This is a genomic window from Moraxella sp. CTOTU46711 (assembly GCF_031975715.1).
Classification (GTDB): Bacteria; Pseudomonadota; Gammaproteobacteria; order Pseudomonadales; family Moraxellaceae; genus Faucicola.
The window spans coordinates 1-57,671 of the sequence record NZ_DALYMP010000006.1 but is presented as its reverse complement, the minus strand read 5'-3'; the positions used below and the strand labels follow the sequence as shown (position 1 = coordinate 57,671).

60 protein-coding genes and 2 tRNA genes (1 of these 62 running past the window's edge) are annotated in these 57,671 nt (G+C 43.8%); 37 read left to right on the top strand and 25 right to left on the bottom strand.

Annotated elements, in window-relative coordinates; translation table 11 throughout:
* The 4 genes from pheT to rpmI all read right to left on the bottom strand — a co-directional run.
* Window positions 1–395, bottom strand: the 5' end (the start) of a protein-coding gene (pheT, locus tag RTJ53_RS08960) for a phenylalanine--tRNA ligase subunit beta (RefSeq protein ID WP_312276665.1). 2,020 nt of this gene lie to the left of the window's left edge; 395 of the gene's 2,415 nt are visible here — the first part of the coding sequence; the start codon lies at window positions 393–395; its stop codon lies beyond the left edge, outside the window.
* 9 nt (window positions 396–404) lie between these two features.
* A complete protein-coding gene (gene pheS, locus RTJ53_RS08955; RefSeq protein ID WP_312276664.1) occupies window positions 405–1,448 on the bottom strand; it encodes a phenylalanine--tRNA ligase subunit alpha in 1,044 nt (347 codons plus the stop codon).
* A gap of 114 nt (window positions 1,449–1,562) precedes the next feature.
* Window positions 1,563–1,922 (bottom strand): 50S ribosomal protein L20, encoded by a 360-nt coding sequence (gene rplT, locus RTJ53_RS08950; RefSeq protein WP_007117209.1) that lies wholly within the window; start codon window positions 1,920–1,922, stop codon window positions 1,563–1,565.
* Between the two features lie 48 nt (window positions 1,923–1,970).
* Window positions 1,971–2,165, bottom strand: a complete 195-nt coding sequence (rpmI, locus tag RTJ53_RS08945; RefSeq protein ID WP_036604595.1) for a 50S ribosomal protein L35 — start codon at window positions 2,163–2,165, stop codon at window positions 1,971–1,973.
* A 498-nt stretch (window positions 2,166–2,663) separates the two neighbouring features.
* Between rpmI and RTJ53_RS08940 the strand changes: the two genes are divergently transcribed.
* From RTJ53_RS08940 to RTJ53_RS08910, 7 genes are all read left to right on the top strand, one after another.
* Window positions 2,664–3,107 carry an acyl-CoA thioesterase gene (locus RTJ53_RS08940; protein ID WP_312276663.1) on the top strand — a complete coding sequence of 148 codons (444 nt, stop codon included), beginning with the start codon at window positions 2,664–2,666 and terminating at the stop codon, window positions 3,105–3,107.
* Between the two features lie 88 nt (window positions 3,108–3,195).
* Complete coding sequence (hisIE, locus tag RTJ53_RS08935; RefSeq protein WP_312276662.1) at window positions 3,196–4,017, top strand: bifunctional phosphoribosyl-AMP cyclohydrolase/phosphoribosyl-ATP diphosphatase HisIE; 822 nt, start codon at window positions 3,196–3,198, stop codon at window positions 4,015–4,017.
* Window positions 4,018–4,219: 202 nt separating this feature from the next.
* Window positions 4,220–4,450 (top strand): Sec-independent protein translocase subunit TatA, encoded by a 231-nt coding sequence (gene tatA / locus RTJ53_RS08930; protein WP_007117213.1) that lies wholly within the window; start codon window positions 4,220–4,222, stop codon window positions 4,448–4,450.
* A gap of 54 nt (window positions 4,451–4,504) precedes the next feature.
* Complete coding sequence (tatB, locus tag RTJ53_RS08925) at window positions 4,505–5,251, top strand: Sec-independent protein translocase protein TatB (protein WP_312276661.1); 747 nt, start codon at window positions 4,505–4,507, stop codon at window positions 5,249–5,251.
* Window positions 5,252–5,343: 92 nt separating this feature from the next.
* On the top strand, window positions 5,344–6,069 hold the full coding sequence (tatC, locus tag RTJ53_RS08920) for a twin-arginine translocase subunit TatC (protein ID WP_312276717.1): 726 nt from the start codon (window positions 5,344–5,346) through the stop codon (window positions 6,067–6,069).
* Window positions 6,070–6,237: 168 nt separating this feature from the next.
* A complete protein-coding gene (locus RTJ53_RS08915; protein WP_312276660.1) occupies window positions 6,238–7,752 on the top strand; it encodes a UvrD-helicase domain-containing protein in 1,515 nt (504 codons plus the stop codon).
* Window positions 7,745–8,755, top strand: coding sequence for a tRNA dihydrouridine synthase (locus tag RTJ53_RS08910; protein WP_312276659.1), 1,011 nt, complete (start codon window positions 7,745–7,747; stop codon window positions 8,753–8,755). Before RTJ53_RS08915 ends, RTJ53_RS08910 begins: the two co-directional genes overlap by 8 nt.
* A 7-nt stretch (window positions 8,756–8,762) precedes the next feature.
* Here the strand turns inward: RTJ53_RS08910 and RTJ53_RS08905 are convergent, their stop codons facing one another.
* Window positions 8,763–9,185, bottom strand: coding sequence for an MAPEG family protein (locus RTJ53_RS08905; protein WP_076775040.1), 423 nt, complete (start codon window positions 9,183–9,185; stop codon window positions 8,763–8,765).
* Between the two features lie 11 nt (window positions 9,186–9,196).
* Window positions 9,197–9,643: an OsmC family protein gene (locus RTJ53_RS08900; RefSeq protein WP_312276658.1), complete on the bottom strand. Its 447-nt coding sequence runs from the start codon at window positions 9,641–9,643 to the stop codon at window positions 9,197–9,199.
* 344 nt (window positions 9,644–9,987) lie between these two features.
* On the opposite strand from RTJ53_RS08900, the gene RTJ53_RS08895 reads away from it, so the two are divergent.
* Complete coding sequence (locus tag RTJ53_RS08895; protein WP_036596083.1) at window positions 9,988–10,506, top strand: RNA pyrophosphohydrolase; 519 nt, start codon at window positions 9,988–9,990, stop codon at window positions 10,504–10,506.
* Window positions 10,507–10,648: 142 nt separating this feature from the next.
* Here the strand turns inward: RTJ53_RS08895 and RTJ53_RS08890 are convergent, their stop codons facing one another.
* The 4 genes from RTJ53_RS08890 to RTJ53_RS08875 all read right to left on the bottom strand — a co-directional run bounded on the left by RTJ53_RS08890 (window position 10,649) and on the right by RTJ53_RS08875 (window position 14,401).
* Window positions 10,649–10,909: a type B 50S ribosomal protein L31 gene (locus tag RTJ53_RS08890; RefSeq protein ID WP_007117222.1), complete on the bottom strand. Its 261-nt coding sequence runs from the start codon at window positions 10,907–10,909 to the stop codon at window positions 10,649–10,651.
* Window positions 10,910–11,078: 169 nt separating this feature from the next.
* Entirely contained in the window at window positions 11,079–12,875 is a 1,797-nt protein-coding gene (locus RTJ53_RS08885; RefSeq protein ID WP_312276657.1) for a M61 family metallopeptidase, read from the bottom strand.
* Between the two features lie 170 nt (window positions 12,876–13,045).
* Complete coding sequence (locus tag RTJ53_RS08880) at window positions 13,046–13,765, bottom strand: M48 family metallopeptidase (protein WP_312276656.1); 720 nt, start codon at window positions 13,763–13,765, stop codon at window positions 13,046–13,048.
* Between the two features lie 12 nt (window positions 13,766–13,777).
* Complete coding sequence (locus tag RTJ53_RS08875; protein WP_312276655.1) at window positions 13,778–14,401, bottom strand: PH domain-containing protein; 624 nt, start codon at window positions 14,399–14,401, stop codon at window positions 13,778–13,780.
* Window positions 14,402–14,574: 173 nt separating this feature from the next.
* Here RTJ53_RS08875 and RTJ53_RS08870 point away from each other — a divergent pair, with 173 nt between their 5' ends.
* Window positions 14,575–14,829, top strand: a complete 255-nt coding sequence (locus RTJ53_RS08870; RefSeq protein ID WP_219334454.1) for a hypothetical protein — start codon at window positions 14,575–14,577, stop codon at window positions 14,827–14,829.
* 166 nt (window positions 14,830–14,995) lie between these two features.
* On the opposite strand, the gene hemH is transcribed toward RTJ53_RS08870, so the two are convergent.
* Both hemH and RTJ53_RS08860 read right to left on the bottom strand, forming a co-directional pair.
* On the bottom strand, window positions 14,996–16,015 hold the full coding sequence (hemH, locus tag RTJ53_RS08865; protein WP_312276654.1) for a ferrochelatase: 1,020 nt from the start codon (window positions 16,013–16,015) through the stop codon (window positions 14,996–14,998).
* A gap of 125 nt (window positions 16,016–16,140) precedes the next feature.
* Complete coding sequence (locus tag RTJ53_RS08860) at window positions 16,141–16,512, bottom strand: hypothetical protein (protein ID WP_312276653.1); 372 nt, start codon at window positions 16,510–16,512, stop codon at window positions 16,141–16,143.
* 175 nt (window positions 16,513–16,687) lie between these two features.
* Between RTJ53_RS08860 and metX the strand changes: the two genes are divergently transcribed.
* The 4 genes from metX (at window position 16,688) to RTJ53_RS08840 (ending at window position 20,936) form a co-directional block, all read left to right on the top strand.
* Window positions 16,688–17,854 (top strand): homoserine O-succinyltransferase MetX, encoded by a 1,167-nt coding sequence (gene metX / locus RTJ53_RS08855; protein WP_312276716.1) that lies wholly within the window; start codon window positions 16,688–16,690, stop codon window positions 17,852–17,854.
* A gap of 45 nt (window positions 17,855–17,899) precedes the next feature.
* Window positions 17,900–18,508, top strand: coding sequence for a methionine biosynthesis protein MetW (gene metW / locus RTJ53_RS08850; protein WP_312276652.1), 609 nt, complete (start codon window positions 17,900–17,902; stop codon window positions 18,506–18,508).
* Window positions 18,509–18,867: 359 nt separating this feature from the next.
* The gene (locus tag RTJ53_RS08845; protein ID WP_135888607.1) at window positions 18,868–19,449 is read left to right on the top strand and encodes a tetratricopeptide repeat protein; all 582 of its coding nucleotides are present in this window, start codon (window positions 18,868–18,870) and stop codon (window positions 19,447–19,449) included.
* Between the two features lie 239 nt (window positions 19,450–19,688).
* Entirely contained in the window at window positions 19,689–20,936 is a 1,248-nt protein-coding gene (locus RTJ53_RS08840; RefSeq protein WP_312276651.1) for an MFS transporter, read from the top strand.
* A gap of 2 nt (window positions 20,937–20,938) precedes the next feature.
* Here the strand turns inward: RTJ53_RS08840 and RTJ53_RS08835 are convergent, their stop codons facing one another.
* Window positions 20,939–21,112: a DpnD/PcfM family protein gene (locus RTJ53_RS08835; RefSeq protein WP_219300595.1), complete on the bottom strand. Its 174-nt coding sequence runs from the start codon at window positions 21,110–21,112 to the stop codon at window positions 20,939–20,941.
* A gap of 41 nt (window positions 21,113–21,153) precedes the next feature.
* Here RTJ53_RS08835 and RTJ53_RS08830 point away from each other — a divergent pair, with 41 nt between their 5' ends.
* The 8 genes from RTJ53_RS08830 to panD all read left to right on the top strand — a co-directional run bounded on the left by RTJ53_RS08830 (window position 21,154) and on the right by panD (window position 26,822).
* Window positions 21,154–21,924 (top strand): DpnI domain-containing protein, encoded by a 771-nt coding sequence (locus RTJ53_RS08830; RefSeq protein WP_312276650.1) that lies wholly within the window; start codon window positions 21,154–21,156, stop codon window positions 21,922–21,924.
* Between the two features lie 320 nt (window positions 21,925–22,244).
* Entirely contained in the window at window positions 22,245–23,150 is a 906-nt protein-coding gene (gene ispE / locus RTJ53_RS08825; protein ID WP_312276649.1) for a 4-(cytidine 5'-diphospho)-2-C-methyl-D-erythritol kinase, read from the top strand.
* Window positions 23,151–23,249: 99 nt separating this feature from the next.
* Window positions 23,250–23,325, top strand: a tRNA-Gln gene (locus RTJ53_RS08820).
* Between the two features lie 123 nt (window positions 23,326–23,448).
* Window positions 23,449–23,524, top strand: a tRNA-Gln gene (locus tag RTJ53_RS08815).
* A 128-nt stretch (window positions 23,525–23,652) separates the two neighbouring features.
* On the top strand, window positions 23,653–24,603 hold the full coding sequence (locus tag RTJ53_RS08810; RefSeq protein ID WP_007117244.1) for a ribose-phosphate pyrophosphokinase: 951 nt from the start codon (window positions 23,653–23,655) through the stop codon (window positions 24,601–24,603).
* Window positions 24,604–24,876: 273 nt separating this feature from the next.
* On the top strand, window positions 24,877–25,602 hold the full coding sequence (locus tag RTJ53_RS08805) for a 50S ribosomal protein L25/general stress protein Ctc (RefSeq protein ID WP_007117245.1): 726 nt from the start codon (window positions 24,877–24,879) through the stop codon (window positions 25,600–25,602).
* A gap of 37 nt (window positions 25,603–25,639) precedes the next feature.
* Window positions 25,640–26,227 (top strand): aminoacyl-tRNA hydrolase, encoded by a 588-nt coding sequence (gene pth, locus RTJ53_RS08800; RefSeq protein ID WP_312276648.1) that lies wholly within the window; start codon window positions 25,640–25,642, stop codon window positions 26,225–26,227.
* Window positions 26,228–26,441: 214 nt separating this feature from the next.
* Complete coding sequence (gene panD / locus RTJ53_RS08795) at window positions 26,442–26,822, top strand: aspartate 1-decarboxylase (protein WP_036589204.1); 381 nt, start codon at window positions 26,442–26,444, stop codon at window positions 26,820–26,822.
* A gap of 295 nt (window positions 26,823–27,117) precedes the next feature.
* Here the strand turns inward: panD and RTJ53_RS08790 are convergent, their stop codons facing one another.
* Window positions 27,118–27,744, bottom strand: a complete 627-nt coding sequence (locus RTJ53_RS08790) for a superoxide dismutase (protein WP_312276647.1) — start codon at window positions 27,742–27,744, stop codon at window positions 27,118–27,120.
* Window positions 27,745–28,281: 537 nt separating this feature from the next.
* Between RTJ53_RS08790 and rdgB the strand changes: the two genes are divergently transcribed.
* From rdgB to clpX, 4 genes are all read left to right on the top strand, one after another.
* Entirely contained in the window at window positions 28,282–28,932 is a 651-nt protein-coding gene (gene rdgB / locus RTJ53_RS08785; protein ID WP_312276646.1) for an RdgB/HAM1 family non-canonical purine NTP pyrophosphatase, read from the top strand.
* Window positions 28,933–29,245: 313 nt separating this feature from the next.
* Window positions 29,246–30,613, top strand: coding sequence for a trigger factor (gene tig / locus RTJ53_RS08780; RefSeq protein ID WP_312276645.1), 1,368 nt, complete (start codon window positions 29,246–29,248; stop codon window positions 30,611–30,613).
* A gap of 137 nt (window positions 30,614–30,750) precedes the next feature.
* A complete protein-coding gene (gene clpP / locus RTJ53_RS08775; RefSeq protein WP_007117251.1) occupies window positions 30,751–31,425 on the top strand; it encodes an ATP-dependent Clp endopeptidase proteolytic subunit ClpP in 675 nt (224 codons plus the stop codon).
* Between the two features lie 56 nt (window positions 31,426–31,481).
* On the top strand, window positions 31,482–32,765 hold the full coding sequence (clpX, locus tag RTJ53_RS08770) for an ATP-dependent protease ATP-binding subunit ClpX (protein WP_312276644.1): 1,284 nt from the start codon (window positions 31,482–31,484) through the stop codon (window positions 32,763–32,765).
* A gap of 83 nt (window positions 32,766–32,848) precedes the next feature.
* Here the strand turns inward: clpX and RTJ53_RS08765 are convergent, their stop codons facing one another.
* From RTJ53_RS08765 to RTJ53_RS08720, 10 genes are all read right to left on the bottom strand, one after another.
* Window positions 32,849–33,373: a hypothetical protein gene (locus RTJ53_RS08765; protein ID WP_312276643.1), complete on the bottom strand. Its 525-nt coding sequence runs from the start codon at window positions 33,371–33,373 to the stop codon at window positions 32,849–32,851.
* Window positions 33,374–33,390: 17 nt separating this feature from the next.
* Window positions 33,391–33,978 (bottom strand): HD domain-containing protein, encoded by a 588-nt coding sequence (locus RTJ53_RS08760; RefSeq protein ID WP_312276642.1) that lies wholly within the window; start codon window positions 33,976–33,978, stop codon window positions 33,391–33,393.
* A gap of 36 nt (window positions 33,979–34,014) precedes the next feature.
* Window positions 34,015–34,590 (bottom strand): hydrolase, encoded by a 576-nt coding sequence (locus tag RTJ53_RS08755; protein WP_159768459.1) that lies wholly within the window; start codon window positions 34,588–34,590, stop codon window positions 34,015–34,017.
* 89 nt (window positions 34,591–34,679) lie between these two features.
* On the bottom strand, window positions 34,680–35,222 hold the full coding sequence (locus RTJ53_RS08750; RefSeq protein WP_312276641.1) for a hypothetical protein: 543 nt from the start codon (window positions 35,220–35,222) through the stop codon (window positions 34,680–34,682).
* A gap of 127 nt (window positions 35,223–35,349) precedes the next feature.
* The gene (locus RTJ53_RS08745; RefSeq protein ID WP_007117256.1) at window positions 35,350–35,607 is read right to left on the bottom strand and encodes a YfhL family 4Fe-4S dicluster ferredoxin; all 258 of its coding nucleotides are present in this window, start codon (window positions 35,605–35,607) and stop codon (window positions 35,350–35,352) included.
* A gap of 37 nt (window positions 35,608–35,644) precedes the next feature.
* Window positions 35,645–36,064 carry a hypothetical protein gene (locus RTJ53_RS08740; protein ID WP_312276640.1) on the bottom strand — a complete coding sequence of 140 codons (420 nt, stop codon included), beginning with the start codon at window positions 36,062–36,064 and terminating at the stop codon, window positions 35,645–35,647.
* Window positions 36,065–36,110: 46 nt separating this feature from the next.
* Window positions 36,111–37,544 carry a prephenate-dependent tRNA uridine(34) hydroxylase TrhP gene (gene trhP / locus RTJ53_RS08735; protein WP_159675790.1) on the bottom strand — a complete coding sequence of 478 codons (1,434 nt, stop codon included), beginning with the start codon at window positions 37,542–37,544 and terminating at the stop codon, window positions 36,111–36,113.
* Between the two features lie 110 nt (window positions 37,545–37,654).
* Entirely contained in the window at window positions 37,655–38,125 is a 471-nt protein-coding gene (locus tag RTJ53_RS08730; protein WP_312276639.1) for a flavodoxin family protein, read from the bottom strand.
* A 107-nt stretch (window positions 38,126–38,232) separates the two neighbouring features.
* A complete protein-coding gene (locus tag RTJ53_RS08725) occupies window positions 38,233–39,105 on the bottom strand; it encodes an SPFH domain-containing protein (RefSeq protein WP_062332668.1) in 873 nt (290 codons plus the stop codon).
* Window positions 39,106–39,135: 30 nt separating this feature from the next.
* A complete protein-coding gene (locus RTJ53_RS08720; RefSeq protein WP_312276638.1) occupies window positions 39,136–39,594 on the bottom strand; it encodes an NfeD family protein in 459 nt (152 codons plus the stop codon).
* A 223-nt stretch (window positions 39,595–39,817) separates the two neighbouring features.
* Between RTJ53_RS08720 and RTJ53_RS08715 the strand changes: the two genes are divergently transcribed.
* The 4 genes from RTJ53_RS08715 to RTJ53_RS08700 all read left to right on the top strand — a co-directional run bounded on the left by RTJ53_RS08715 (window position 39,818) and on the right by RTJ53_RS08700 (window position 42,304).
* On the top strand, window positions 39,818–40,282 hold the full coding sequence (locus RTJ53_RS08715) for a MarR family winged helix-turn-helix transcriptional regulator (protein WP_312276637.1): 465 nt from the start codon (window positions 39,818–39,820) through the stop codon (window positions 40,280–40,282).
* 282 nt (window positions 40,283–40,564) lie between these two features.
* Window positions 40,565–40,981, top strand: coding sequence for an Ohr family peroxiredoxin (locus RTJ53_RS08710; protein ID WP_312276636.1), 417 nt, complete (start codon window positions 40,565–40,567; stop codon window positions 40,979–40,981).
* A complete protein-coding gene (locus RTJ53_RS08705) occupies window positions 40,978–41,622 on the top strand; it encodes a glutathione S-transferase family protein (protein WP_312276635.1) in 645 nt (214 codons plus the stop codon). The genes RTJ53_RS08710 and RTJ53_RS08705 overlap by 4 nt, the downstream gene beginning before the upstream one ends.
* A 46-nt stretch (window positions 41,623–41,668) precedes the next feature.
* Window positions 41,669–42,304, top strand: a complete 636-nt coding sequence (locus RTJ53_RS08700; protein ID WP_007117265.1) for an NAD(P)H-dependent oxidoreductase — start codon at window positions 41,669–41,671, stop codon at window positions 42,302–42,304.
* Between the two features lie 148 nt (window positions 42,305–42,452).
* Here RTJ53_RS08700 and RTJ53_RS08695 read toward each other — a convergent pair whose 3' ends face one another.
* A complete protein-coding gene (locus tag RTJ53_RS08695) occupies window positions 42,453–43,502 on the bottom strand; it encodes an energy transducer TonB family protein (RefSeq protein ID WP_312276634.1) in 1,050 nt (349 codons plus the stop codon).
* Window positions 43,503–43,673: 171 nt separating this feature from the next.
* Here RTJ53_RS08695 and RTJ53_RS08690 point away from each other — a divergent pair, with 171 nt between their 5' ends.
* From RTJ53_RS08690 to RTJ53_RS08655, 8 genes are all read left to right on the top strand, one after another.
* Window positions 43,674–44,447 (top strand): ABC transporter ATP-binding protein, encoded by a 774-nt coding sequence (locus RTJ53_RS08690; protein WP_128680341.1) that lies wholly within the window; start codon window positions 43,674–43,676, stop codon window positions 44,445–44,447.
* On the top strand, window positions 44,447–45,391 hold the full coding sequence (locus RTJ53_RS08685; protein WP_312276633.1) for an ABC transporter substrate-binding protein: 945 nt from the start codon (window positions 44,447–44,449) through the stop codon (window positions 45,389–45,391). Before RTJ53_RS08690 ends, RTJ53_RS08685 begins: the two co-directional genes overlap by 1 nt.
* On the top strand, window positions 45,384–47,459 hold the full coding sequence (gene fhuB, locus RTJ53_RS08680) for a Fe(3+)-hydroxamate ABC transporter permease FhuB (RefSeq protein ID WP_312276632.1): 2,076 nt from the start codon (window positions 45,384–45,386) through the stop codon (window positions 47,457–47,459). Before RTJ53_RS08685 ends, fhuB begins: the two co-directional genes overlap by 8 nt.
* Window positions 47,460–47,564: 105 nt before the next feature.
* Window positions 47,565–49,811, top strand: coding sequence for a TonB-dependent receptor (locus tag RTJ53_RS08675; protein WP_312276631.1), 2,247 nt, complete (start codon window positions 47,565–47,567; stop codon window positions 49,809–49,811).
* Window positions 49,812–49,921: 110 nt separating this feature from the next.
* On the top strand, window positions 49,922–51,601 hold the full coding sequence (locus tag RTJ53_RS08670) for a multidrug ABC transporter permease/ATP-binding protein (protein WP_312276630.1): 1,680 nt from the start codon (window positions 49,922–49,924) through the stop codon (window positions 51,599–51,601).
* Window positions 51,602–51,739: 138 nt separating this feature from the next.
* Window positions 51,740–53,872: a TonB-dependent siderophore receptor gene (locus RTJ53_RS08665; RefSeq protein ID WP_312276629.1), complete on the top strand. Its 2,133-nt coding sequence runs from the start codon at window positions 51,740–51,742 to the stop codon at window positions 53,870–53,872.
* Window positions 53,873–53,949: 77 nt separating this feature from the next.
* Window positions 53,950–55,044, top strand: coding sequence for an SIP domain-containing protein (locus RTJ53_RS08660; protein WP_312276628.1), 1,095 nt, complete (start codon window positions 53,950–53,952; stop codon window positions 55,042–55,044).
* Window positions 55,045–55,250: 206 nt separating this feature from the next.
* Complete coding sequence (locus tag RTJ53_RS08655; RefSeq protein WP_312276627.1) at window positions 55,251–57,332, top strand: bifunctional 2',3'-cyclic-nucleotide 2'-phosphodiesterase/3'-nucleotidase; 2,082 nt, start codon at window positions 55,251–55,253, stop codon at window positions 57,330–57,332.
* Window positions 57,333–57,671: the final 339 nt, after the last annotated feature.

Genomic DNA, 57,671 nt, shown 5'->3' with positions numbered 1-57,671 from the left:
ATCTCACTACCACCGCACAGCATACCATGCGATTCTACGCCGCGCAGTTTGCCTTTTTTAATGTTAAAGGGTTCATCCCCTTGTGCAGGTGGCAGTTTGGCGCCTACCAGTGCCACAGGTACACGCACGCCAGCGGCCACATTGGGCGCACCGCAAACGATTTGTAGCGGTGCTTCGCTATGCTCACCGACATTCACTTTGGCAACGCGCAGTTTATCAGCATCGGGGTGTTGGGTGACGTCAATCACTTCACCGACCACCACACCACTAAAGTCTTTGGCGACTTTATCCAAGCTATCAAGCTCTAAGCCTGCCATCGTCAGTTGTTCGCCAATTTGCTCAGCGCTTAAGTTTGGGTTTGCCCATTGGCGTAACCAGTTTTCGCTAATTTTCATTGTTTTCCCCTAAGCAAACTGCTTTAAAAATCTGACATCATTTTGATAGAACAAGCGTAAATCATTCAAGCCGTAGTACAACATGGCAAAGCGCTCAATCCCCATCCCAAATGCAAAGCCTTGGTACTTGGTCGGGTCAATACCGCTATCGGACAATACCTTTGGATGCACCATACCGCAGCCCATCACTTCTAGCCACTTGCCATTTTCGGCAAGGATATCCACTTCTGCAGACGGCTCAGTAAATGGAAAATACGATGGACGAAAACGCACCGTGAGTTTGCGACCAAAAAACGCCTGCAAAAACTCATGAATCAAGCCTTTTAGCTCAGCAAAATTGGTGGATTCGCTGACATACAAACCCTCAAGCTGATGAAACATCGGTGAGTGAGTTTGGTCGCTATCGTTGCGATACACACGTCCTGGACAGATGATACGAATCGGCAGGTTGCCTTTTTCCATCGTGCGAATCTGCACCGAACTGGTATGGGTACGTAGCACATAATTGGCATTAAAATAAAATGTATCGTGCATGGCGCGCGCTGGGTGATGGCTTGGAATATTTAGCGCTTCAAAGTTGTAGTAGTCGCTCTCAACTTCAGGACCTGTTGCGACTTCAAAACCTGCTTGACGGAAAAACCCTTGCATACGCTCAGCGGTCATGGTGACAGGGTGCAAATTACCCGCTTGTTGTCCACGTGCTGGCAGTGTGATGTCAATGGATTCGCTGGCAAGCTTGGCAGCCAAAGCTTTAGCTTCTAAATCGCTTTGCGCTTGTTGTAGGCTGTCATTGATTTGGGTACGTACTTGATGCAGCATACCGCCGATGGTCTTTTTGCCGTCGGCATCGAGTCCGCCTAGCTGTTTCGACCAAGTGGTCAAATGGCTTTTTTTGCCCGTTAAAGTCACGCGAATGTTTTGTAGGTCTTGGGGGTTTTGTGCGGTGCTAATTAAGGCTTTGGCATCTTGAAAAAATTGGGAAAATTGGTCTTGGGTGATATCGGTTAAATTTTCAGAATATTGGATAAGTTTGTCAGTCGTTATTTCTGTCATGAGCGTTGCAATCTTGGTTATCAATAGTGATAGGCATTTTAACTAAAATATGGCGATAAAAAAAGCCATTAAGCTTGCACTTAATGGCTTTTTGAAAAATCGCTTTAAAACAAATTAAGCAGCCAGTGCTTGTTTTGCTTTTTCTGCCAATGCCGTAAAACCTTGCGCATCATGCATAGCGATGTCTGCTAATACACGGCGGTCGATTTCGATGCTAGCTTTTTTCAGACCGTTAATCATACGGCTGTAGCTTAAGCCATTTAAGCGCGCACCCGCGTTGATACGTGCAATCCATAAACGACGGAATGAACGTTTTTTGTTACGACGGTCACGATACGCATATTGACCTGCTTTGGTAACTGCTTGTACAGCAACACGGAAAACACGAGAACGCGCACCGTAATAACCTTTTGCACGAGCCAATACTTTTTTATGACGGCGATTTGCCTGTACACCACGTTTTACACGAGCCATAATTTACTCCTAAAGTTTTGTAATATCAGTTGATTGGGTGCCTATAAATTATAGGTAAGGACACATACGGTAAACACGTTTCTCATCAGACACGTGTACCAATTTGCATCCACGTAATTGACGGATACGCTTAGGAGATTTTTTGGTCAAAATGTGGCGTTTGAATGCTTGTTTGCGTTTGATACCGTTACCAGTTTTTTTGAAACGCTTGGCAGCACCACGGCGAGTTTTTAATTTCATGATAGCCTCTTGTTCGTTTTTGACAAGGATTAAACATCTTTATCAAGTGAAGTTAACCTGTTTGTCAAAAAATCCTCATCACACTGGATTTTTTGCCTTGAGGTGGGAGGCGGTATTTTATCAAAAACCATTGGTGAATGCACGCTATTGTTATCACTAATTTTTCTTTGACATCCATTTTATTGATGCTACTTTAATATTTCTCTACTATAATAGATAAATTATTATTAAGGGCTGTTTGTAGAATTTTTAAAAAATAAATTATATCAATTACTTAGCATAAAGACTTGGTAAATCTATCACGAGATTACATTAATTAAGTTAACAACTTAATTTATAAAAACTGAGGATAAATTAGCTAAAAGTGATAAGCAAGCCCTATTTTGGACACAATTTGCGTTAGTTTGTTTGACCTTAAGGTATTTATCGGGCTCTTAAGTTTCTGAAAAGTTTAATGTGTAATACTCTTTCATCTTTATCAACATCATGAGGTTAGAATTCTTGTCAGCTTTAAACAAAAATATTGAAGTTGCCCATTTCGTGTTTGAGACCGTCATGCGCGTGCGCAATACCGAAATTGGATTAGCACAACATTTAACGGTTGAAAATTTGGTGGCATTGCTTACCGAAGCCCGTTTTCGTTTTTTATATTCAAAAGGCATTAAAGAGGTTAATGCTGAGTACCAAGGCTTGGTCATTAATCATATCGAGACCCAAATCCTTGATCGGGCACGGGCGCGTGAAGAACTGTTATTTGAAGTCGGCGTGCAGCATTTAACCGATTTGGGTGGTGATTTTGTGTTTAAAGTCTCGCGGATGTTTGATGGGTCATTGGTGGCGTATGCCAAAATGGGCTTTGCGGCGTATGACTATCGTCAAAGCCAAGAAATCGCGTTATCAGCTACCATCAAAGAAGCCTTAGATGTGAAACCCTTTGAGATTTAGGGCTTGATGAATTATGATAAATGCCCGCATCGTTTGATGGGTGCTTTTTTTTGGCTAAGGCTTGCATAGTATGATACAGGGCGTGAATATGGATTGGCTAGATACACTAAAATTTGATGACAATGGGCTTATTCCTGCAGTCGCTCAAGATTTTCATACAGGGCGCATTTTGATGATGGCATGGATGAATCGCGAGTCATTACGCCTGACTGCTGAAAAAATGCAAGCAGTGTATTGGTCACGCTCTCGCGGTAAATTATGGCATAAAGGCGAAAGCTCGGGGCATTTTCAGCAAGTCCATGAAATCCGTCTAGATTGCGATGCTGATGTGATTGTGTTGTCAGTCACCCAAGTGGGGGGGATTGCTTGCCACACGGGTCGGCAGTCTTGTTTTTATCGTCTGCTTGCCGATGACCACGGACAGCTACAATGGCAAATCACTGATGCGGTCATCAAAGACCCTGATGCGATTTATGGTGACAACGCTAAACCGACTCATGAACACTCGCTGCTTGCAAGCAATGCGACACAAACCGCTACGACGTCAGCGGATATTTTAACCGCGTTAGATGAAGTATTGATTGGGCGTAAAGATGCCAATCCTGATAGCTCATACGTGGCAAGCTTATACCATAAAGGTATCAATAAAATCTTAGAAAAAGTCGGTGAAGAAGCCACCGAAGCCATTATCGCTGCCAAAGATATCAACATTGCCAACGATACTCCCTATGAGGCCGTCGCCGATGACACCGCAGTGAAAGATTTGGTGTATGAAATTGCTGATGTTTGGTTTCATACAATGGTCACATTGGCATGGTTTAATATACCGTCTTGGGCTGTCACCAATGAATTGGCAAGACGTTTTGGCTTATCGGGTATCGACGAAAAAGCCGCACGTCAAATCTCTTAAGTAATAGCCCTTAAGTGAGCGCCCTTAAGTAAACGCCACTAAACAGTCGATAATTCCTGAGTATTGCTGGCTAAAATTGCGAAAAATTCGCCGTGTTTCACACAGTTTTTTGCACAGTTATGTCAACGCAATGGTTATGTGTTACACTGCAATTTCATATTGTCCTCACCCCTATTGTCAAGGTTAATCAAAGGATATTCTCATGGGTAGTTTCTCAATCACACATTGGTTAATTTTACTGGTTGTTGTTGTGGTCATTTTTGGCACTTCAAAACTGAAAAATGCCGGTAAAGATTTGGGTGGTGCCGTTAAAGGCTTTAAAGATGCGGTCAAAGATGAAAACGAACAGCATCTGAACAAAAACCGTGTCCTTGAACACGAAAAAGCTGAGCTCAATACCACGCAGACCCAACAAGATAAACATAACGTTTAAACCCTAGTCGTTACTTTTTCTTTGGTTTTTTAATCCCTAACTACCACGGTTGTTATGTTTGATATAGGTTTCTCTGAACTACTGTTATTTGGGGCGATTGCACTGATTGTGCTAGGCCCTGAAAAACTCCCCCAAGCGGCGCGCACTGCAGGTCAGTGGTATGCCAAATTCCGCCGTACGGTTGCAACGCTGCAGTCAGAAATTGAAGCTGAGCTTGACCTTGCCGAAACGCGCAAGCAAATGCAGCTTGAGCTGGAAAAAATCCGCCAAGCTGAAGTTGATATGAAGCGCGAGATGGAAGCGCTTCGCAGCAGTGTGAGCGAATTACAGCAACATGGCAAAGTGCCTTCGATGCAAGCTCACAATACCCAATCGGCTGATACAACCCCTAATCTTGGTCATGATACTAACGCAGTTAGACTACCCACTGAACCACTCAGTCATGAATCACCCAGTCATGAACCAACCAATCATTTAGCTGAGCCAACAACAGATACCACCGCGCTTTTACCAGACAAGCCACTAGATAATTCACTAGACAAGCCATCTGACGAGTCTTATCTGGTAGAAACCAAAGCAGACGATTATTTGCTGAGTCTAGAGGCTGATGCCGAAGCCGATGCAGTGGCTAAAGACTTACATAAAGCCCTATTCGCTGCCACTGAGCCAATGTATTATCGTTGGTTTTTGCTCAGTGATTATGACCGTGTTAGACGTCTTCCCAATCCGCCGTTTTTACCCAATTATCAAGCCGATCCTCTACTGCACCAATTGCCAAGTTTGGGTGGAGTTGCCCAGTGACCAAGCTTATCAAAACCAAAAAAACGCCCGAACAATTAGCCATTGAACAAGCTAAAGATAATAAACCATCGCAAGACAACACTTTGGTAGATATGCCCATTACTGAACATTTGATTGAACTGCGCCGTCATTTGATTCACGGTTTTGCGGCGGTTTTGGTGATTTTTTTGGCATTGGCGGGCTTTTCGCGGGAAATCTACGATATTTTTTCCGCCCCGTTAACGGCGTTGTTGCCAGTCAATTCTTCTATGATTGCAACCGATATCACCTCGTCATTTTTGGCACCGATTAAATTGACGCTGTATCTGGCTGTTATCTTGGCGATGCCGTATATTTTATACCAGATTTGGTCGTTTATCGCTCCAGGGCTATATAAGCATGAAAAACGTATCGCCCTACCCGTGCTGTTGTCATCGGTGATATTGTTTTATCTGGGGATTGCGTTTGCCTATTATGTCGTGCTCAAAAGCGTGCTGGCTTTTTTTATCAAATTCTCCCCCGACAACGTGCTACCGATGACCGATATCGAAAGCTATCTAAATTTTGTGCTCAAGCTGTTTTTAGTGTTTGGGGCAACCTTTGAGATTCCTGTGTTGACGCTGCTACTGGTGTTGGCTGGGGTAGTGACGGTGGATAGCTTGGCGCAAAAACGCCGTTACATCATCGTGGGTTGTTTTGGTATTGCCGCATTGGTGACACCGCCAGATGGCTTGTCGATGGTGATGCTAGCTATCCCGATGTGGTTATTGTTTGAACTGGGTCTAATTATGGCACGGGTATTGGTTAAAGAAAAAGCGTTATTACAGAAAGACCGCTAATCTGGCTGGATAAAGCTAAAGCCTAGTCAACCTCTCATTCATCCCCACTTAGTAAATAAAGGCTAGTAAATAAAGGTTTAGTAAATACAGGTTGAGTAAATAAAGGAAACTGAGCAAAACTTGCCAAATTTTGCTAAAATAGCTCACTTTTCTGTTAGCAATGGCCTTATGTCAAACCCCAGCGTTATCCTTAACCCACCCCCTGTCCACAGCCCGACCCAACGCCCAACGGGGGAGCAGCAGCAGGCTGTCGATATGGCACTCACACGCCAGTCGTTTAAGGTGGTAGCGTATGCAGGCGCAGGCAAAACCACCACGCTTAACCTGATTGGCAATCAGCTACGTGGTCGCGGGATTTATTTGGCATTTAACAAAGCGATTGCTGCAGAAGCGCAGCGTAAATTCCCCCACCATGTCGACTGTCGCACTTTTCACTCATTGGCATTTCGTCATACCGCTCGCGATATCACCGCAAAGCTGCAACTACCGCGTTTTTCACCCAGTCGCCTTGCCTCAGATTTGGGGTTGACACCTGTGCAAGTCAAACGCCAAATTGAAGGCAAAAGCCAGTTTGTGACCTTAACGCCAGAGCGACAAGCACGATTTGTGTCTGATGCGGTGAGCACGTTTTGTAGTACCCATGCCAGTTACCCCGCGCCGCGCCATTTGCAGTTTCCTGATTGGTTGGTTGCCAGTGAAGCTGAGCAGCTGCGCGATACCTTATACCCGTATGTAGAGCGGCGCTGGCAACAGTCGATTGACCCGCGCCACCCTGCGGGGATTGGGCATGATATTTATCTTAAACTCTGGGCGCTATCCAAACCGGTGATTCCTGCGGATTTTATCTTATTTGATGAAGCGCAAGACGCTGACCCCTTGATGATGGGGATTTTGTCCAATCAGCCCAACCAAGTTATCTATGTGGGTGACGCGCATCAGCAAATTTATGAATGGCGCGGCGCTGTCAATGCCATGAAGCGCCTGCCGCTACCACAAACCTTGCTTACCCAATCGTTTCGATTTGGTGACCAAATTGCCGATGTGGCGAATGGGTTCTTAAAAGCGCTACAAGAAGAGGTGCCACTGCGCGGCAATCCTGCGATGGCGTCTACCTTAGGCAAAAGTATGGTGCATGGTCAAAAAGATGCCATTCTTTGCCGTACCAACGCCAGTGCGATGGTCAATCTGTTATCTGGGCTTAAAATGGGACATAAAGTTGCGCTACAAGCCGATACAGAGCGTTTGCTCAAATTTAGCCAATCTGCCGAACGACTAAAAAAAGGACAAGCGGCATATGGTGTACCTGAGCTTGCCTACTTTAATAATTGGCGCGACGTGCAGGATTATAGCGAGACGAGCGAAGGCAGCGATTTAAAAACTCTCGTCAAACTGGTCGATGAACATGGCACCGAAACGCTAAACCAAGCAATCAACAGCTTGACCACACTGGATAAAGCCGACTATATCATCTCTACCGCGCATAAAGCCAAAGGGTTGGAATGGTCACGGGTGCAAATTGACAATGATTTTTATTATGATGTGACTTCTCAGGCGGTAAAAATCTCCCCCGAAGAGTTGCGACTGCTGTATGTTGCCTGTACGCGCGCCAAGGTAAATTTGGATATTTTTAATATTCAAGATTTGATTCACGGACTCAAAGATAAAAAGGTGATTTATGGCTAGTCACTTATCGCAGTTTAGCCCAGATTTTACCCAGCCGCAAATCGTCCTTGCGCCGATGGAAGGACTAACCGACCCATTGATGCGGGATATTTTAACCAGTATCGGACATTACGACTGGGCGGTGAGTGAGTTTATTCGCGTCACCCAGCACGTCCTACCCGCGCATGTGTTTTACAAATTTGTACCCGAACTTTTGCATGAGGATAGTATAAAAGGCAAAACCATTCACGGCACGCCAGTACATGTGCAGTTATTGGGCAGTGAGCCCGACTTGATGGCAGGTAATGCTGTCAAAGCGGTTGAGCTTGGTGCGTTAGCCATTGATATTAACTTTGGTTGCCCCGCTAAAACTGTCAATAGTCACCGCGGTGGCTCGGTGTTGCTCACCGAACCTGAAACCTTGTATCAAATCATCCATGCAGTACGCCAAGCCGTGCCATCGGATACGCCTGTATCAGCAAAAATCCGACTCGGCTATGAAGATACCTCACTAACCCAAGAAATCGGCGATGCGGTGCAATCAGCTAATGCCAGTTGGCTGACTATCCATGCCCGTACCAAAACCCAAGGCTATAAACCCCCTGCCTATTGGGAGTTAATCGCGCCCCTAACACAGCGGTTAAGATTACCGATTATTGCTAATGGCGAAATTTGGCAGGCTGAACAAGCCATGCGTTGCCGTAATCAAGCCAACACCCCACATATCATGCTCGGACGTGGTGCGGTCACTCGACCTGACTTGGTCAATCAAATCAAAGCAATGGATAAAGGTGACAGGGTAAAAAACATGGCTTGGCAAGCGCTACTCAAGCTACAAATTGCGTTTTTGCAAGGACATGCCCGTAGCGATAATATGCTGGTGGGACGTTACAAACAGTGGCTTGGCATGTTGACCCAAGGCTATGAAGAAGCCAGCGAGCTTTGGCAAACAGTCAAAAAACAAAAACAGCTTGAGACCATTGTTGCGATGTTGCAAGCACAATCCCAAGCTGGCGATTGCTAGTAGCAAATTAGCTCAATCGTATCGCTAAATAAAATAACATTAGCGGACAAGCTAGGCTAAGCGACCAAATAATTGAGCGAAAAGTTGCCCAATTGGCAATATACGCCAACCCATAAATAATCCGTAATATCACATACAACCACGCCAACTGGGTCACCACTGACAGCGGTACAAAAAATAGCAACGCCACAATCACCGCTGCCAAGAATACCGGCAAGGTTTCATAGCTATTTTGCTGCGCGGCATTGGCACGCGCTGCCGCGCCCGTTTGTTTACCCAAAAACTCTCGCGGATTGGCATTGTCTTTGCTTTTAAATCCGCCAAAGACCTTTGCCAATATCGCGAACACCAAGGGCAATAAACTGGCAACCATCATTGCCAGCACCACACTGCTATTGGTGGCAGGGACAGCACTTAAGTAGGAAAACATGCCGTTATTCCCTACCCTTTAACCGTTTCATTAGTGATTTCATCAGAGGTTTCATCAATGATTTCATAGTCATGGGTGATTTTGACACCGCCATTTTCTAGCATACGACTGGCTGAGCAGTATTTTTCTGCCGATAATTCGATGGCTTTTTTAACCTGCGCTTCTTTGATGGCGCTGCCTTTAACCACAAAATGCAAATGAATATCAGTAAATACCGCAGGAATCGTGTCGGCACGCTTAGCCGATAGCTGACACTCAACGTCGCTCACCGCTTGACGGGCTTTTTGCAGGATACTGACCACATCATAACTGGCACAGCCGCCAAGCCCCATCAAAACCATTTCCATGGGTTTTGCACCCAATTTTTCCGTTGAATCCATGATAATTTTATTGCCATTTTCAGTCACGGCTTCAAAATTAATGTTTTCGTTTTTTAACCAATTTACCGTTGCTTTCATACTATCCCCAGATGTTTTAATTTTTGAAAAAATATTTTGTATAAAATCAAGCGATATTATGCGCTTTTTATGTCCGTGAAACAATTTATAGCAAATAAACATTACACTTTTGACATAAAAACTGGTTTAATAGTGGGTAATAAAGGCAGTGATTACATTGTCCATGTTTTTTAGCAATAATAATAAAATAAGCGTCTGTTGGTATGAGATGGGTTTATTCCCGATGATTTGATTGACCAAAACTTTAATAATGGTCTGCAAGGATGTGTGTAAACCTTGCGACCCAAAAAACTTGATAATGTGATTACCTGCTGATTTTAACCATTAAATTGAAGGTAATCGTCATGATTGATGCAGATGGCTTTCGAGCGAACGTAGGTATCATCTTGGCAAATACACACGGACAAGTACTGTGGGCAAAACGCGTGGGTCACGATGCTTGGCAATTTCCACAAGGTGGCATTGATTTTGGTGAAACGCCGCTTGATGCAATGTACCGGGAATTGTGGGAAGAAGTCGGACTGTATCCTCAGCATGTCAAAGTGTTGTCACAAACCCAAAATTGGCTTCGTTATCGGTTGCCAAAACGTTTTGTACGACAAGGACAATATCCTTTGTGTATTGGACAAAAACAAAAATGGTTTTTGCTCCAGCTAGATGAGAACAATGTAGAACATATCCGTTTTGATACGGCAAAACCTGAATTTGACCGCTGGGAATGGGTCAGTTATTGGTATCCACTTAACCAAGTGGTGGCATTTAAACGTAATGTATATCGCCGCGCCTTGTTTGAGTTATCACCGCAGTTGCCACTCAAAAAAGAATTGTTACTACCTAAAAATGTAAAAATTCATTCCTATTAAACCTAAACAAATAAACCCAAAAAAAGCTCACTTTAGTGAGCTTTTTTTGGCTTATCGTTAGAGGTTATCCAGTATTGCCCCATTCCATCCAATAAAAAACCCTTTGCAGTTGCAAAGGGTTTTTGACAATAAGCGATTAAACTTATTTTTTGTTACGACCTGCAAATGCGCCGAAACGTTTGTTGAAGCTTGCCACACGACCTTCGTTTTGGGTTTTACGTTGTTCGCCGGTATAGAATGGGTGTGAGGCACTTGAAATATCGAGTGCGACGTATGGGTATTCTTTACCTTCGTATTCGCGAGTTACTTTCGATTTGATAGTCGAGCGAGTTAAAAAGTAAACGTCAGCGTTGGTGTCGTGGAATAAAACTTCTTGATAAGCTGGATGGATATCTGCGCGCATGGTTAGGTCTCTAGTCATTATCCTGCCCTTTGGTCTGCAGTTAGTATGCGTGGCATGAACCTTTATTTTGCTAAAAATTCACCCAAACACCCAACCGATTAAAGCCAACACAGGATGGATTGATAAAATTGGAAGCCGAATTTTACTAGATTTGCTTTATTTTTGCAAGTTATTTCCACTGCAGCCATTTTGTGAAGCTTGTATTTTCACCCGCTAACAGCATCCATTTTTGCGGTTGTTTAACATGCGCGTCGCTCACGGGTGGCACTTCAAGTACCAACAACTCATCACGACGAAAGACATGACACACGGCAGGGTCTTCACTAATTGTTTGGGTTTTGGCAGTGGCTTTGAGCCATTTTTCGCTCGCCTTTAACCCATCAATTGCCACGATGACGTCATTAGCAGAAATCCCTGCAGCAGCGGCTTGGCTATTTCGCACAACACGTTGCACTTTTAACCCAGTAGGCTCGCTCATATATTTCATGCCCCAAGTAATATCATCGTCTTTTTGTTCAATACTCACACCCTGTTCTGACAACAGTTCAAATAGCGGTAATTCTGTCGTGCCGTCGATATAATTGGCTCTAAAATCTTGCCAAACGTCTTTGGGTAAACATTCATTCATGACGTCATCTAGATTGGCGTCCGTCATACCAAAACGGCGATTATCTTGGGCTCTGGCTTTGTCATAAAAAACTTTTATCACATCAAAAATACGTTTGCCATGGTTTATCAAAGTCAAATCTAAACATAACGCCACCAGCGCGCCTTTGTTGTAGTAGCTAATCCCGGCATTGGCGGTGTTCTCATCGCTACGATATAGCTTTATCCACGCATCAAAGCTTGACTCTGCCACGCTTTGCAAGGCGCGTCCGTGGGTTTGATAGTAGCGATTGATTTGTTCAGCAAGCAGTTTAAGATAGCTATCTTGCGAAATAACCCCGCTTTTTTGTAGCATAAAATCATCCACATAACTGGTAAAGCCTTCAAACACCCATAGCAAGGTGGTGTAAGTCTCTTGGTTAAAGTTGGTGGTTAAAAAAACTTCGGGACGCACGGTTTTAACCCACCAGGCATGAAAATATTCATGGCTACACAAACCCAAAAAGCGTTGATAACTTTCGCTTGGATCAGTTTGTTCAAAAAATGTGGGTAGGTCATCTCGTGGGGTAATCAAACTGGTACTGGCAAGGTGCTCAAGTCCGCCATAGTCGCTTGAAGTCGCCATGGTCATAAACAGATAATCATCAAACGGCGTATTACCGAGCCAATCGACATAGCTTTGACAAATTTTGCTAAGGTCAGTTTCTAGCCGTTCAAGGTCGCTGTGCTGTACACCAGAAATCACAAATCGGTGGGCAATGGTGTTTTCGCCACTTTTTACATCGAACCAAAATTCATCTTGCTCAGCAATTTCAAACGGGCTGTCAGTAAGTTGCTCGTAGTTGTTGGCAGTTAGCTGATAGATGGTTTGTTTGGCTTGTTGGTGCATTTTTTCGGGTAAGGCGGTGGCTAGGCTGACTTCCACACCGTTTACCTCATAAAAGTCTTGCGGGCAAATGAGTTCGGCTTTAATCGCTTGGTTTTCTTGCCCTTGTACTGCTAATGCTAGGGAGGTGAAGTTGCCGTACAGGCGAGTTTCATCGACATACGCCCCACGCACCGATAAGTCATAAGCATAGACTTCATAAGTGACGCTAATGCGGTCGCCTGGTTTGGCGTGGATTTGCCAGTGGTTTTTATCGATTTTTTTAAGCCGTTGATTGTTCTTGGCATCTGAATCATGGATGGTGGCAGTGACTGCCGTAATGTGTTTGCTAAATTCTCGAATCATATAACTACCCGCAATCCAAGCAGGTAGCCAAACGATTGGGTTGTCGTTGTCCGCAGTAAACGTAAGCGTGACATCGACAAGGTGTTCACGAAATTTTTTAAAATCGAATTGGTAATGAATTTGGGACATTTTTTATCAGCTTTTTAGTGATTATATTTAAATATTGAAATAGGGTTACATTTTAGCAGATTGATTTTAGGAATTTGCAACTTTTACGGCTACCAAAAAGCTATCTCACAGCGAGATGGCTTTTTTTGTGTTTTTGATAATTACAGCTCGAATCGTTACCGCTTGAATAATTACAGCTCGCCAAATTTTAATTGCTGATGCCACAGTTGATAATCTGGCATGACTCGTGCCACCTGCGCCCAAAATCGTGCCGAATGATTGGGCTCAATCAGATGACAAAGCTCATGTACTAACACGTAATCCGCGCAGTCTGGTGGGAATTGCGCCAGCCAAACGGACAAGCGAATGGTTTTGGCTTGCGTGCTACAACTGCCCCATCGGGTTTTCATGGTGTAGGGCGTGATTCTGCTGGCGGATTTGCCTACTTTGTCTTGCCAAAACGCTTGGCGGTTTTGGATAAATTGAGTGAGCCAAAATTTATAAATATGGCGTAAGGTTTTGGCAATATCCAATTGCGCCAGCTCGCTTGGTTTTATGTGGTGCTTTATCAATAAGTCTTTAAGCACAACCTGTTGCCCTTCAAAGTAAATATTGCTTTCAAGGGTCAAATTTGCCAAGTCTTTAACATCATTGATATAGGCAGGTTTTTTGGGTTTAAGTTCTTTAAGTTTTCGTTGTTTTTGCTGACAGTCGATTGCCCATGCAAGGCGATATTCAAGCGATTGCATCAGCAGGTGTTGTGGCATACGCATGGGATAAGACACGCTGAGCAAGCTAGTAAACGGTGCTTCATCAATCGATTTGATACGAAAGTTGATATGTTTGACCCGTTTGCTTTCAATCGCAAGTTTGATACCTTGCTCAGCGTAGGCGGTGAGTACAGTTTGCATAAGTTTTAGCAATTATTGACGCAAATAATGCTCAAAAATCGCCCCAAAGTCATAATTACGAATGGTCTTTAAACGCTCGCCATAGGCATTTTCTACTTGTGCGACAGTTTGGTTAATGACATCCGGCAAGTTAAGCACCACATTTTCTGACAGTTCGCGTAAGCTAAACATATTGGTGACGGTATTAAAGGATTTTTCTAGCACCGTTTCTTCATGGGCAATGCGTTTGCATTGCTCGCTAATCGCAGTCAGCGCCTTATAGATGTCGCGGATTTGCTCGATTTGATTTTTGTCGATATCAATCGAAAACGCCATACCGCCCAAGCTAAATTTTAGCTCAGCATCCATATCCATCGTGCCTGCCGTCTCAATCATGATATTGGCGGGCTGAAAATTGCGGTATGGATAGCGTTTTAGTAGGCGTTTTTTACTGGTCGCCGACTGCCCATCAAGGTGGATAAAGGCGACATTGGTAAAGCAATATTCGTCCATTTTTGACTTAATCACAAAATAAATCCGCTCGTTATCTTCATGAAAAATATAGTCATCAATATCGGTTTGGTTAAACTGACTCGGTGAGATGATTTTACCGATGTCACTCAAACCCAATGCATCTGAGGCAAGATTTTTAAACATAATCACTTCCTGTTTTATCCATAAAAATTGTTAAAAACGCTGTTTGTGCGAAAAACTGTTTTCGATAACATAACACAAATATCACATTGGCAACATAGATGTCATGCTGATTACTGGCTATGATAACGCCATAACACTGATAATAAACAATAAATGAAAATTAAGGAACAAAAATGAAAGCCAAGCCAACATCTAGCAATTTGACCGATATTGATTCGGATAGTTTTACTGTGCAATTGGATGATGAATCCTTGTCATCAAGCCATATTGAAGCGGGTGAAAGTGGTCTGACCGAGATTCATCGCCAAAATATTGATGAGCAGCGTATTGATGAATTACTGGTTGAAGATAGCTTTAACGAAGAGCACTATCCGACTATTGGTGATATCGCTGACCCTGATGCCGCAGATGAAAGTTATAAAGACTGATTTTCTGTACTGAAATTTTTTGTATTTAAAGGTCAAAAATAAACATCAAAAAGGTTGGTAAGTTACCAACCTTTTTTGTTGGTTTGCAGTTAATAAGGCTCTCTATTAATGCTAGTCATAATCCGCTTTAAGCCCAAGCTTTAACAATAAGTCTTAATAATAAGTATTAATACCAACCTTGCAGATTTTGTTGCCACGCTTGCACGTGTGGCAATGCCAGTGATTCAAATAAATCAATATGCGCAGCATCCACATTGAGTGCAGGGATATAATGATAGTCCCCACCGCCATTGGACTGGAATGTCTGTCGATTTTCGACTGCCAACTCCTCTAGCGTCTCTAAGCAATCTGCCGAAAATGCTGGGCTCAGCACTTGCACTGACTTGACGCCCTGCTTACCCCACTCGGTTAAGGTAACATCCGTATAAGGTTTGACCCATTCTTGCTTACCAAAGCGCGATTGAAAACTACATTCCCACTCATGACGCTCAAGCCCCAGCACTTGCGCCAAATGCGCTGCCGTACAGCGACAACGTCTGGCATACGGATCGCCTTTTTGCTCATATGGCTCTGGAATCCCGTGAAAACTCAATAGCAATTTTTCAGGTTTGCCATGTTCAGCTTGGAAGCGTTTGACGCTCTCAGCCAAGGCTTGGATGTATTGCGGATTGGCAAAATAATCTTTAACAAAGCTAATGCTAGGTAAATTACGCTGCTTAAGTCCCCATTTGGCGACGACATCAAACACCGCGCCAGTGGTTGAACCGGAAAACTGCGGATAAGCTGGCAATATCACGATTTGTTCTACTTTTTTGGCAGTTAATGCCGATAGCACATCTGTTAACGCAGGTTTGCCATAGGTCATGGCAGCATGGACGCTTACTTTGCAAGGCAGTTGATGTTGGTCAAATCGCTGCTGCAACAAGTCCACTTGGGCAAGCGTGATTTTACGCAGTGGGGAATCACCGTCCCACACGCTAGCATAGGCGTGGGCAACCCGTTTGGGGCGACTGCGTAGCACAAACAAGTTTAAGATGATTTGCCAAATAAACTGCGGAATCTCAATCACGCGCGGATCGGACAAAAATTGTTTGAGATAGCGACGCACCGCTGCTTCAGTTGGTGCATCGGGTGTTCCCAAATTCACAAGGACAACGGCAATTTCAGGTGGATTGCTTGGTTTCATAATTTGTCTTTAATCCAAAAAATCATAAAAAAAGTGGGGTTAAGATTAGCATATTTACTAGGGTGCGCGTACTGGATAATCACCTAAAATTGCTCAATCATTGCATTTTTTAAGCTGTATTTGAATCAATGACAACCTAGCCCACCCATCACCAGTAGGGCATCCACTAGGCGAGAATTTTGCTCAGATGATACAGGACTTTTACTTTTAAAGATTCCGTTTTGTGAGGGGCTGCTAGCCGAATCACCGTCTACTTGGTGGCTATACTGCTTGGGCTGTTGGTGGTGCTGTTGGCTTTGGTAACCGTTTATATGGCTGAGGGGATGGTGGCTTTGATGATGGATAATCGTCGTTTCGCTTGTGGCTTTACTAGCATTGGCAGCCAAAACCGATGTTGGCTGATGAAACGCCAAATACGTCAATGCCAAAAACCCCGTGAGCGCCAATCCTGTGAGCGATAGGAGTGTATGGTGGGGTGATGATGCTAAATTTAGCATTTGAATTCCAAGTTGTGATAACCCATATAAACCCTTACAATAGCTATACTTTTAATGCGTTATCAATCAAAAATTAGTGAGAAAGCGGGTGAGTACACAGCAACACAAACCACATACCAAGATTTTACCTGAAGCTGAATTGACTGTCCCCAAAAATTTTGACGACGATCATCCTATTAGTTTTGCCAAATCTGGTGGCAAATCTGTGGGTATCGTCACACCGCAAAAAATTCATTTTGATAGCCCACTGACGTTAGAATGCAATCGCACGCTGCCATTTTTTGATTTAATGGTGGAAACTTATGGCGAGCTCAACGCCGATAAATCTAATGCGATATTGATTTGTCATGCGCTATCGGGCAGTCATCATGCGGCTGGCTATCATAGCAGCGATGATAAAAAAGCAGGCTGGTGGGATACATTCATTGGTCCTGGCAAAGCGATTGATACCACGCGTTTTTTTGTGGTATGTCTTAACAACATTGGCAGCTGCTACGGCTCGACGGGTCCAACCAGTACCAACCCAGAAACGGGCAAGCCCTATGGTCCTGATTTTCCCTTGGTCACCATCAAAGACTGGGTAAAAACCCAAGTCATGCTCTCTGACTATCTGGGCATTGACATCTGGCATGCGATTGTTGGTGGCTCAATGGGCGGCATGCAAGCCATGCAGTGGTCAATTGACTATCCGAGCCGGCTAAAAAAATGTGTGGTCATTGCCAGCACGCCGAAGCTGTCTGCGCAAAATATTGCCTTTAACGAAGTGGCACGCCAATCGATTTTATCCGATCCTGATTTTTGTGAAGGACGCTACATCGAGCAAGGCAAAATCCCCAAACGCGGCTTGATTTTGGCGCGTATGGTCGGTCATATCACTTATCTCACCGATGAAGCGATGCGGGTAAAATTTGGACGCGATTTGAAAGCTGGCAAGCTGATGTTCAACTACGATGTAGAATTTCAAGTGGAAAGTTATTTACGCTACCAAGGTGAGCAGTTTAGTGAACGTTTTGATGCCAATACCTATTTGCTGATGACCAAAGCCTTAGATTATTTTGACCCGGCGCGTGGCACGATTGAGGATGACAGTATCAATGATAGCTTGAGTGATACCGATGCGCTACGGTTGGCATTGGCTAACACCCAATGTAAGTTTTTAATTATATCGTTTACCACCGATTGGCGGTTTAGCCCAGAGCGCTCGCAAGAAATTGTGGATGCGTTAATTGCCAATGGTAAGCCCGTAAGCTATATCAATATCGATGCCGCCTATGGGCATGATTCGTTTTTGTTTGATATTCCAACCTATCGTCACTCGGTATTTAATTTTTTAACCGCCTAACTTAGATTTAATTTTGGATTTAACTTTGGATTTAACGAGAATTGAATGAAAATAGATCATCAACTTGCTGAACGCTGGATCAAACCCAATGCCAAAGTCTTGGATTTAGGCTGTGGAAACGGTGATTTACTCGCGCATTTGCAAAACAAATTGGGCGTGTTTGGCTATGGTATCGAAATCGACCAAACTAAAATCAATGACTGTGTTACCAAAGGCGTCAACGTCATTGAGCAAGACTTAAATGATGGGTTGGCGCGGTTTGCCGACGCAAGCTTTGATACCGTGGTGATGGCGCGCGCCCTACAAGCCGTTAAAGAGCCCGACCAACTACTCCTCGACATGGTACGTGTTGGCAAAGAAGTGATTGTGACTTTCCCTAATTTTGCACATTGGCAAAACCGTATTCACTTGGGTATCAAAGGCATGATGCCAATGTCTGAAGCGCTGCCGTTTGCTTGGTACAACACGCCCAATATTCACTTGTGTACCTTTAAAGACTTTGAAAAGCTGTGTCATGACAATGACATCCGTATCATTAATCGTTTTGCGGTACAAGAAAGTGAAAAGCCCTACCCTTGGGCACTGGCGCAAATCATCCGCAAAAACCCCAACTTACTTGCCGATGTGGCAATCTATCGGGTTACCAAAAATTAAGTTTTTTTATCGCTGATTCTATGCCTATGAAGATTTAGTAATCGGATAAATTACCGTCTAATCTAACAGTATGTCACAAAAGTAAAACCCTACACGACACCAATTGTCGCAATTCTTTGTTTCCTCTGTGAAATATTGTAACAACTGTTTACATTTTCACTTAAATATTTGAAACGCAAAGCAAACAGTGTTAACCTAAAACAATCAAAAGATTGCGTTATATTATTAAAACATAACGAATGGCTAAATCATTGTAAAAATTAAGATTTTCTGTTAATTCGTTTACCTATTTATTAAGTTTATTTTATCTAAACCTAGGCAAGCTTGCGATGGCTGCAGCTTGATACTCGGAGTTGGTTATGAAATTATTAAAAGTCACCGTATTAACTGCATTTTTAGGCTTATCGGGCGTTGCAAGCGCTGAACTGGTTGCCAATATTCCACTCAATGGCTCACGCTATGACAGCATGGAACCAATGGAATTACTTAGCCAAGCTAAAACTGGCAACCAACAAGCCCAATTCTTCCTAGCCAAACGCTACCAAAAAGGTCTTGGCATTCAGCAAAACTTCCAACAAGCCATCCAGTGGTACACCACCGCCGCCAAACAAGACATTGCACCTGCACAATTAAATCTTGCCATGATGTATATTCGTGGCGAAGGCGTGCAGCCTAATGCTGGGCAAGCGCGTTATTGGTTAGAAAAAGCGGCAAAACTTGGTGATAACCGTGCCAGCTATACCCTAGCCATGCTAGATGAAAAAGAAAAGAAATTGGTCGATGCCTACAAATGGTATGACCTAGCGGCCCGTGACGGCATGCTATCAGACCAAGTACGTACCCGCGCGCAAAGCAAAATCGGTCAATTGGCATTAAACTTGTCATCACAAGACATCGCCACTGCACGTAGCCGTGCGGATTCTTGGTTCCAAAGCAAGTAAGTTTAATACAAAGAATTTTGGGTTAACTGTTAACCTACCCATTAAAGTTTATGAAACCCTAGTATTTACTAGGGTTTTTTGTTTTTATGGGTTAAATTAATCAAGATTGCTCGGCGCACATTGATTGTATGAAATCGCGCATTCATGGATTTTTTTGTACAGTTTTATGCGTCAGGCACTAGCGCGTTAGCCAAGTAGTTGCCACCCCAGTTTTTGTTACCTTTTTTTGGATATGCCCTATGTCAAGCCCTGCCCTACCGTCAAAAAATCAGCTTTGGCTATTAGTTGCCGCCGCTGCGGCTATTTTATTGATTACGTCGGGGATTCGTCTATCGCTTGGGTTATTTATCAAACCGATTGATGCTAGCGCGCATATTGGCATTGTGCAAATCAGTTTTGCCTTAGCGGTGACACAGCTGATGTGGGGCGTGTCACAGCCTGTGACAGGGGCACTGGCGGATAAGTTTGGCGCATGGCGGGTACTGTTGTTCGGTACTTTGCTACTGGCGATTGGCTGTTTTAGTGTACCCTATTTTGTCAGCGCCGGTGGTTTGGTGGTCACGCTTGGGATTTTGGTCGCATTTGGCACAGGTGCGGGTAGTTTTTCAGTGCTGATGGGGCAAGTGGCGAATCAAACCCCACCCCATATGCGCGGCACTGCGTCGGGTATTATCAATGCGGGCAGCTCGTTTGGACAATTTTTATTTGCGCCGATTTTACAAGGGTTAATTGCTCTGCCAGTGGTTGGGTGGACAGGGGCAATGTATTTTATGGCAGGGACAAGTTTGCTGTGTTTGCCGCTGGCTTATTATCTCACGCAGGGTAACAATGTAGGTAAACATGCGCCTGCCGCTTCGTCGGCGGTTGCCAATAACCAAGCCCACGAAACGCTATCACAAGTCATCCGACGCGCGCTTAGCGATCGTAACTACTGGCTGCTGCATATTGGCTTTTTTACCTGTGGTTTTCATATTGCGTTTTTGGTCACTCATTTACCGATGGAAGTGACGTTGGCGGGTCTTGGTAGCAATGTTGCCTCTTGGTCGCTCGCGTTGATTGGCTTATCAAATGTGGTTGGTAGTTTGTTTGTCGGTTGGTGTGTGGGGCAATTTCGCAGTAAATATATTTTGTTTTGGATGTATTTGAGCCGTACTATCTTGATTGCGATTTTCCTGATGGCACCTAAGACGGCAACGACTTTTTTTATATTTGCGGTTAGCTTAGGTCTAACTTGGCTTGCCACGGTACCCCCGACTGCTGCAACCGTGGGCAAGTTGTATGGGGTCAAATATTTGGCAACCTTGTTTGGTTTGGTGTTGTTTAGTCACCAAGTTGGTGGGTTTTTGGGCGCTTATTTGGGGGGAATTGTGGTCGATAAATTCGGTAATTATCAGTATATGTGGTATGCCGATATGGCGCTGTCTGCCTTGGCTGCTGTGCTCAATCTGCCGATTCAAGAGCCAAAAATGATGAAAGCCAATGCTTAATGCTATGAGTGATGCCATACGCTAAAATCAGTTGCGATATGGCTGTCAGCATCTAAGATGATTTCTTCATTTTGATAACGTTGTTTGACACTCAACAATGCCTCATCTTCGCTATTTGCGGTAACTTCTACCAATTGACTTAACGTCTCTTTGACTTCAATATAAAAAGTTTGCATAGCACTTCCTAAAATTAAATTAAAAATTTTTTAAATAAATTATGCATCTATTCTTGGATAAAAATCTTGCGGCAAATTATCAAAGTCCTTCACAAGTGGCAAGAGTGCTAACCGAAAGTTGGCTACAACAGAATATTTATTGCCCCAGTTGCGGCAATGAAGCTATTGAATCATTTCAAAATAATCAACCTGTTGCCGATTTCTTCTGCTCACAATGCCATGAAGAATATGAATTAAAAAGCAAACAAGGCACAAGTATAGGCAATAAAGTGGCTGATGGCGCATATCATACGATGCTTGAGCGAATTGCTGCTAAGAACAATCCCAGTTTTTTCTTTTTGTGCTATCGTAAAACGGATTTGGCGGTACAGCATCTCATAGTTATCCCTAAGCATTTTTTTACACCAAACATTATTATGCCACGTGCCAAAGGCTTGCCCACTCGACCCAACTACATCATGTGCTCAATGGATATCAGCCAACTGCCTACAAGTGGTAAGATTTCTTTAGTGACCAATGGCAATATCGTTGCCAAAGACACAGTCATTGAGCAATGGCAACAACATTTATTTTTACGTCAAACCACTGCCAAGCAAAAAGGTTGGCTGTTGGCAATCATGCAATGTGTTGAAAAACTGCCTAATCCCAATTTTACACTCAAAGATATTTATGCCTACACGCCAATACTTGCCAAACAATTTCCAAGCAATCAACATATTCATGCTAAAATTCGCCAGCAATTACAAATTTTAAGAGACAAACATATTATCGAATTTCTGGGCAACGGCAACTATCGCAAAATACCATATTAAAATTTGAGAAAAAGCAATGACACTATTGATACATACAACTGATTTTAAAAAGATTGTCCAATGTGAATTTGAAAATTTTTATGCCAGTTATATCGACTTTGACCAACAACAATGGCAGTTTATACAGCAGCTGAATGAAAAAAAACAAACGAAAAAAGCGACGTAGAAATTTCTTATTTGTTTCAATTTGATAGAATCAAGCATAGTGACTATGTTGAGATTTTTCATAATGGCATGGATGAAGCGTTTATCCAAAACAATATTCTAAATGTCATTCAAAGCCATCTGCCTAATGTTCATTACTATTTTGACTAAAATTTATGCCGACCCTTACCCAACAATCCCCTGCCAAAATCAATCTATTTTTACATATTACCGGTAAACGCCCCGACGGCTATCACAATCTACAAACTGTATTTCGGCTGATAGATTTATACGATACGCTCACTTTTAGTCATACGGATACAACCATTGGCGACAACTTGCCCGTCACCCTTACCAATGCCGAGCACGTCACCGACAACCCTGCCGACAATCTGATTGTTAAAGCGGCCATTGCCTTATTAGCCTTTGCCAAAAATCATCAAATCTTGAGTGACTCGCAAATCGCCCAATTACCGATTGTTGATATTCACCTCGATAAACGCATTCCGATGGGGGCAGGCTTGGGCGGGGGTTCGTCTAATTGTGCGACAGCCCTGATGACGCTCAATACCTTATGGAAAATAGGATTGAGCAATGAGCAGCTACGCCTCATTGGCGCAAAACTAGGCGCGGATGTACCGATATTTATTTTTGGCAAAGATGCCATTGCTGAAGGCATTGGCGAGATTTTAACGCCGATTGACTTGCCTGCGCAGCAATTTTTATTGTTAAAACCCGATGCCCATATCAGCACGGCTGAACTGTTCGCCCATCCGCTGCTAAAACGGGACTGTGCAAGCCTGTCTCATCACTATTTGCAAAGCCATTGCCATGCCTTTACCAATCAGTTAACTGATGGCTTTACCAATGTTTTTGAACCTGTGGTATGTGCCTTATCTGCGGACGTCAACGCCGCGATGAATGTTTTAATGACGCTTGCCGCCAACACCCACACCACACCGCGCATGACGGGCTCAGGAAGCTGTGTGTTTTTACCAGTACCTAGCGATTTTGATAAAAATAGCATTAAACACTGGCTACAATCCTTACCTTTTCACGCGTATTGGGTGCATACGCTGTAACAAAATTTTGAGAAATCAACAATTGCAAAAATTTTGATGTTTATGCCCAAAAAAAGCTTGCAATTTTATGTTTTTTGGTTAAAATATCGCTTCCAATATAGGGGTATCGCCAAGTTGGTAAGGCACCAGGTTTTGATCCTGGCATCCGTTGGTTCGAGTCCAGCTACCCCTGCCATATTCAAAGATGTACAGATTTTCTTGTGCATCACGTAGTAAAAATTTTGTCATAAAATCTGCGCTGTTCAAGACATTTTACATTGACAAAATCGCCTAAAATCGGTATAGTTCGCACCGTCACAGGGGTATCGCCAAGTTGGTAAGGCACCAGGTTTTGATCCTGGCATTCGTTGGTTCGAGTCCAGCTACCCCTGCCATTTTCTTTACTAACCCATTTTTAGTAGTTGACGTAATGACGTTTTTCTCATCCTAATTGTAAAAGTTAGTTGATGAGTTTTTTTTGTTTGATGAAACCGTCGTTGGTCTAGAAAAATAGGACTCGCATATGCCTTATTTGGCGATTTTTACCGGAAATGCCCATCCAGAATTGGCAAAAAATGTCACCAATCACTTACATATTCCGCTAGGACGTGCCGATGTGACGCGTTTTTCGGATGGTGAAGTCGCGGTTGAAATCCAAGAGAATGTACGTGGTAAAGACGTCTTTATCCTACAATCAACTTGCTCACCGACCAATGACAATTTGATGGAAATCATGGTAATGGCAGATGCCTTGCGCCGTGCCAGTGCAGGTCGTATTACTGCAGTGATGCCATATTTTGGTTATGCGCGTCAAGACCGTCGTCCTCGCTCAGCGCGTGTCCCTATCTCAGCAAAAGTGGTCGCTGATATGCTCAATATCGTGAGCATTGACCGTGTTGTTACCGTGGATTTGCACTCAGACCAGATTCAAGGTTTCTTTGATATTCCTGTAGACAATATTTACGGTACGCCGGTTTTATTTAAAGATTTACGTGAGCAAAAATACGATAACTTAATGGTAGTATCCCCTGACGTGGGCGGTGTGGTGCGTGCCCGTGCGATGGCAAAACAGTTAGGCGATGCCGACATGGCAATTATCGATAAACGCCGCGCCAAAGCCAACGAATCAGAAGTCATGCATATCATCGGTGATGTTAAAGACCGTGATTGCGTGATTATCGATGATATGGTGGATACCGCAGGTACCCTGTGCAAAGCCGCTGCCGCATTAAAAGAACGTGGCGCGCGCCGAGTGGTGGGTTACATCACTCACCCAGTATTGTCAGGTAAAGCAATCCAAACAATTGCAGCGTCAGTGCTTGATGAACTTGTCGTAACCGATACTATTCCACTGTCAGATGCCGCAAAAAACACGGGCAAAATTCGCCAAGTGACCATTGCGCCTATGCTGGCTGAAGCGCTACGTCGTATCAACAATGAAGAATCATTGAGTGCGATGTTTGACATTATGTAGGTGATATTAAGCAGTGTTAGTCAACATGTGGAATGCAGGCTTAGTGGTTCCGTCCATGTTGCTATTGTTAACTTGCCATTTGCAAAATAATTGTTAAAGTTTTGCCATTTTTTAAAAAAGTGGCAATTAACGCATAAATTGGTCGCAAATTTATGCTTTTTTTCACTCGCTAGTCACTTGTCAATCTTTATAAGTAAAGCTTTGTAAGTAAAGGCAAAAAGCCAAGTCATACTGACAAGGTATCCCTGACTAGCCTAACCCAAGGAAACTCCCATGAGTAACCAAACTTTTGAATTAAACGCTGTCGTACGTGGCGACGAGTTACAAGGTAAAGGTGCGAGCCGCCGCCTTCGTAAACAAAACCTAGTACCAGCAATCGTATACGGTGCAGACAAAGAGCCAGCCTCTATTGCTATCCGTTATAATGAATTGATTAAATCACTTGAAACAGAAAGTTTCTTCTCTCACATTTTGACCATCAACGTAGAAGGTCAAGGTACGGAAGAAGTGGTGATTAAAGCACTACAACGTCATCCAGCCAAAAATACCCCAATGCACGCTGACTTCCAACGTATCGTCCGTGGTCAAGCAATGCACATCACTGTTCCTGTACACTATGTAGGCGCTGAAGATGCACCGGGTCATAAAGCAGGCGGTATCTTTGTATCGAATGCCACTGAACTTGAAATCACTGCCATTCCTTCAAAAATCCCAGAATACTTGACAGTCGATGTATCTGGCATGAACGTCGGTGATTCGATTCACTTATTAGATATCCAGTTACCTGAAGGCGTTGCCATTCGTGAGCTTGAAGTGACTGAACCGTTTAACCGTACCGTGGCTACTATGCAAGCACCGACGGTGGAAGTTGAAGAGCCAATCGAGCCAGAAGCAAATGAAGAAGCTGCCGGTACTCGTGATCCTGAAGGTGACGAAGAAGCACGTAAGCTTCAAGCACAAGATGACACCCATGATGCCCCAAAATCTGATGATGAATAATCATTTGTCATTTGCCGCTTAAGTTGGAATAATCAGCGTGTCAAAACTTAAACTGATTGTCGGACTTGGCAACCCAGGTCAGCAGTATGCCCAAACACGGCATAATGCTGGCTTTTGGTTTGTGGAGCGTATAAGCGAGACGTTTAACATCACCATGACGTTGGATAAAAAATTTCATGGTTTGGTTGGGCGTGGCTTAGTGTATGGCATGGATATACGCTTATTGTTACCGCATACTTTTATGAATAAATCAGGGGAAGCGGTGGTGCCGATGGTGAATTTTTATGGCATCCACAATGACGAACTGCTGATTGTTCATGATGAGCTTGACCTTGATGTGGGTCGTATGCGCTTAAAAACAGGCGGTGGTCATGGCGGTCATAATGGACTGCGTGATATCGTGCCGCATATCGGTGCAGATTTTCACCGTTTACGTTTGGGGATTGGTCATCCAGGACATAAGTCCAAAGTATCGGGTTATGTGCTTGGCAAACCGACCGCTGACGAGCAAATCGCATTTGACAGTATGCTAGATGCTGCCATGCGTACCCTGCCCGATTTGGTAACAGGTGACTTAGCCAAAGCCCAGCAAGCCATCAATAGTTTTAAACTACCTAATGCCTAACGTTAACCAAAGGACAAGATTGATAAATCTTAGGGTCTATCCTTGAACTTTTATTTTCCTTCCATATATTGATTGCAAGATGGATGAATTTCTCACCTTAGATTTCAATCATGTTTAAATTTTATCGAGTTGGTTAATAGCCTCTCATGACTAGCCTGCTCACTTTTACCACAATGACGCGCATCGCGTTAACCTGACAAGGTAAGGAACGATCATGTTATTAACCCTATTAAAAGCCAAACTTCACCGCGCGCGTGTGACCCATTGTGAGCTTCACTACGAAGGTTCATGTGGCATTGATAGCGAGTTACTCGACTTGGCGGGCATCCGTGAGAACGAATCAATCGACATTTACAATGTCAACAATGGTAAACGTTTTCGTACCTATGCGATTCGTGCAGAGGCGGGCTCAAAAATGATTTCGCTCAACGGGGCAGCCGCTCACATGGCAGATTTGGGCGATGTGGTAATTATCGCTGCTTACGCGCAAATGGATGAGAAAGAAGCCGACAACCATCATCCACGCTTGGTTTACCTTGACGAAGGTAATATTGTTAAAGACACTGCCAACGTGATTCCTGTACAGGTTTCTTAATACAGCTTTATCATTACCACGAATGCGCAAGTAAATTAGGCGAGTCATTGAATACTCGCCTTTTTGTTGTATGCATTTTTTATTTAGGCAATACGTTTGGTTGATGGGTGGGTCAAGCCTAAATTGCACGTTGGCAATCTGCTTGCGATAGGTTAATTAGCACCAATGTGGCAGATAACGAAAGGCTCACTCTACAATTAATAACGTTTACTTTTAGTGTCTGTTAATAAAAAAAGCCGAAATTGATTCGGCTTTTTTAAAAAATTAAAGGGCTTAAAGAAGGCAAGATAGGCGATTATTTTTCTACGCCAGCTTCTTGACCTTTATATTTGGCGTTTGCGTAATCCCAGTTGACCAGTTTGTCTAGGAAAGTGTCGACGTAGTCTGGACGACGATTACGATAATCGATGTAATAAGCATGTTCCCACACGTCACACGTCAATACCGCAACTTGGTTATGCGCTAATGGGGTATCTGCGTTTGCAGTTTTGGTGATTGATAATTGACCACCAATGCTATCAGCCACTAACCATGCCCAACCTGAACCAAATTGGCTTACAGCCGCGTTTTTGAATTCTTCACGGAATTTTGCATACGAACCAAAAGCTTCTTCGATTTTGGCTTTTAAATCGCCTGTTGGTTCACCGCCACCATTGGCAGTTAGGCAGTTCCAGTAGAAAGTATGGTTCCAAACTTGTGCCGCTTGGTTAAAAATTGTTGCTTTGCTGCTATCACCTGCGGTGGCTTTGATGATTTCATCTAGCTCTTTACCTTCAAGCCCTGAACCTGGTAGTAGCTCATTTAGTTTGTTGACATACGCTGCATGGTGTTTGTCATGGTGGAATTCTAGGGTTTCTGCACTGATATGTGGCTCAAGCGCATTTTTGGCGTATGGTAAATCTGGTAATGTAATGTGTGACATGTTATTTTCCTTTTTCCTTCGCTATTGTTGTGATGACTCTATGATAAAAGTAACCACATGCCATTTGTGTGATAAAAGCTTTGTATTAAAAGCGCATATATCAAAACCATATCCAAAATGGCAAGTTGGCTGGGTTTATGTTATTTAGTTTATGTTATTTATCTATGCTTCATCAAGCTTTATCAAGGGTTAAAAACGCTCACCAATTTTACTATCGTTAGCTTTGTTTGTTAACCTTGCTATCATTAGCCTTGATAATATCCTCATAACACATGGGTTATTTTGCCATAAAAATTGGCAGAATTTAACCGTTTCTATAGTGGGGATTTATTATCTTGTGGGGTAAAAATCAATGAGTGAATGCTAATAAGCTGATTTTTAACCCGTTACTCCCTATTTGATGATAGCAAATTACTCAAAAAAAACTGTAGTGGTTTGGTATAAGGCTTCTGCAATGTGAGTATTTGCAGCGCGAGCCACTGTTAACTATGCTATGATAAGGTTAAGTTTTTTATGCAAAATACACAGTGGGTCTGTATGTCAGTTTCTATCCCCAAGCAAATACTTCCTACCCGCCAGTTAGTCCTCGCCAGTAATAACCAAGGCAAACTCGCAGAATTTAAGCAATTATTTGAACAAGCCAATCTTGAGATAACAGTCACCCCACAAGGGCAATTGGGCATTGAGGATGCGATCGAAGATGGACTTAGTTTTATTGAAAACGCGCTGATTAAAGCCCGTCATGCCAGCCGTATTAGCGGGCTGCCTGCGATTGCTGATGATTCCGGTTTATTTGTACCCATACTGGGCGGTCAACCTGGGATTTATTCTGCGCGTTTTGCCCAAGATGAAGCCAGCTTTAGCCAGCATAAAGACTTAGCCAATAACCAAAAATTATTGCGGCTGCTTGAACCCCACAGACACACGAATGAGCCGATTATCGGGCAGTTTGTTTGCGTTTTGGCACTCGTGCGCCATGCTGATGACCCGCTACCCATCATTGCACAAGGGATTTGGCAAGGTGAAATCTTGTCCGCCCCGCTAGGTGAGCTGGGTTTTGGTTATGACCCGCTATTTTGGGTACCTAGCGTACAAAAAAGCGCTGCCGAGATGCAAAAGACCGATAAAAACCGCATTAGTCATCGTGGGCAAGCGATGCAGCAACTGCTAATGCAATTGATGAAGTAAGATAAGAGTGCAATTAATGACGTAAAGGTTTGCAATTCACGTCTATCACTTGCATATAGACAGGGTGTGACTGCTAAGGCAATCGATACAGAGATTTTACAGCAACAATTTTTTTACTTTATGTGGCGATTAATTTATACTATACCACTTTCGGTTAATTTTTGCCTTTTAGCATGCGTTAACCCACAGATTTTGGATTGCGTATTTTATAGGCTTTTTTCAATCCCCTTAAAAGCCTGATAACTTATCGCTATTTACCCTTATGAGTGGCACCCACGCTGCTCTTTTTTGATATTTTATGGAAGGTTTTGTTATGTCAAATTCAATTGTGTCAGATTCAACAGTTACTAACTTAGAAGTAACTACCAACAAAAAATCAAATCTTGAAACCCAAATCACGGTTAAAGTACCTGTGTCAACCATTCAAGGTCGCGTGGAAAAACGCATCAACCAAGTGGCAAAAACCGCTAAAATTGACGGTTTCCGTAAAGGTAAAGTGCCCGTATCACACATTCGCGCTCAATATGGCGCAGGTATCCAGCAAGAAGTCATCAATGACGTGATTCGCGATACCGTATTTGATGCGATTCGCCAAGAAAACATCCGCGCTGTGGGTATGCCAAACATTGATGACGTCAAACTTGAAAACGACTTTTTGGTGTATCAAGCCACGGTTGAAGTATTCCCAGAAGTTGAAGTTCAAGGTTTAAGCGACATTGAAGTTGAGCGTCAAGTAGCCACTGTGGGCGATGCCGATGTTGATACTATGATTGAAAACCTACAAAAACAACGTCAAACTTTTGTCGCGACCGAAGACGCAGCGGCCAACGGTGACCAAGTCAAGTTCGACTTTGAAGGCTCAATCGATGGCGAAAAATTTGAAGGTGGTAGTGCCGAAGACTTTAGCCTAGTGTTAGGTAGTGGTCGTATGATTCCAGGTTTTGAAGATGGTATCAAAGGCATGAAAGCGGGCGAAGAAAAAACCATCGACGTGACGTTCCCAGAAGATTACCAAGCCGAAAACCTACAAGGCAAACAAGCACAGTTCAAAATCAACGTCAAATCAGTTGAGCAATCACAATTACCAGAATTAAACGATGAGTTCCTTGAAGCATTTGGGGTAACAGAAGGCGGTTTAGACAAACTTAAAGCAGACGTGCGTAAAAACATGGAGCGCGAAGTAAAAAGCGCTGCCCGTAACCAAGTAAAAGAAGCGGCATTTAACGCCCTACTTGAAAAAAATGAAATCGACGTACCTGCATCGATGCTTGAGCAAGAAATCGATCGCCAACGCAGCATGATGTTAAACCGTTTTGCCCAACAATTTGGTGCAGATCCTAAAACTTTTAACAAAGATATGCTACCAAACGAATTATTTGAAGAGCAAGCCCTGCGCGCTGCCCGTCTTGGCATCATCGTTTCTAGCCTAATTGAGTCAAACAAACTTGAAGTTGACCAAGAACGTGTGACCAAATACATTAACGAAATGGCAGAAAACTACGAAGATCCAAACGAAGTTATCGACTATTACACCAACAATGCGCAAGAACGTGCCAACATTGAAGCGGTGGTGTTAGAAGATCAAGTGGTCGATCATATCTTGTCTCAAGGTAAAGTGACTGACACTGAAGTATCTTACCAAGATTTACTGGCTAGCCAACAACAACAAGCGATGATGTAATAATTGGCTTAATCCATTCTTAGGCATTTAAGCTTAAGGATCTGAGAATGTATTTTTAGTCAGCTTAGTAACTTGTTTTTATGCCAATTGCCCTTATAAACGATAAGGGCTTTTGCATATTTAAAAAGGACAATAACATGTTAGAAAAATTCTTGGACTCTCCTTTCGCGACGAGTCAAATCCAAAATACCGTAACCCGTGACGTGTTGTCACCGCAAAGTGCTTTAGTACCTATGGTGGTCGAGCAATCGGCTCGCGGTGAGCGCTCATTTGACATCTATTCACGCCTATTACGTGAGCGTGTGGTGTTCTTAGCCGGTCAAGTTGAAGACCACATGGCGAATTTAATTGTCGCCCAGTTGTTGTTCCTAGAAGCGGAAAATCCAGAAAAAGACATTCACTTATACATCAATTCACCAGGTGGCTCTGTGAGTGCAGGTCTTGCCGTGTTTGACACCATGAACTTTATCCAGCCACAAGTGTCAACGATTTGTATGGGCGGTGCTTATAGCATGGGTTCATTCTTACTGGCAGCAGGTGAAAAAGGCAAACGCTATGCCTTAGCCAATGCGCGTGTGATGATTCACCAACCGTCAGGTGGGGCACAAGGTCAAGCGACCGATATTGAAATCAATGCGCGTGAAATCCTAAAAATCCGTGAACGCTTGAATAAAATCTTGGCAGAACGTACCGGTCAGCCACTTGAGAAAATCGCCCGTGATGTCGAGCGTGACTATTGGCTAGATGCCCAAGAAGCCAAAGAATACGGTCTGATTGATGAAGTATTAGAAAAACGTCCAAGCATTGCTTAATAGGTTACACAATCACAAAGCAATTAAGACAAGCATAATTTTAGGAGCGTTTTTTTATGTCAAAAAATGACATTGAGCCACATTGCTCGTTTTGTGGTAAAGCCAAACATGAAGTCAAAAAGCTAATTGCAGGTCAGGACGCCAATATCTGTAATGAGTGTATTGAACTGTGCGATGATTTAATCGCCGAATCAAAGTCATCGGGCAGCGACGGTAGTGATACCAATGAGCGTGAAAACTGGGCAGCGCGCAAATTGCCAACGCCCAAAGAAATTCGCAGCCACTTAGATGAGTATGTCATCGGTCAAGATAAAGCCAAAAAAACTTTGGCGGTAGCGGTTTATAATCACTATAAACGCTTAAAGGTGAGTGAAAAGCTGAGTGAAGATAAAGCGTTGACGACACTTGGTGCCGATGATGCGATGGTTGAGCTATCAAAAAGTAATATTTTGCTGATTGGTCCAACGGGCTCTGGCAAAACCTTACTGGCGCAGACCCTTGCTCGCCTACTTGATGTCCCGTTTGCGCTCGCCGATGCGACTACCTTGACCGAAGCGGGGTATGTCGGTGAAGACGTGGAAAACATCGTACAAAAACTGTTGCAAGCGGCAGAATTTGATGTCGAGAGAGCGCAAAAAGGCATTATCTATATCGATGAAATTGATAAAATCAGCCGTAAAAGCGAAAACCCTTCGATTACCCGTGATGTGTCAGGTGAAGGCGTACAGCAAGCGCTGTTGAAACTGATTGAAGGTACGGTTGCCAATATTCCACCGCAAGGCGGTCGTAAGCACCCAAACCAAGAGATGATTCAGGTCGATACCAGTAATATCTTGGTGATTTGTGGCGGTGCGTTTGCCGGTCTCGATAATGTCATTCAACAGCGTACCGAAAAAACCGGTATCGGTTTTAACGCTGAGGTAAAAGCCAAAGACAGCGGCAAAAAAACCGGTGAATTGTTCAAGCAAGTCGAGCCAGAAGATTTGATTAAATTTGGTCTAATTCCGGAGTTAATTGGTCGTCTGCCTGTGGTGGCGACACTGGAAGAACTGGATGAAGAAGCATTGGTACAAATCCTAACCGAGCCAAAAAATGCGCTGGTCAAACAATACGAATACTTGTTTGAGATGGAAAATGCGAAGTTATCGTTTACCGATGATGCGCTGGTGGCGATTGCCAAACAAGCGCTAAAGCGTCGTACCGGTGCTCGTGGTCTACGCTCCATTGTTGAAAACGCCCTGCTCGATACCATGTATGAACTGCCTTCAATGACACCCGGCAAAACCGTGACAGTCAATGAGGCAGTGATTGATAATAACCAATCGCCAGAGATTGTTTAACTGTTAGTGATTTTAAAAATAGCGAGTTAAAAAAACGTGCCACAGCAGCACGTTTTTTTATTTGGCTTAGTTTTTTATTTGGCTTAATCGGTACGAAAATCATTGTGGTTGTATGGCGTGCAAATCTCGAAGGACTTATTCTCTAATTGTAAACACGCCAACCTGTCTGTCATTTGATTAGGCAATAATTCAGTATGATTTCCCCAAAATTCTTCCCAATTCATCACACGGTAATCTTTTAGCCAGCGGTTTTGACGAATTGCAGGTTGATCGTTAATGGTGGCGATGCTAATTTGGTCATCACCCCTGTTTATCTCTGAAGTAAAAGGCATCAAAATTTTATCCGTTTTGGATAGGTATTTACGCTGGGTGTCTTTGGCAAATGTTTTGATAGTTTTGCCATTGGCTAGCTTAAAATTTCGCTTCGTCCACCAAACTTTGCCCGTGGCAGCGGTGGCTGTCATATTGCAAGCGAGTATTTGCTGTAATTTATCGTGGCTAAAAAGATAGCATTGGATTGATTTTGGGTCTAGCTTGTAAACTTCTGCATGGGTAATACCCATAAGACCTAAAACCAATCCTAAAGCAATCGCTAATTTTTTAATCATATGACCACCTGCAGCATTTAATCTTCAATCAACCAACCCTGTTGTACCGCAATGGCAATTTGCTCGGTTATCCAGTCGTGAATGATGGGAAAATCCTGTCTGATAAATGCTTGGGCGGCTTTGACTTGGGAGCGTTTGACTTGATGGTCTGTCCATGCACCGCCATCTGTCACCATATTGAGCATAAAGGGCAATAGCCTATCCACTACTTTAAGTAGTTTGCTTTCAGCACTATGACCTGTTTCTTGCTCATCCCACAGCGTTAACAATTCTGAAACGGGGTTGCCCATCATCGCTGCCAGTTTTTCAACGCCGATACGCTCATCAACATGCGCCTGTGAGCGTTTATCAGCATATAAGAATGTGTCACCCGCCTCAATTTCGCCCAAGTCATGGACCAGTGCCAGTTTGAGCAGTTTTTCATGATTGACATCCAGTTTGAAATGCTGCGCAACTGCCCAACACGCCATCGCCAAATGCCATGAATGCTCAGCTGAATTTTCAAGACGTCGTGGCGTTTCTTTAGACAGTTGGGTGGTATAGTTGCGGCGGTTGACTGATTTTAAGGCATCCAATGCCAACAGATAATCAATAAGTGGTTGCATCAAATACCTCTTAATCCTGCATGGTCTGAGTCGTATTCACTTGACTAGCGCTGAAATCGTTTTAAACGCTGGGTCTTCTGAGCTACGACACAGCTCAAATAAAATTGCTTCAGTGGTGGTGACGACCGCACCGGCACGGCGCATACGACGAATCGCAATTTTACGGTCATACAGGTCTCGCGAGCCCACCGCATCGGTGATAATGATGGGCTGCATACCGTTATCGAGTAAGTCTAACGCCGTCTGCATGACACAGACATGAGTTTCTGTGCCAAATAAAATCACATTGTTGCGATTTTGCTGGGCGATATGATGCCAAGAAGTTGGCGTATCACAGGCGCTAAAGGTTGTTTTTTCAAACACTGGCGTATTTTTTTCAGATAGTAACTGCGTCAACTCTGGCAAAGTATGCCCTAGTCCTTTGGGATATTGCTCATTAACCATAATGGGAATATTGAGCGCTTGTAGACCTTGAATCAAAATCGCTGTTTTTTTGAGTAATTTTCGATGTTCGGCAATATGGGGCGCAAGTTTTTCTTGTATATCAATCAGCATGGCTTGGCAGTCATTGCGCTCGATACGATAGGGTTTTGGGATAAATTTTGTTGTCATCTTCAGCTCCTTTGATGATGGTTCAACTTGGGTGGTTACAATCATTCGTATGTCACGAATGCTATACTATACTCTATTAAACAACGCCATTAAAAATTCATGGCATCATCTGCGGTGTCGACCACAGTTAACTGATAGTCTAAATGCCCTAAATAGCCATAATGTCCTTTTTCACTGAGTTCCGCAACAATAGTGACGTCATCACAATGCACCTGATCCATAAGCTTGGTTTGATGACTGGCTTGATTGTCAGTAGGTGTTTTATTGGACTGATACAGTGATTGGATACGCAGTAATGGGTCATTGAGCGCATAGGTAGCACCATCGGTGACAAAGGTCAAATACTCACCGACCTTGTGCACCTTACCTTTAAAATGCTGATTGGTGACAACCCCGCTAAATGCAGGGGTATATAAACGGCGCGCCCTATATTGCTGCTTGGCATATTGCCATGCGCCATAACTGCCTAGGACAGCAGTTACGCCCGTTGCCGCTGTGGCTGTCACACCGACGCCAATGAGTTTCGCGACAACGTGACGCTTTTTAGCTGTATTTTTTTGTTTGCGAGGCTGTGCTGAGCGCTTCGATTGTTGTGCTTGAGGCTCAGTCGCTTTGTTATTTTTTTTAACCATGAATGTCACTTTAAATGTCACTTTGAAAGTTGTTGTTTGATAAAAAATGCCAGTAATCACTTCAAAAAAAATTGATTAACTTATAGTAAAATGTTTTGGCAACATTTACCGCAACTTTTTGTTAGTATTATTTTTGCCAAATTTGCTTATATTTTGCAAGCAGCTGTTCGGGTGATTCAGGGCGCTCATCGTCTTTGATGATGCAATCAATCGGACAGACTTTGTCACAGGTTGGCTCATCATAGAACCCGATGCATTCGGTGCACAAGTCAGGATTGATGACGTAAGTTTTTTGTACTTTATTGTCGTAGCTAATGGCTTCATTTGGGCATTCGGGCTCACAAATGTCGCAATTGATACAGTCGGAAGTGATTTTTAGTGCCATGTCTTGTAGTCTGTTTTACCTTTAGCGATTAACACCTTTAGCGATTAACGATTGACACCGCACTTAGGCGCCATACATTGTCATCTTGCATCCACAATTCCTGCATGACATTTGCCGTCGGTTCATGCTTATAATACAAAGTGATCATACATTCGGTGAGTGAGAAAAAGTGATAGCGAACACGGTCAGGCAATAGCGGTTGAGACTGCCAGTCTCGAGATTGCCATAAGCTGTGTAAAATCTCATGCCAGCTGTCGCGAGTGTGGATTGCTTTACCGTTAACGAACCGAAAGTTGTCCGCCAAAGTCGTCTCAATGGTTTTAAAATCCTGTGATAAATATCCTTGGATAAACACATTACGGCGAAGTGCTAGGGCATCCTGCAATGCTTCAACATTCACCGCTTCAACAATCGTTGAAATGGTGTCTGATTTATTTTGCCGGTATGAGTGAACCACAAAAATTCCTTAACCTAATGCCTGATACCGCGACAACAAGACCAACTTAGGTAAAAATTGGCTCACTGACACTTTTCATGATTAGCGCAAATTGCAACACATCATCTTGCATCTCTTTAAACGGATTGGCAATTTGACACACCCAGCCAGAGCCTAAAGCGCCATCAATCGGCTCACCTTGTTTATTCCACATTTCTTTGAGTGGGTAGCTCAAATTACCTTGCGGCGTCATGATTTCGATGGTATCACCCACCATCAATTTATTCTTAATTACCAAGGTTAAGCGCGTTGGAGTAATGTCGCTAATCTCGGCAACAAACTGCTGATGATCGGTTTTTGATGACCCATATTCATAGTTTTGGTAATCACTATGTACGTGGCGACGTAAAAAGCCTTCGGTATAGCCGCGATTGGCGAGCCCATCGAGTGCGGTGATTAAGCCTGTATCAAATGGCTTACCAGCGGCGGCATCATCAATCGCTTGGCGGTACACTTGCGCGGTGCGCGCCACGTAATAATGCGACTTGGTACGGCCTTCGATTTTGAGTGAGTGCACCCCCATCTGGGTTAGCTCAGGCACTAGCTCAACGGCACGTAAGTCTTTAGAATTCATAATATAGGTGCCATGTTCATCTTCAAACATCGCCATCAATTCGCCTGGGCGACCTTGTTCTTCAATCAGTACCACTTCATCCGATGGCTGCTGTACATAGTCATCGCCCATCACCACATCACCATTTAGATTGATAGTTTGAATGGCATCTTCTTGCGTGGCTTGAGTAGGAACAAAAACTTCGGGGCTATTGATAGGTTGGCTGATAGGCTGCGTGGGCACGATATCGCCCGTTTCGTTTTCTTCTGCTTTATAGGTGTTGTATGACCAGCGACAGGCATTGGTACAAGTGCCTTGGTTAGCATCACGTTTATTGATATAGCCAGAGAGCAAGCAACGACCCGAATAGGCCATACAAAGTGCCCCATGCACAAATACCTCAATTTCCATATCGGGCACTTCAGCGATGATTTGCTCGATTTCTTTGAGTGATAATTCTCGGGACAAAATCACGCGGCTGACGCCCATTTGTTTCCAAAACTTGACCGTTGCCCAGTTCACCGCGTTCGCCTGCACCGATAGGTGAATTACCTGCTCTGGAAAGGCTTCACGCACCATCATAATCATCCCAGCATCTGACATAATCAGCGCATCGGGTTTCATTTCAATCACAGGGCGGATGTCTTCGATAAAGGTTTTAAGCTTGGCATTATGCGCTTGGATATTGACCACGACATAAAATTGCTTGCCCAGTGAATGGGCGTAGGCAATCCCTTTGGCAAGATTTTCCTCATCAAAATCATTATTGCGCACCCGCAAGCTATAGCGTGCTTGTCCCGCATAGACGGCATCTGCGCCATAGGCAAACGCATATTGCATATTACGAAAAGTGCCAGCAGGGCATAAAAGTTCAGGCTTACGGGTCATAACTATCCTTACAGCGTGTCATACAATGTGAAATTGTTGATATTATAACAAATTTGATAATCACGCGGAAAAAAACTTGAGTAATTTACTCGGAAATCATGCTAAAGCGGTTATAAAATATTCAACGATAAACCCGCACAGACTGCCATGGTCAGCTCAGCGACTTGCTCATCAAATGCACTTGACCATTCACCTTTTAATATCAAGGGCGGTTGTATCCAGCGCCAACGCAATCCCGTAATGATACTCTCTACCGCGCGCTTGCTACCTGTACCGTCAAGCCCAGCACGGATATAACACGCCACAGGCAGTCCTTGTTTTTGCTCAAGCACCGGGTAATAAATTCGCTCAAAAAAATCCTTGGTCAGTCCCGCCATATAACCAAAATTTTCGGTCGTGCCAATGATAATGGCATCCGCTTTTAACACATCTTCCACTTGGGTTTGTAAGGGTGTTTTAACAATCACAGTGACGTTATCAATATCCGCTAGCTGTGTGGCGGATTTTGCAACTTCTGCTAATCGCTGGGTATTATCTGATGGGGTATGTAATACCAATAGTAAATTTTTCATTTCACGCATATTGTATATCCTAAAATTTCATGATTACCCAATTTTGGCGAATAAAAAACCGCAAGGTGATGCGGTTTCAGTCAGCGGTTTAATCCGCAGGTGAGTCACGCCAAATATCAAGGACGGTGAATTTTATCGCCCACTTCCCCCATCATACCGCGTACTGTATTTAAGATATCGGCAGGCAGTACCACGGTTTTGGCATTCGGTGATTTTGACATATCAGTCATGGCTTTGATGTACTGCTCACCTAGTAGATATAGCAGCGGAATCTCGCGCTCGCCCACCGCTTCACTGATCAAGCGAATTGATTGTTCACTGCCTCGCGCCAGTACCACTTGCGCTTCGGCATCACGCCGTGACGCCTCAAGACGTCCATCGGCTTCTGCAATCGCCGCTTGGCGTTGCCCATCCGCTTTGGTCACTGTAGCACGGCGTTGACGCTCCGCAGCCGCCTGTTCTTCCATCGCCATTTGCATGGTGGATGATGGGCTAATATCTTGAATTTCCACGGTTTTTAGGGTAATGCCCCAATCGGCAATATCGTCAGAAATTGACATTTTTAGCGCGGCTTTAATTTGGTCACGCGATGATAACGCACTGTCAAAATCCATATCACCAATGATAGAACGCAGTGAGGTTTGTACCAAATTACGAATGCCTTGCTCGTAATTCTCAATACCATATACGGCGCGCTCTGGATGCACGATATTGATATAAGCCACCGCATTGGCGATAATCACGACGTTATCACGGGTGATTACCTCTTGCGATGGAATATCTAGCACTATGTCTTTGGTAGTCACTTTATACGCCACGTTATCAACATAAGGAATGATAAAATTCAACCCAGGCTCTAAGGTCTGATGGTATTTTCCCAAACGCTGTACAATCCATTTAAACCCTTGTGGTACGATTTTCACCCCTTTATAAAGGGTAAATAGCACAAAGGCGACCAAAAAAATACCAATACCGCTCAACGCTTCCATAACAATTCCTTTATTGATGCCTATTAATGCCTATTGATGCTTGGTGGACTCTACAAGCAACTCATTTCCAATGACATCCACCACAATGGCTCTATCGCCAACTGCCAGCGGTGCGCTTTGATAGCTACGACACACCCACTCATCCGCCCCAAAAATTGGTACACTAAAACGAATCTTGCCCAATTTATCTGCTTGCGGACTTTGAATAATCATGCCTGTTTCCCCGATGATAACCCCCGAACCCAATCCTGCTGTGGTACGATTTTGCATATACGGCTTGATAAATTTAAAACCAATGATAGTAAAAATCACCGATAGTATCAGCCATACCATCAGCCAAAAAAACCAGCTAAACGGTAATATCCATGACAAAGCGGCCACCACAATCGCCGCCACGCCAATCGATAAACTCACAAAACTGGTCAAGAATAGTTCAAGAATAATCAGCACTAACCCCAAAATCAGCCAGTGCCAAGGCTCAATTAGCATATCCCCACCTTGATTTTTACTATACCAAACCCATTATGCAAGATTATGAATTTAAAAACAAATGCCGTCATTTAACCCGCCATCTTTGTCACATTATGCACCATCATCGGCTATCAACTGCTTGACCGTACAGACCGCTAATTGTGGTTAATGATTGCACAAAGATGCCTTTTTTCCTATAGTGGTCAATGACCCTTTCATCTCTAGAGTCCCAAAAAATACGATGAGCCTTGATGCCCTCAAACTTAGTAACCAGTTATGTTTTCCCATTTATTCACTGTCAAAAAGTATCACTAACCACTATCGTCCCCTGCTAAAAGCCTTGGATTTGACCTATCCACAGTACCTTGTCATGCTGGTGCTATGGGAAAAAAGTCCACAAACCGTCGGCTCATTGGGCGATTTTTTAGACCTTGATACCGGCACACTTACTCCTTTATTAAAGCGTCTTGAAAGCAAAGGCTTTGTGCACCGTGAGCGTGCCACCCAAGACGAACGGGTGGTACAAATATCGCTCACTGCCAAAGGGGATGCCTTAAAAGTTCAAGCTGCGTCCATTCCTGGGGCTATGTTGGCTGCCATGCAGTTAGATGACGAAGCTATAGATCTGCTACAGCAAGTGGCGCAAAAACTCTGCCCGACTCATACAGAGGTGTGTACCCACAATATATCACCCAAAAACCATTAAACAAATTTTTAGCGTTAAGTGCTATCTGCCTATGTCTTATCTATTATCATGCGTCTTGTTAGGGTATCGTTAGATTTAGCATTTTTAGTGATTTGTTATTAGTTTGTATGCAGCGTGTGAGAATTTGATTACAGTGTCTAGGCACTGAAAATTATATTGTGTAAAATATAATTTTTTAAAACTTAAATATTAAAACCTAAATACTGTGGCGAATGTTGTAACGTTTATCGCCGATTTTTTCATTCATTCATGCAATTTAACAATTCAAAATAAGGTACTCTTATGAAAATTTTTTATAAAACCCCAACCGCGATTTCAACCGGTGGCCGCTCAGGTCATGTTGCACTAGAAGATGGTTCACTGGGCTTTGATTTACAAACCCCTGAGCAAAATAGTACAGGCGTCAACCCAGAAAAATTATTTGCCATGGGTTATGCCGCTTGTTTTGACAATGCCTTGACTCATGTGGCACAGCGGATGAAGCTAGAAGGCGTCAGCTCAAAAACCTCAGCGGTTGTGGGACTGGGCATGAATAGCCAAGGTGGTTATGCGCTTGACATCGATTTGTATATTGAACTTAGCGGCGTCAGCGAAGAACAAGCGAAAGACTTGGTTGAAACGACGGACAAAGTCTGCCCGTATTCCAATGCCGTGCGTGGCAATGTTGACGTACGCCTTCATACCAAGGTCGTGGCATGATTACCCTATATACCCTAAACCAGTCTCGCTCGCAGCGCATCGCTTGGCTGCTTGAAGAATTGGGGGTGGCTTACAAAGCAGTGATTTTTGAGCGCGACAGCCAAACCAAGCTAGCCCCTGAAGACCTAAAGCAAATCCATCCGCTTGGTAAAGCCCCCATCATTACGGACGACGACACTGGCGAATTGACAACCATCGCTGAAAGTGGCGCGATTGTTGAATACCTGATTGACAGGTATGGGCAAGGCAAATTAAAACCTGCCATCAATACCGCAGATTATACTGATTACCTACAATGGATACACTATGCTGAAGGCTCTTTAGCTTTTGCCTTAATTGCCAACATGTACGCAGGGGATAAGTTTTCTGAATTTTGTCAAAGCCAAGTGGGTTTACAGCTAGGTTATGTCGAGCAGCATTTGGCTGAGCAAGCCAAAAGTGGCAACGCTTGGTTTGTTGGTAATACATTGACAGGGGCAGATATTTTGATGAGCTTTCCGCTACAAGCTGCGCTCGCTGATCTGCCAAAAGACCAGTTCCCACACATTCACCGTTTTGTTGAGCAAGTTGAAAGCCACCCAAGCTATCTAAAAGCCAATGCTAAAATTGGCAAAATCGAGCTTGAAAAACTTGGGCAATAATCTTTATCACTATATTACTTTATCACTACTATATTAGGAACATTTCATGTCACTGATTGAGAATTTACAATGGCGCCATGCCGTCAAAGCCTTTGATCCAAACCAAAGCGTGAGTCAAGAAAATATCGACAAAATCATCGAAGCCGCCCGACTGGCGCCCACCTCATCGGGATTGCAGCCCTTTAAAGTTATCGTGGTCAAAAACCAAGCCATCAAGGCGCAGCTAGTGGCCGGTGCGCTCAATCCTGACTGTATGAAAGAATGTTCTCACGTGCTTGTTTTTGCAGGTTGGCAGGATTATAGCGCCGAAAAAATTGATACCGTGTATGACATGACCACAGATGAGCGTGGCTTGCCTAGAGGACGTTTTGATAGTTATACTTCCATGCTCAAAGCAAGTGTGGCTAAAAAAAGCGCAGACGAAAACTTTGAACATATCGCTCGCCAAGCTTACATTGGCTTGGGACTTGCGTTGGCACAAGCAGCAGAGCTTAAAGTAGACAGTTGCCCTGCCGAAGGCTTTGATCCTAAGCTGATTGACGAGGTATTAGGTTTAGAGAAATTGGGGCTAAAAAGTATCGTAATCATGTACGTGGGTGTTTCAGATCCAGCACGTGATTGGATTGCGCCTATGGCAAAAGTACGCGTAGCTACTGAAGATTTTGTTATTGAATACAATTAATTCATCAGCTAGCAAAAACCTCTAAGAAAAACCCTCTAAATAGCTTATTTAGAGGGTTTTTTATATCTACACCGGGCAAGTGATGTTGGTTAAAGCAATTTGTACGGGGATAAATTTCATGATAAACGGATTTTTTTAATAATCATCTTTATTGACAGCGAACCGGTAGGTTGACAATACCCACCACAGGTACGCCATTTTTGGTAAAGGGGTTAAATTTGCCGCTTTTAGCTTGCATAGACAGTTGTCTATCGACTCTGACATTGCCGGTCGATTTGGCTAAAGTGACGCTGGTTGGATTGCCTTGTTTGTCCACTGTGTAGCGAATAATAGCCGTCAATGCGCCGTTTTCCAGGTCTTCACTATGACAGCTAAAGCTAGGTTGCCGTCGCCAACTTGCTTGCCCTGCCGAAAAGCTCACAGGTGAATTATTTTGAGCTTGCTCGGCTTCTTTATCCTTGTCGGCTTGTTCTTGTCTTGCCTTTTCAGCTTTCGCCCTAGCTTCATCTGCTTGTCTGGCTTTGGCATCAGCTAGCGCTTTTTGACGATCTATTTCTGCTTGTTTGCGCTCCAATTCTTGTTGCCGTTCCAATTCTTGTTGTTGTTTTAAGTCTTGCTGTCTGGCAAGTGCTTGTTGGCGCTCAAATTGTTGTTTTTGCGGTTGTTCGGCTCGCTCATTGGCGAGGGCTAGTTGCCTTGCCATGACAATGTCTTGGTCAACTTGTGGCGGCTTAACGATCGGATTGTCTGCTGGTTTCGACAGTTCGGGTAACGGTTTAATCGGTTGTTCTACAGGTTTTTTAGCAATCGGTTTTTCGACTGTTTTCTCAATAGGCTTGCTGATGGGTTTTTCTATCGGCTTTTCTTCTGGTTTTTCTTCCACTTTTTCTATGGGCTTTTCTGTTGGCTTTTCGACGGGCTTAGGTAGTTGTTTTATCGGTTTTGGCTCGGCTGTTACCGCCATCTCTTTAGGCTTGTCTGCCGCAGGTGGTGGCGCGATAAAGCTAATTTCTAACGGTGGCGTGACATTGGGCGGTTTGATATTAGGCGTTGCCATATTTGCCAAGCTAATCGCTACGATACCGTGTAAGCTCAATACGCCAATCAGTGCCAACGTGCCCGACTTTTTATCGAATATGGCGCTAATATCGTTTGAGAAATGGGCTTGACTAAAGTTAGCGTGAGGTTGGATAGGCATAGTTATAGGGCTGTATGATTAAGGAAAGTCTTGAAATCGCTGTATTATAGTGTGAATGAGAATCGTTATCAATATCTTAAATGATATTAATTCTTATTTATAAAAATTAATGATAATTATTATCATCAATGCTATGATTTGCTATTTTAAAACTTTTACCTTGGGCAAATCATGTTAACCACCCAATCGCTTACCGTCATGCGCCAACAAAAAACCCTTTTACACAACATCAATGTCACCATTGATAAGGGAAAAATCTACGCCTTAATTGGGCATAACGGCTCGGGCAAATCGACCTTAATTAAAGCTTTGGCAGGGGAAACCACCCCCACTAGCGGACAGATTTTATTACAGGATTTTGCTGACAAATCAATCTTTGATTTACCGCCAAAAACCTTCGCCCAACAAGTCGCCTATTTACCGCAAAAATTGCCTGATGCTAGTCAATTTACGGTTGCCGAACTGGTGATGTTAGGGCGATACCCTTATCAAAAATGGCTACAAAAGCCTACGCCACAAGACCATACTAAGGTGCGCGAAGCAATGGCGCTGACCCAAGTCACGCCGTTTGCCGAGCAATCAGTGGCGACGCTATCTGGGGGAGAGCGCGCCAGGGCGTGGCTTGCCATGTGTATCGCCCAAGATACGCCCTATCTGCTACTTGATGAGCCACTTGCCCCGCTCGATATCGTCTATCAAGTTGAAATACTGCGTCTCATTCGTGATTTGGCAAGGCAGAAAAACAAGGCGATTGTGATTATTATTCACGATATTAATCTTGCGGCACAGTTTTGTGATGAGTTTATTGCGTTAAAAAACGGCAAGCTTTGTCATGTTGGTGATATCGCCAGTACCATGCAACCGCAAGTGCTTGACCAGATTTTTGGTATCAATTTGCATTTATTAAGTCACCCAGTCACCGGTAATAAAGTGGCGGTGGTGTGATGAGAGCTTTTTGCTTGTTGATTGTTTTGTTTTTTTTGACAGCTTGCCAGCCTCAGGGGGCTTTAAAGTTTGAAGCACCGCCCGCAGATGCTCACAGCGTCAAAGTCATCACCCCTGATTGGGCGGTGGCTTCGACACTCACTGCCCTAGGCTATCCACCGATTGCCACAGGCGATACCAAAAGTTACCGTGAATGGGTGGGCACGCCCTCGCTACCAAGCGATATCATCGATATTGGGGAGCGATTCACCCCAAACTTTGAACGGCTTGCCCAACTCATCTCACCTTCTAACAATATCGTGATTATTGATAATGATTTTTATGCCCACCTAAGACCTGCTTACGGCAAGACGCCCCATAAGTCGGTGAGTTTTATGTCAAAAAACGCGATAGCGACTTGGCAGGACTATGCTGAACCGACACTTCAGCTAGGTGAAATTATTCATCAGCCGCAACGCGCCCAGCAATTTTTAACCCAGTCAAAAAAACAGCTTGGCGAGCTTGGTGCGACATTTCGCCAGAAGTATCCCCACATCAAAAAAATTGCGGTGGTGCAGTTTGCCGATAGCAATAATTTGCGGATTTATACCAACAATAGCTTGTTTCGACCGACATTTGAGGTGATGGGGTTAAATTTGATTACCCTTGAGGATCAGATGGGCAAAGGCAATCTTTGGGGATTTAATTCGCTGGCATTGAGTGATTTGGCAAAACTTGATGATGATACCTGTTTGGTAGTGGTTGAGCCGTTTAGCCCCATGCTACGTCAAGAATTAGCCAAAAATTTGCTGTGGCAGCGGCTAGGCTATGGCGCAAGGGCTAAAAATAGTCGCTGTATGGCAGTATTACCGCCGATTTGGCTGTATGGCGGTGTGTCTTCTATGGTGGTATTTGGCGAGCGATTAAATCAGGCTCATTGGTTAGGAGGCAAGGCGCATGGGTAATAAAACTAGGCTTCAACATAATCAGCGAGATAACCAGCGAATTACCAAGCCCTTTAATGCCCCTGCCTGTGTGCTTTTTAGTGGCTTAATGTCGCTGGTTTTAATAACCACAGCTTTAGTTCTTAAAACCACTTGGCATGATTCATTGGGGTTATTATTTGCCCGTTCACAGTCGCTAAGCTTAGCGCAAATGGTGGCGCAGTTACAAATTTTGCCGACTATGTTAGTGGCGATATTTGCCGGGGGATTGCTAGGCGTAGTCAGTGTCTTGCTACAGCAATTGGTCAAAAATACCCTTGCTTCAGATAGTACGCTTGCGGTAGGGACAGGTGCACAATTGGCTTTATTAATTGTGACGCTGTTTTTTCCCAGTTTTGGCTTGTATGGTAGCTTTTGGGTGGCATTTGTTGGCGCATTGCTGAGTATGGGCTTGGTGTTTGCGATTGCTGCCAACAGTCGTATGAATCCTGTGGTGCTCATTTTGGGTGGTTTGGTGGTCAATATTTTGTTTTCTGCTATATCCTCACTGTTGATGATTTTTTTCTCAGAAAGGGTTATGGGCGTCATGGCATGGGAAAGCGGTAACTTAACCCAAACCAGTTGGCAAAATAGCCAGTTTTTTGTGCTAATAAGCCTAGTCCTGCCCGTTATCTTGTTATTTTTGGTCAAACCTTTAACCATCATGAGCCTTGATGAACGCCAAGCCAAAGCCTTGGGCGTGCCTGTGGCTGCTGTGCGTATGATGGTAGTAACCCTTGTTGCGGTAGTCACTGCAAGCGTGGTAAGCCGCGTGGGCGTTTTAAGTTTTGTCGGCTTGGCTGCGGCAAGTGTCGTTAATGTAGTAGCGATTCGCCCGATTGGGCAACGCTTAATGGCAGGATTTACGTTTGGGGCGATGCTGTTGTGGCTCACTAATAACGTTGTGATGCTGCTGTCGCCCTGGTTCAAACCATTACTTAATATAACGCTGCCTGTGGGGTCGGTCACAGGAATATTAGGTGCCGGGTTGATTATTTGGTTGGTCATTCGACAAAGTAAACAGCCCATGATTGTCGAACAAAGCCCTAGCCTGCTGGTCGGCAAACGCCGATATTTTGGTGGCGGTTTTTGGGTGGTTGCGGTCGGGTTGTTGCTGCTTGTGACGGTAGGCGTATTAGGTGTTTCCCCTGATGCGATGGGCAGTTTTGGGTGGCATACCGAGGCAAGTTTTATCGAGAGTTTTCGCCTGCCGCGTACCTTATCGGCAATGGCAACAGGTCTGATGCTGGCTACGGCAGGGGTGCTATTACAAAACTTGACTCGAAATCCGATGGCAAGTCCTGAAGTGATGGGCATCAGTTCAGGTGCAGCATTGGGAGTAGTATTGGTGTTCGTGCTCAGTCCAGTGATACTAGGCACACTGGGACTGGCAACCGATTCTTTTTGGGCATTGGGATTGCCTTTATTGGGCGGGCTGTTAGGTGCGGGTTTGGTGTTACTGTTGGTTTTGTGGCTTGCTCGTCGGCTATCCTCAAGCTATTTGTTACTCGTGGGTGTGGCGATTTCTGCATTGATGGGCGGTATTTTAACTTTAATCAAACTGTCAGGCGATCCTCGCTTACAAGCGATGCTTAATTGGCTATCGGGTACCACATATCATGCTTATCGTGTGACGGCGTGGGCATTAATGGTCATTGGTGCAGTGTTATTTTTGCTCAGTTTTTTGCTACTAAAGCCGCTTAGGGTGATTAGCCTAGATGAAACGATGGCTCGCAGTTTGGGCGTATCAGTAAAACGTAGCGAAATACTGATTTTTATTCTTGTAGCAGTGTTAAGCACTGTTTCGACACTGGCGGTTGGACCGCTAAGTTTTATTGGATTGATGACGCCGCATTTAGCCAAGACACTCGGGGCGGTGCAGTTGCCTCATCAATTAGCCTTATCAGCGCTACTGGGCGCAGGATTGATGTTGATTGCTGATTGGGTGGGACGTTACGCGATTTTTCCCTATGAAATACCTGCTGGCACAATCGCTTCCATCGTAGGCGGTTTATATTTTTTATGGTTGATGAAAGGTATGAAAAATTAAACAGATAACTTCTTTGGTTACGCTATCATTATTTATTGTAAATAGAAATAATAATTGTTATCATTCGCAACAATGTTTTATCCATTGTCTTTTGAGTGATTGAATATGCGTTTATCCCTATTATCTTTAGCCGTGCGTTCGTCTTTGGCAGCAAGTACGATTGGCTTATTATCAACCGCGGCGATGGCAGAAGAAGCAAATACCACGGATGCTGCCACAGAAACCCTACTCGATGAAATCGTGGTTACTGCAAGTGCAGATGCGTCAAAAACTGGTTTGCCGCCCGCCTATCAAGGTGGGCAAGTCGCCACAGGTAGCCGTATCGGTATTTTGGGTAATAAATCGACCATGGAAACGCCTTTTTCGACCACAGCCTATACCAATGACTTTATTTTAAATAAACAAGCGGATTCTGTTGGCGATATCCTAAAAAAAGATTCAACGGTGCGTGTGGCTCGTGGCTTTGGTAACTTTCAAGAAGCTTATCTCATTCGCGGATTTGTCACCAACTCTGACGATACCATGATGAACGGCTTATACGGCATTATGCCCCGTCAATCTATCGCAAGCGAGCTATTTGAGCGGGTCGAAGTACAACGTGGCGCTAGTACCTTCCTAACTGGCATGGCACCCGGGGGTAGTAATAAAGGGGGCACAGTCAATTTGCTGCCAAAGCGTGCCACTCAAACGCCGATTCGTAAAGTCACTATCAGCAGCGAAAATGCCGAAAATGGTAAAATTGCCATAGACGTGGGACAACGGTTTGGCGCAAATCAAGCGTATGGTGTGCGTGCCAATGTCGCCTATCAAGACGGCGGTACAGCAATCGATAATGAAAAATCCAAATTGGGTTTGGTCGGTTTGGGTTTAGATTATCGCCAAGATAACATGCGGTTATCGGCAGATTTGGGCTATCAAAATAACGAGCTGCAAAAAACACGCACCAATGTCACCTTGTCAGGTTTGACCCGTGTACCCAATGCCGCTGATGCCAAAAGCAACTGGTCGCAACCGTGGAGTTATTCAAATGAAAAAGATGTGTTTGGCACATTACGGGCTGAATATGACCTTAGCCCAAATTTGACTGCGTATGGCGCATATGGCTTTCGTCATGGCGAGGAAGAAAACTCGCTTGCTAATTTGACGGTCACCAATCTAAATGGTGATGGCACCACCTACCGCTTTGACAATGCTCGTGAGGACGACATCAACACAGGCGAAATCGGTATCCGTGGTAAACTGACCTCAGGCAAAATCAACCATAACTGGGTAGTGTCTGGCAATATCTATAAAGCACAGACAAAAGCGCCTTATCAATTTGATTGGCAAAACACGCTGACGACCAATTTATATCACCCAACCTCGTACGCCAAACCCAGCTGGTCAGCGGCGGCGTTGGCAGGTGGCGATATCGACCATCCTACCAAGACAGGCGAAACCACGCTCACCAGTGTGGCATTGGCAGACACCCTAGCCTTCATGGATGATAAACTTCAAGTGACTTTGGGGGCAAGACACCAAACCATTGAAGACGAAAGTTTTGACCCCACCACCCAAGCCAGCAATGGTAAATATAAAGAAAGTAAAACCACGCCTGCGTTTGCCCTATTATATCGCCCAAGCGATGAATGGTCAGTCTTTGCTAACTATATGCAAAGCCTCAGCAAAGGCGAAACTGCCCCTCTCACCACCACCATTGATGGCGTAGCAACTGAGCTGACCAATGCAGGTCAAGCCATGTCACCGTACGTCACCAAACAAAGCGAAATCGGCGTGAAATACGACCGTGGCGTTATCGGTGCAGGTCTCACCGTTTTTCAAACCAACAAGCCGCGTTATACTACCGTTGATACCACCTTTGAAGCGCATGGCAAAAACCAACATAAAGGCATTGAGCTCAATGTATATGGACAACCCACCGCCAATATGCGAGTGCTAGGCGGCGTGACCTTCCTTGATACCCAACAAAAAGACACCGGTAGCGATGCCACTGAAGGGAAGCAAGTTATCGGTGCAGCGAAAAACCTGTTAAATCTAGGGCTAGAATATGACTTACCCCAAGTAGATGGCTTAACCTTAACAGGCGATGTCATCCATACCGGCAAACGTTACGCCAATGATGCCAACACCCTAACAGTCGATGGCTATACCACTGTGGATTTGGGCGCGAGATATAAAACCCAACTTGCGGGTAAAGCAGTCACGCTCAAAGGGGTGATTGCTAACGTCACCGATAAAGACTACTGGTCATCGGTAGGCGGTTATGAAAATACGGCAGGTGACAACGGTGCAGGCTATCTTACCTTAGGTGAGCCACGCACATTGAAGCTGTCAGCGACCTTTGATTTTTAATTTGACACATCGTTAACGTTTGCCATCGGATGAAGCTTGCTTTGTCCGATTTTTATTTGAGACTGCCTAAAAAATAAAAGCTAAACAGGAAATACATGTTCCCCACTATCATGCCCCTTATGACCCTCATCTGGCAACAGCACCGCTTTGCCTTTATCAAAGTCATCTTGCTCAATCTGCTTAATGCCTTGGTGAATGTCGCTATTATCGCCTTTATTAACCGTTTTTTAATCGTAGCAGTCGGCACTGATAATAACCTCTTAGGCAGTTGGCAGATATTAGCGGTATTTTTGGTAGCGATTATGGGTTTATTAGCGACAACGTTTATGTCACAGCTTGCCTTGACTAAGTTAGGGCATCGCTTTGTGTTTGAATTGCGTTCGCAACTGATAAAACGTATCTTAGACACTTCAATCGCCCAAGTCGAAAAAATCGGTAGTGCCAAGCTGTTAGCCAGCTTAACTACCGATGTGCAGTCGATTACCGTGGCGTTTGTACGCTTGCCTGAGCTGGTACAAGGGGTGATTATCTGCACAGCGACTGCGGTTTATTTGGGGTTTTTATCTCTGCCAATGCTGCTTGTGGTCATGGGGTGTATTACGCTGACCATTTTTATCAGCAGTAAACTTGTGGGTCATGTGTATGCCCATTTAGCCACATTACGAAATATCAATGATGCACTGTATCAAGATTATCAAGCGGTGATTGATGGACGAAAAGAACTTGCCTTAAATCGTGAACGTGCCAACCGTCTATTTACCCATGATTATCAACGCCACGCAAGCGACTATTTCAGCCATATTGTCAAAGCCGATACTTTTCATTTATCAGCTGTAAGCTGGTCAAATATTATGATGTTTGCCGTAATTGGGGTGATTTATGCCCTAGCCAATATTTATCACTGGGTGGATGCGGCCACCGCGACTACGTTTGCCCTCACCGTATTATTTATCCAGTCGCCTCTACTGATGGCGATTGGGGCATTTCCCACCGTGCAAACGGCTAAAGTTGCCTTGGAAAAAATACAATCATTACAGCTTGCCGACTATAGCCCCGATTTTGATACCCAAATTTTAACCCCAAATTGGCAAGTCATTACTTTTAAAAATATAAATTATCACTATGACAATAGCGCAAATTTTGGCTTAAAACATATCAACTTTACTTTAAAACGGGGCGAAGTGGTGTTCTTAATTGGCGCCAATGGTAGCGGAAAATCTACACTTGCCAAGCTCATCACAGGGTTATATCAGCCTAAATTTGCGGAAAACACCGGTATTTTTATCGATAATCAGCCTGTCGCCTCAGAACATTACCCCCATTATCGCCAGTTATTTTCAGCGATTTATAGCGATTTTTATCTGTTTAAAACTGTGATGGGAAGCGCGCAAAATGCGCCCAACGCCGAGTTAATCGACAATTGGCTTGATATCTTAGCCATCAAAGAAAAAGTCAGCGTCACCGATAACCAACTTAGCGCCACCGAACTTTCGCAGGGGCAGCGCAAACGCCTTGCCATGCTGCTTGCTGTCGCCGAAGAAAAGTCTATTTTACTGCTTGATGAATGGGCTGCCGACCAAGACCCTGCCTATCGCCGTGTGTTTTATCACACTATTATTCCCATGTTGCAAAAAATGGGCAAAACGCTTTTTATTATTAGTCATGATGACAGCTATTTTGAAAAGGCTAATAGATTGTTGATGATGAAAAATGGCGAACTCAGCGAGCTGACCGGTTTGCAACGCGAAAAAGCCAGTCTAGATGCCATTACAGTGATTGGCGGGCATTAAACAGTCGACATGGACTGCTCTAAAACCTCGTAAAAGCGGATTAAATGTAATTGCAAATGAGAATAATTATTGTTATTATTTTCATTAATTTTACCATACTGTAAATTTCTGTAATTATTTATTGTGGCGGAGTCACTTATGCGTTTATCTTTTTTATCAGTAGCAATACGTGCTAGTTTAGCGGTGGGTATCAGCCATGTTTTTACCAGTCAAGTGCTGGCAGACGTTGCAGCCAATAGCGAAGATGCACCTGAAACCACATTAGATACCTTGGTCATTCGTAGTGATGCTTACCGCACCACCGCTACCAAGACCGCCCTTGACCCCGAAAAAACCCCCATGAGTTATTCTCGTATTGAGCAAGAGACATTGCAGCAACGCCAAGCAGACAGTGTCGCGAGTGCGCTGCGTTATGAGCCAGGTGTCAGTAGCGAAAGTCGTGGGACAGTTGGAATTTTTGATGAATATACCCTGCGTGGTTTTAAGAATTATTCCAACTTTTATGACGGCATGCGGCTGCCGTATGATGGAACTTGGAATTTAATGCCCCAAGTCGATGCTTATGCCACCGAAGCCGTGGAAGTACTCAAGGGACCTGCTTCGTCACTGTACGGCTATAATGAGCCGGGTGGTATGGTCAATCAAATCGCCAAGACCCCAAAAAACACCCCCGAAAACGAAATCAGACTACGCGCAGGCACCAATAATCTTAAAGAAATCGCCATTGACAGCACAGGTCCTATTAACGATACCACCAATTATCGCATGGTGGCATTAGCCCGTGAAAAAGACGGACAAATGCAAACGACCGAAGAAAAACGGGTGCTACTTAATCCCTCTATCGAATACAAACCGAGCAACAATATCTCGGTGCTTGCCAATTTGTATTATCAAGATGACCCTCATCAAGTCCCTTCTACCCCACTACCAAGTGTTGGCACAGTGTATAAAGCCAGTTATGGTAAGCTAGACGCGGATGCCTACGCAGGCGATAAATGGAATGATTTTAGTAAAAAAGTCTTTATGCCAAGCGAGACCATCAACTGGAAAATCAATGATTTGTTAACCTTTAAACATACCTTGCGTTACACCGATGCCGATGCCCAACAAAAAAACACCTACCATCAAGGCTTTAGCGAGGGCTCAGACAGCCAGCTTATACGCACGGCCTACACGACCGATGAAAAAATGACCAACTGGGCAACCGATAACCAACTGGCTTATAGTCTGATTACCGATAATGCCTCACACAATTTATTATTGGGTGTGGACTATCAAAAAACTGACAGCACCGCTAAGTACGCAGATGCCATGTACAATGACATACCCATCATCGATTTAAGCGATCCTGATTATGATTTATTTAGCAAAACTGCCCTTAGTTTGACAGGCTATCAACAAACCGATGATATTGAGCAAAGTCAATTCGGCGTTTATCTACAAGATGAAATGCAATGGAACAAGCTTACTGTGGTCGCAGGGTTACGCCATGATGACTATAAAAGCACCACCAAAACCACTGCCACAGGTAGTAATGCAAAAACCACCGTCAACGAAGCCAACCAAACATCCGGGCGATTGTCAGCCCTGTATCAACTTGACAATGGGTTTGCTCCCTATGTCAGCTACGCTCAGTCATTTCAACCATTATTGGGCGTCAACTATATTACAGGTGAAGCCTTTAAACCCACCACCGCCAACCAAGTTGAAGTCGGCATAAAATACAGCTCAGCGGATAAAGCCACCAAAGCCACGCTATCTGCCTACGATATCACGCGCAAAAATGACAAGGTCACTGCCATCGACTGGACCAAACAAACCCAAACAGGTGAAACTAAATCAAAAGGTTTTGAAATTTCTGCCGATCATCGTTTCAACGATTGGCTGAATGTGGGTGTCGGCTATGGTTATGTCGATGCTGAAATCACCAAGGATGAGTTTAATCCCCAACTGGTCGGAAATACCCCGCAACAAATTGCCAAGCACAATGCCACACTGTGGGCAAGTATGAAACCCAACGCCAAAACCGCGGTGCAAGTGGGTGTGCGCCACATCGCTGGGATGCAGATTGATAGAGAAAACTCAGATACCTTACCAAGCGTCACCTTGGTGGATTTGGCTGGCAATTATCAAATTAACCCCACGTTCGATGTGGGCTTGACTGTCAGTAACTTGTTTGACAAAACCTACGTGGGTAGTTGTTATGACCGCAATAATTGCTGGATGGGCGCTGAGCGACAAGCCAGTGTTAGCTTAACAGCGAAGTTTTAATCATGTTCATAAATCTAAACAGAGGACTTGTTACCCCAAGTCCTTTCCTTATCGCCCTTTAACAAAAATTACATTCTATGCACCCAGAAAATCTGACTTTATTTGATGACCCCGAAATTGCCGACATCATCGATCACATCAACGAAGACCACAGCGATGATATGAAGCACATGGCGTTAGGCTTGCTAAACTTAACCAAGGTTCAGCAAAAAACCTTGCAAAATGTGACCTTACGCCAAATCTATCAACAAGGCTTGCTCTTGGATTTGCAATTTGCGCAAAACGAGCCGCACTTAGACAATCAACTTTTGGCATTTAGTGAGCCGACCCAAACCCTTGAAAAATTTAACGACCAATATGTCGCCTTATTGCAGCGTAGTGACCGCAAACGAGGTAAAAAGACCATTGACATCAAGCAGCGTCAATTTTGCCTGCAAAGCGTGGAAGCGGTTAGTCACCATATGTATCGTTTGACAGTGCAAACCGATAGCGATTTATCCGATTTACCGGCAGGTTATGCGTTTTTATTTGATGTCAAACTGCCCGCCACCGACCTAAAAAAACACCCCCGCCCATACCGCTATTATACGCTTCGCAAGGCATGGCAAACCGTCAATGAAAACGGCGAAACGCAAAATCTTGCTTGGATAGATATTTATTGTCATGGAGAAAAAAACGGCGAAATCAGTCTTGGCGAAACTTGGGTAAAATCGTTAAAAACAGGCGATGTTTTTACCAGTGAGCGAGAATTCCCCGAAAAAATCGACCATCTCGATGTTAATCAGCCACAGGGACAAAGTCTATTAGTCGCTGATGAAACCTCACTGCCGACCGTAGCCAGACTGTTAGAGCAGTCGCCAATGAGCGAGCAGACAACACCGCCGATTGTACTGACCTTTTTGCAAAGCCAGCAAGATTTGGCTTATTTAGAAGACGTTTTAGCCCAGTATCCTGCAACGGTGTTGCCAATTGTCGCGGATGATAACCAACTGCCCCATACGCAGATTTTTACGACCCTACAAGATTTTTTACAACAACATCCTCACAAAATTGACCACATCTGGGGTGGTCTTGAAGCGACAACAACGAAAAAACTGCGTTCGCTATTGGATGAGTTATTACAGTTAAGTCGGGATAATAGCGTACTAAAAGTGTATTGGCGAGCAAGCTAACGGCTATCTCGGAATTGGGCAGACAATCAGATGCGTCTTTGGGTGTTTGGTCGTAACAATTGGTTGTTTGCAGGGTCACTTGACGGTAGGCAGCGGGCAGCGAATTTTATTAGCCCCTATTTATTCATCATTTTGTCACGCAACCTTTCTATGATATTTCACAAATTTATCAACGCTCTTATTTGAGCCTAATTTAGTGAGCGATCATGAACTATAAGACCCATCATTATAAAACCCATCATTCTAAGAATATGCAAATCAAGCGCATTTGCCTCACCACATCCATGATTGTAGCAAGCATGTCACTTGTTGCTTGTAATAACAATGATAATGATAGTAATGACCCTAAACCCCAGCAAATCGCTACCAATACGAACCTTAACTTTACTATTCTTGAAACGTCAGATTTGCATAATAATGTCATGAGTTATGATTATTACAAATTGACAGAAGATAAAAGTTTGGGGCTTGAGCGAACTGCAACGCTTATCGATAACGCTCGTAGTGAATCTGCCAATAATATCTTGCTAGATAACGGTGATACCATTCAAGGTAGTGCTTTAGGTGACTATCAAGCAACGGTGAACCCTGTCAAATGCGACGAAACACTGGGCATTTATAAAGTTATGAATGACCTAAAATATGATGCAGGTACGATTGGTAACCATGAATTTAACTATGGATTGAACTATCTTAATCAAATTACAGGCAGTCAGTTTAATGTTGATGGCATAACCGCAAGTGCCAGTGCTTGTAAAGGACCTAACTTCCCCTTAGTTTTATCCAATGTCATTAGCGCTCGCAATAATCAGCCACTGTTTAAGCCTTATAAAATCATTACCAAAACCTTTACGGCAACCACACCAGATGGTAAAACAGTTACCGTACCGCTAAAAATTGGTATCATTGGATTTACCACACCCGGTATTATGCAATGGGACAAAAAATGGCTAGACGGCAAAGTCACTACCGCCGGTGCAAAAGAAATGGCAGAAAAGTATGTGCCACAAATGAAAAATGAAGGTGCAGATGTCATTGTCGCCTTGTCACATGGTGGTATTGATACCTCACCATACAGCCCAACGATGGAAAACGCCAGTTGGCATCTATCGCAAGTGGCAGGTATTGATGCGATTTTGATGGGACACACACATCAAGTATTTCCTGATGCTAGTAGCAAAGACACCCGCCTAGACCAAGCAGGTATTGATAAAGTTAATGGCTTGTTAAACAACGTCCCTGCAGTCATGCCAAGCTTTTGGGGTAAAGGGTTAGGCGTCATCAAATTGAATCTAACCTTTGATGGTCAAAAATGGGTCGTCAATAAAAACAATACCAAAGTGGAAGTGCGTACTATCCAAAATGCTGATAAAACTTTTGTCGCAGCTAACGCGCGAGTGGCTCAATTAATTCAAGCAGAACATAATGCCACTATTAATTATGTCAAAACCCCAATCGGTACATCCGATTTCTCAATGACTTCTTACTTTGCTGATGTGGGTGATGTATCAGCGATTCAAGTGGTCAACCAAGCACAAGCCAATTATATCAGCGATTATATTAACGCCAATTTGCCACAATATAAAGATATCCCTGTCTTATCGGTGAGTGCCCCATTTAAAAGCGGATTTGCAGGGGGTTCAGATTATACGGATGTTGCTCAAGGCAATATCGCCATTAACAATGCGGCTGATTTATACCTGTATCCAAATACCGTGTTTGCAGTAAAAATAAAAGGCAGTGATATCAAAAAATGGCTAGAGAATTCTGCCAAACGCTTTAATCAAATAAACCCAAGCCTTACTACGCCCCAAGCGTTAATCAGCACTTTTCCTGGGTATAACTTTGATATGTTTACCTCAGCCGATGTGCAATATGAGATTGATGTGACTAAACCTATCGGTAGCCGTATCCAAAACTTAACCTACAAAGGCAAGCCGATTGAAGACAACGCACCATTTATCATCGCAACCAATAACTATCGTGCATCAGGTCTAAAGGAATACTACAGCATCAATAGTACCAATGTAGTCGAATCCCCTGATGCCAATCGTGATGTGCTGATTAACTACATCAAAGCGGCTAAGAATTTATCATTAACCAATAATGGTAGCAGTCGTAGCTGGCGGTTTGTCAAAGTAAAAACAGCGGGTCCTGTAACCTTTAAATCGAGTGCAAATAAAATTGACTTTGCCCAAAAAGCAGGATTAACCAATATTAGCGTCGTAAATAATGACGACGGTTCAAATAAAGGCTTGGCAGATTATGCGATAGATTTATCAAAATAATCGCCAAAAAACTTGTATTTTATTTATCGTTAAAAAGTGTGGCAACTGCCACACTTTTTCTTTTTCTATTTTATTAAGCTTTAAAAGGTACAACAAAAGGTACAGCGGATAAGCTTTGACATGCCATCCTTCTTACGTTTATACCGGATTTTACGACACTTGTGTTTTGTTGTTTGGTGTTCATAAAGGTAGTGTCTCAGCGTTTTAGGTTTCCGACAATACGAAATATAAAACGTCTTGAGAAAGTACAAAGCAAAAAAACACCCCCTTACTGATGTAAGGGGGGGTGTTTTGGAATAGGGAGCTGACGATGACCTACTCTCACATGGGCGAACCACA

Coding starts and splice junctions, on each gene's coding strand:
- RTJ53_RS08675 (WP_312276631.1), top strand. CDS start 47,565: ATGCGTTTATCCCTATTATCTTTAGCCGTGCGTTCGTCTTTGGCAGCA.
- fhuB (WP_312276632.1), top strand. CDS start 45,384: ATGGGTAATAAAACTAGGCTTCAACATAATCAGCGAGATAACCAGCGA.
- RTJ53_RS08880 (WP_312276656.1), bottom strand. CDS start 13,765: ATGCAAACTGTACTCACCGCCTACGCTGAGCAAGGTATCAAACTTGCG.
- RTJ53_RS08655 (WP_312276627.1), top strand. CDS start 55,251: ATGAACTATAAGACCCATCATTATAAAACCCATCATTCTAAGAATATG.
- clpP (WP_007117251.1), top strand. CDS start 30,751: ATGTTAGAAAAATTCTTGGACTCTCCTTTCGCGACGAGTCAAATCCAA.
- RTJ53_RS08685 (WP_312276633.1), top strand. CDS start 44,447: ATGAGAGCTTTTTGCTTGTTGATTGTTTTGTTTTTTTTGACAGCTTGC.
- RTJ53_RS08760 (WP_312276642.1), bottom strand. CDS start 33,978: ATGCAACCACTTATTGATTATCTGTTGGCATTGGATGCCTTAAAATCA.
- RTJ53_RS08905 (WP_076775040.1), bottom strand. CDS start 9,185: ATGTTTTCCTACTTAAGTGCTGTCCCTGCCACCAATAGCAGTGTGGTG.
- RTJ53_RS08885 (WP_312276657.1), bottom strand. CDS start 12,875: ATGTCCCAAATTCATTACCAATTCGATTTTAAAAAATTTCGTGAACAC.
- RTJ53_RS08705 (WP_312276635.1), top strand. CDS start 40,978: ATGATTACCCTATATACCCTAAACCAGTCTCGCTCGCAGCGCATCGCT.
- panD (WP_036589204.1), top strand. CDS start 26,442: ATGTTATTAACCCTATTAAAAGCCAAACTTCACCGCGCGCGTGTGACC.
- RTJ53_RS08900 (WP_312276658.1), bottom strand. CDS start 9,643: ATGAAAGCAACGGTAAATTGGTTAAAAAACGAAAACATTAATTTTGAA.
- trhP (WP_159675790.1), bottom strand. CDS start 37,544: ATGACCCGTAAGCCTGAACTTTTATGCCCTGCTGGCACTTTTCGTAAT.
- RTJ53_RS08870 (WP_219334454.1), top strand. CDS start 14,575: ATGAAAGCCAAGCCAACATCTAGCAATTTGACCGATATTGATTCGGAT.
- RTJ53_RS08710 (WP_312276636.1), top strand. CDS start 40,565: ATGAAAATTTTTTATAAAACCCCAACCGCGATTTCAACCGGTGGCCGC.
- rplT (WP_007117209.1), bottom strand. CDS start 1,922: ATGGCTCGTGTAAAACGTGGTGTACAGGCAAATCGCCGTCATAAAAAA.
- RTJ53_RS08915 (WP_312276660.1), top strand. CDS start 6,238: ATGTCAAACCCCAGCGTTATCCTTAACCCACCCCCTGTCCACAGCCCG.
- RTJ53_RS08840 (WP_312276651.1), top strand. CDS start 19,689: ATGTCAAGCCCTGCCCTACCGTCAAAAAATCAGCTTTGGCTATTAGTT.
- hisIE (WP_312276662.1), top strand. CDS start 3,196: ATGGATTGGCTAGATACACTAAAATTTGATGACAATGGGCTTATTCCT.
- RTJ53_RS08790 (WP_312276647.1), bottom strand. CDS start 27,744: ATGTCACACATTACATTACCAGATTTACCATACGCCAAAAATGCGCTT.
- tatB (WP_312276661.1), top strand. CDS start 4,505: ATGTTTGATATAGGTTTCTCTGAACTACTGTTATTTGGGGCGATTGCA.
- ispE (WP_312276649.1), top strand. CDS start 22,245: ATGCCGACCCTTACCCAACAATCCCCTGCCAAAATCAATCTATTTTTA.
- RTJ53_RS08765 (WP_312276643.1), bottom strand. CDS start 33,373: ATGATTAAAAAATTAGCGATTGCTTTAGGATTGGTTTTAGGTCTTATG.
- RTJ53_RS08660 (WP_312276628.1), top strand. CDS start 53,950: ATGCACCCAGAAAATCTGACTTTATTTGATGACCCCGAAATTGCCGAC.
- RTJ53_RS08755 (WP_159768459.1), bottom strand. CDS start 34,590: ATGACAACAAAATTTATCCCAAAACCCTATCGTATCGAGCGCAATGAC.
- RTJ53_RS08690 (WP_128680341.1), top strand. CDS start 43,674: ATGTTAACCACCCAATCGCTTACCGTCATGCGCCAACAAAAAACCCTT.
- RTJ53_RS08730 (WP_312276639.1), bottom strand. CDS start 38,125: ATGCGTGAAATGAAAAATTTACTATTGGTATTACATACCCCATCAGAT.
- RTJ53_RS08700 (WP_007117265.1), top strand. CDS start 41,669: ATGTCACTGATTGAGAATTTACAATGGCGCCATGCCGTCAAAGCCTTT.
- RTJ53_RS08875 (WP_312276655.1), bottom strand. CDS start 14,401: ATGTTTAAAAATCTTGCCTCAGATGCATTGGGTTTGAGTGACATCGGT.
- tatC (WP_312276717.1), top strand. CDS start 5,344: ATGCCCATTACTGAACATTTGATTGAACTGCGCCGTCATTTGATTCAC.
- RTJ53_RS08835 (WP_219300595.1), bottom strand. CDS start 21,112: ATGCAAACTTTTTATATTGAAGTCAAAGAGACGTTAAGTCAATTGGTA.
- tatA (WP_007117213.1), top strand. CDS start 4,220: ATGGGTAGTTTCTCAATCACACATTGGTTAATTTTACTGGTTGTTGTT.
- RTJ53_RS08750 (WP_312276641.1), bottom strand. CDS start 35,222: ATGGTTAAAAAAAATAACAAAGCGACTGAGCCTCAAGCACAACAATCG.
- RTJ53_RS08890 (WP_007117222.1), bottom strand. CDS start 10,909: ATGCGCGCAGATATCCATCCAGCTTATCAAGAAGTTTTATTCCACGAC.
- RTJ53_RS08895 (WP_036596083.1), top strand. CDS start 9,988: ATGATTGATGCAGATGGCTTTCGAGCGAACGTAGGTATCATCTTGGCA.
- pheS (WP_312276664.1), bottom strand. CDS start 1,448: ATGACAGAAATAACGACTGACAAACTTATCCAATATTCTGAAAATTTA.
- RTJ53_RS08670 (WP_312276630.1), top strand. CDS start 49,922: ATGCCCCTTATGACCCTCATCTGGCAACAGCACCGCTTTGCCTTTATC.
- clpX (WP_312276644.1), top strand. CDS start 31,482: ATGTCAAAAAATGACATTGAGCCACATTGCTCGTTTTGTGGTAAAGCC.
- tig (WP_312276645.1), top strand. CDS start 29,246: ATGTCAAATTCAATTGTGTCAGATTCAACAGTTACTAACTTAGAAGTA.
- RTJ53_RS08845 (WP_135888607.1), top strand. CDS start 18,868: ATGAAATTATTAAAAGTCACCGTATTAACTGCATTTTTAGGCTTATCG.
- hemH (WP_312276654.1), bottom strand. CDS start 16,015: ATGAAACCAAGCAATCCACCTGAAATTGCCGTTGTCCTTGTGAATTTG.
- RTJ53_RS08830 (WP_312276650.1), top strand. CDS start 21,154: ATGCATCTATTCTTGGATAAAAATCTTGCGGCAAATTATCAAAGTCCT.
- rdgB (WP_312276646.1), top strand. CDS start 28,282: ATGTCAGTTTCTATCCCCAAGCAAATACTTCCTACCCGCCAGTTAGTC.
- RTJ53_RS08715 (WP_312276637.1), top strand. CDS start 39,818: ATGAGCCTTGATGCCCTCAAACTTAGTAACCAGTTATGTTTTCCCATT.
- RTJ53_RS08695 (WP_312276634.1), bottom strand. CDS start 43,502: ATGCCTATCCAACCTCACGCTAACTTTAGTCAAGCCCATTTCTCAAAC.
- RTJ53_RS08745 (WP_007117256.1), bottom strand. CDS start 35,607: ATGGCACTAAAAATCACTTCCGACTGTATCAATTGCGACATTTGTGAG.
- RTJ53_RS08720 (WP_312276638.1), bottom strand. CDS start 39,594: ATGCTAATTGAGCCTTGGCACTGGCTGATTTTGGGGTTAGTGCTGATT.
- RTJ53_RS08725 (WP_062332668.1), bottom strand. CDS start 39,105: ATGGAAGCGTTGAGCGGTATTGGTATTTTTTTGGTCGCCTTTGTGCTA.
- RTJ53_RS08810 (WP_007117244.1), top strand. CDS start 23,653: ATGCCTTATTTGGCGATTTTTACCGGAAATGCCCATCCAGAATTGGCA.
- RTJ53_RS08805 (WP_007117245.1), top strand. CDS start 24,877: ATGAGTAACCAAACTTTTGAATTAAACGCTGTCGTACGTGGCGACGAG.
- metW (WP_312276652.1), top strand. CDS start 17,900: ATGAAAATAGATCATCAACTTGCTGAACGCTGGATCAAACCCAATGCC.
- RTJ53_RS08910 (WP_312276659.1), top strand. CDS start 7,745: ATGGCTAGTCACTTATCGCAGTTTAGCCCAGATTTTACCCAGCCGCAA.
- RTJ53_RS08860 (WP_312276653.1), bottom strand. CDS start 16,512: ATGCTAAATTTAGCATCATCACCCCACCATACACTCCTATCGCTCACA.
- RTJ53_RS08665 (WP_312276629.1), top strand. CDS start 51,740: ATGCGTTTATCTTTTTTATCAGTAGCAATACGTGCTAGTTTAGCGGTG.